General features: G+C 44.7%; 56 protein-coding genes, 1 tRNA gene and 1 pseudogene (2 of these 58 only partly in view). 25 read left to right on the forward strand and 33 right to left on the reverse strand.

The window, feature by feature from the left end:
- From BC349_RS12075 to BC349_RS12090, 4 genes are all read right to left on the reverse strand, one after another.
- On the reverse strand, positions 1-1,234 hold the 5' portion of the coding sequence (locus BC349_RS12075) for a TonB-dependent receptor (RefSeq protein ID WP_187257023.1). It extends 1,148 nt beyond the left edge of the window; 1,234 of the gene's 2,382 nt are visible here — the first part of the coding sequence; the start codon lies at positions 1,232-1,234; its stop codon lies beyond the left edge, outside the window.
- Between the two features lie 8 nt (positions 1,235-1,242).
- Positions 1,243-1,665 (reverse strand): MauE/DoxX family redox-associated membrane protein, encoded by a 423-nt coding sequence (locus tag BC349_RS12080; RefSeq protein WP_187257024.1) that lies wholly within the window; start codon positions 1,663-1,665, stop codon positions 1,243-1,245.
- Positions 1,666-1,677: 12 nt separating this feature from the next.
- Positions 1,678-2,697, reverse strand: coding sequence for a hypothetical protein (locus tag BC349_RS12085; protein ID WP_187257025.1), 1,020 nt, complete (start codon positions 2,695-2,697; stop codon positions 1,678-1,680).
- Positions 2,698-3,131: 434 nt separating this feature from the next.
- Positions 3,132-3,302 carry a hypothetical protein gene (locus BC349_RS12090; RefSeq protein WP_187257026.1) on the reverse strand — a complete coding sequence of 57 codons (171 nt, stop codon included), beginning with the start codon at positions 3,300-3,302 and terminating at the stop codon, positions 3,132-3,134.
- A gap of 168 nt (positions 3,303-3,470) precedes the next feature.
- Here BC349_RS12090 and BC349_RS12095 point away from each other — a divergent pair, with 168 nt between their 5' ends.
- On the forward strand, positions 3,471-4,496 hold the full coding sequence (locus tag BC349_RS12095; protein WP_187257027.1) for a sensor histidine kinase: 1,026 nt from the start codon (positions 3,471-3,473) through the stop codon (positions 4,494-4,496).
- Between the two features lie 3 nt (positions 4,497-4,499).
- Complete coding sequence (locus BC349_RS12100; protein WP_187257028.1) at positions 4,500-5,225, forward strand: LytR/AlgR family response regulator transcription factor; 726 nt, start codon at positions 4,500-4,502, stop codon at positions 5,223-5,225.
- Here BC349_RS12100 and BC349_RS20115 read toward each other — a convergent pair.
- The 4 genes from BC349_RS20115 to BC349_RS12120 form a co-directional block, all read right to left on the reverse strand.
- Positions 5,208-7,472, reverse strand: coding sequence for a lantibiotic dehydratase (locus tag BC349_RS20115; protein WP_187257029.1), 2,265 nt, complete (start codon positions 7,470-7,472; stop codon positions 5,208-5,210). The genes BC349_RS12100 and BC349_RS20115 overlap by 18 nt on opposite strands.
- Positions 7,406-8,305 carry a lantibiotic dehydratase gene (locus BC349_RS20120; protein WP_187257030.1) on the reverse strand — a complete coding sequence of 300 codons (900 nt, stop codon included), beginning with the start codon at positions 8,303-8,305 and terminating at the stop codon, positions 7,406-7,408. The genes BC349_RS20115 and BC349_RS20120 overlap by 67 nt, the downstream gene beginning before the upstream one ends.
- 358 nt (positions 8,306-8,663) lie before the next feature.
- Positions 8,664-9,425, reverse strand: coding sequence for an IS21-like element helper ATPase IstB (gene istB / locus BC349_RS12115; protein WP_187257031.1), 762 nt, complete (start codon positions 9,423-9,425; stop codon positions 8,664-8,666).
- A gap of 124 nt (positions 9,426-9,549) precedes the next feature.
- A complete protein-coding gene (locus BC349_RS12120; protein ID WP_187257032.1) occupies positions 9,550-11,034 on the reverse strand; it encodes a transposase in 1,485 nt (494 codons plus the stop codon).
- Positions 11,035-11,528: 494 nt separating this feature from the next.
- Between BC349_RS12120 and BC349_RS12125 the strand changes: the two genes are divergently transcribed.
- From BC349_RS12125 to BC349_RS12140, 4 genes and pseudogenes are all read left to right on the forward strand, one after another.
- On the forward strand, positions 11,529-12,326 hold the full coding sequence (locus BC349_RS12125) for a PhzF family phenazine biosynthesis protein (protein ID WP_187257033.1): 798 nt from the start codon (positions 11,529-11,531) through the stop codon (positions 12,324-12,326).
- A 5-nt stretch (positions 12,327-12,331) separates the two neighbouring features.
- Positions 12,332-12,781, forward strand: a complete 450-nt coding sequence (locus BC349_RS12130; RefSeq protein WP_187257034.1) for a DinB family protein — start codon at positions 12,332-12,334, stop codon at positions 12,779-12,781.
- Positions 12,782-12,924: 143 nt separating this feature from the next.
- Positions 12,925-13,511: pseudogene (locus tag BC349_RS20010) on the forward strand (aspartate/glutamate racemase family protein).
- 142 nt (positions 13,512-13,653) lie between these two features.
- Positions 13,654-14,772 (forward strand): serine hydrolase domain-containing protein, encoded by a 1,119-nt coding sequence (locus BC349_RS12140; RefSeq protein WP_187257035.1) that lies wholly within the window; start codon positions 13,654-13,656, stop codon positions 14,770-14,772.
- Between the two features lie 226 nt (positions 14,773-14,998).
- Here the strand turns inward: BC349_RS12140 and BC349_RS12145 are convergent, their stop codons facing one another.
- The 3 genes from BC349_RS12145 to BC349_RS12155 are packed head-to-tail and all read right to left on the reverse strand — an operon-like array spanning position 14,999 to position 16,504.
- Entirely contained in the window at positions 14,999-15,955 is a 957-nt protein-coding gene (locus BC349_RS12145; RefSeq protein WP_222840165.1) for a HipA domain-containing protein, read from the reverse strand.
- On the reverse strand, positions 15,955-16,284 hold the full coding sequence (locus tag BC349_RS12150; RefSeq protein ID WP_187257036.1) for a HipA N-terminal domain-containing protein: 330 nt from the start codon (positions 16,282-16,284) through the stop codon (positions 15,955-15,957). The genes BC349_RS12145 and BC349_RS12150 overlap by 1 nt, the downstream gene beginning before the upstream one ends.
- Positions 16,271-16,504 (reverse strand): helix-turn-helix transcriptional regulator, encoded by a 234-nt coding sequence (locus BC349_RS12155; protein ID WP_187257037.1) that lies wholly within the window; start codon positions 16,502-16,504, stop codon positions 16,271-16,273. The genes BC349_RS12150 and BC349_RS12155 overlap by 14 nt, the downstream gene beginning before the upstream one ends.
- A 455-nt stretch (positions 16,505-16,959) precedes the next feature.
- Between BC349_RS12155 and BC349_RS12160 the strand changes: the two genes are divergently transcribed.
- From BC349_RS12160 to BC349_RS12175, 4 genes are all read left to right on the forward strand, one after another.
- Positions 16,960-18,078: a hypothetical protein gene (locus tag BC349_RS12160; protein WP_187257038.1), complete on the forward strand. Its 1,119-nt coding sequence runs from the start codon at positions 16,960-16,962 to the stop codon at positions 18,076-18,078.
- Positions 18,017-18,523: a hypothetical protein gene (locus BC349_RS12165; protein ID WP_187257039.1), complete on the forward strand. Its 507-nt coding sequence runs from the start codon at positions 18,017-18,019 to the stop codon at positions 18,521-18,523. Before BC349_RS12160 ends, BC349_RS12165 begins: the two co-directional genes overlap by 62 nt.
- 63 nt (positions 18,524-18,586) lie before the next feature.
- A complete protein-coding gene (locus BC349_RS12170; RefSeq protein ID WP_187257040.1) occupies positions 18,587-20,542 on the forward strand; it encodes a hypothetical protein in 1,956 nt (651 codons plus the stop codon).
- A complete protein-coding gene (locus BC349_RS12175) occupies positions 20,523-22,253 on the forward strand; it encodes a hypothetical protein (RefSeq protein ID WP_187257041.1) in 1,731 nt (576 codons plus the stop codon). Before BC349_RS12170 ends, BC349_RS12175 begins: the two co-directional genes overlap by 20 nt.
- Before the next feature lie 469 nt (positions 22,254-22,722).
- On the opposite strand, the gene BC349_RS12180 is transcribed toward BC349_RS12175, so the two are convergent.
- The 3 genes from BC349_RS12180 to BC349_RS12190 form a co-directional block, all read right to left on the reverse strand.
- Positions 22,723-23,238, reverse strand: a complete 516-nt coding sequence (locus tag BC349_RS12180) for a DUF2335 domain-containing protein (protein ID WP_187257042.1) — start codon at positions 23,236-23,238, stop codon at positions 22,723-22,725.
- A gap of 10 nt (positions 23,239-23,248) precedes the next feature.
- A complete protein-coding gene (locus BC349_RS12185; RefSeq protein ID WP_187257043.1) occupies positions 23,249-23,506 on the reverse strand; it encodes a hypothetical protein in 258 nt (85 codons plus the stop codon).
- A 313-nt stretch (positions 23,507-23,819) separates the two neighbouring features.
- Positions 23,820-23,891, reverse strand: a tRNA-Arg gene (locus BC349_RS12190).
- Between the two features lie 249 nt (positions 23,892-24,140).
- On the opposite strand from BC349_RS12190, the gene BC349_RS12195 reads away from it, so the two are divergent.
- Positions 24,141-24,512 (forward strand): sugar 3,4-ketoisomerase, encoded by a 372-nt coding sequence (locus BC349_RS12195; protein ID WP_187257044.1) that lies wholly within the window; start codon positions 24,141-24,143, stop codon positions 24,510-24,512.
- Complete coding sequence (locus BC349_RS12200) at positions 24,499-25,590, forward strand: DegT/DnrJ/EryC1/StrS family aminotransferase (RefSeq protein ID WP_222840167.1); 1,092 nt, start codon at positions 24,499-24,501, stop codon at positions 25,588-25,590. Before BC349_RS12195 ends, BC349_RS12200 begins: the two co-directional genes overlap by 14 nt.
- Here BC349_RS12200 and BC349_RS12205 read toward each other — a convergent pair.
- From BC349_RS12205 to BC349_RS12230, 6 genes are read right to left on the reverse strand one after another with little or no spacing between them, the layout of a single operon-like run.
- A complete protein-coding gene (locus BC349_RS12205) occupies positions 25,565-26,734 on the reverse strand; it encodes a hypothetical protein (RefSeq protein ID WP_187257045.1) in 1,170 nt (389 codons plus the stop codon). The two genes, BC349_RS12200 and BC349_RS12205, sit on opposite strands and share 26 nt — an antisense overlap.
- 11 nt (positions 26,735-26,745) lie before the next feature.
- Positions 26,746-27,915 (reverse strand): glycosyltransferase, encoded by a 1,170-nt coding sequence (locus BC349_RS12210; RefSeq protein ID WP_187257046.1) that lies wholly within the window; start codon positions 27,913-27,915, stop codon positions 26,746-26,748.
- Between the two features lie 16 nt (positions 27,916-27,931).
- Positions 27,932-28,825, reverse strand: a complete 894-nt coding sequence (locus BC349_RS12215; RefSeq protein ID WP_187257047.1) for a polysaccharide pyruvyl transferase family protein — start codon at positions 28,823-28,825, stop codon at positions 27,932-27,934.
- A gap of 2 nt (positions 28,826-28,827) precedes the next feature.
- The gene (locus BC349_RS12220; RefSeq protein ID WP_187257048.1) at positions 28,828-30,609 is read right to left on the reverse strand and encodes an ABC transporter ATP-binding protein; all 1,782 of its coding nucleotides are present in this window, start codon (positions 30,607-30,609) and stop codon (positions 28,828-28,830) included.
- Entirely contained in the window at positions 30,606-31,781 is a 1,176-nt protein-coding gene (locus BC349_RS12225) for a glycosyltransferase family 1 protein (RefSeq protein ID WP_187257049.1), read from the reverse strand. The genes BC349_RS12220 and BC349_RS12225 overlap by 4 nt, the downstream gene beginning before the upstream one ends.
- A 30-nt stretch (positions 31,782-31,811) precedes the next feature.
- The gene (locus BC349_RS12230) at positions 31,812-34,475 is read right to left on the reverse strand and encodes a glycosyltransferase (protein ID WP_187257050.1); all 2,664 of its coding nucleotides are present in this window, start codon (positions 34,473-34,475) and stop codon (positions 31,812-31,814) included.
- A gap of 444 nt (positions 34,476-34,919) precedes the next feature.
- Here BC349_RS12230 and BC349_RS12235 point away from each other — a divergent pair, with 444 nt between their 5' ends.
- The gene (locus BC349_RS12235; RefSeq protein WP_187257051.1) at positions 34,920-35,570 is read left to right on the forward strand and encodes a tetratricopeptide repeat protein; all 651 of its coding nucleotides are present in this window, start codon (positions 34,920-34,922) and stop codon (positions 35,568-35,570) included.
- Here BC349_RS12235 and BC349_RS12240 read toward each other — a convergent pair.
- Entirely contained in the window at positions 35,567-36,040 is a 474-nt protein-coding gene (locus BC349_RS12240) for an SRPBCC family protein (RefSeq protein WP_187257052.1), read from the reverse strand. The genes BC349_RS12235 and BC349_RS12240 overlap by 4 nt on opposite strands.
- A 165-nt stretch (positions 36,041-36,205) precedes the next feature.
- Here BC349_RS12240 and BC349_RS12245 point away from each other — a divergent pair, with 165 nt between their 5' ends.
- The 5 genes from BC349_RS12245 to BC349_RS12265 all read left to right on the forward strand — a co-directional run bounded on the left by BC349_RS12245 (position 36,206) and on the right by BC349_RS12265 (position 42,707).
- Complete coding sequence (locus BC349_RS12245; RefSeq protein ID WP_187257053.1) at positions 36,206-37,630, forward strand: Ig-like domain-containing domain; 1,425 nt, start codon at positions 36,206-36,208, stop codon at positions 37,628-37,630.
- Positions 37,631-37,700: 70 nt separating this feature from the next.
- The gene (gene recR / locus BC349_RS12250) at positions 37,701-38,315 is read left to right on the forward strand and encodes a recombination mediator RecR (protein ID WP_187257054.1); all 615 of its coding nucleotides are present in this window, start codon (positions 37,701-37,703) and stop codon (positions 38,313-38,315) included.
- Positions 38,316-38,584: 269 nt separating this feature from the next.
- Entirely contained in the window at positions 38,585-39,604 is a 1,020-nt protein-coding gene (locus BC349_RS12255; protein WP_187257055.1) for a homocysteine S-methyltransferase family protein, read from the forward strand.
- The gene (metH, locus tag BC349_RS12260) at positions 39,601-42,312 is read left to right on the forward strand and encodes a methionine synthase (protein ID WP_187257056.1); all 2,712 of its coding nucleotides are present in this window, start codon (positions 39,601-39,603) and stop codon (positions 42,310-42,312) included. Before BC349_RS12255 ends, metH begins: the two co-directional genes overlap by 4 nt.
- Before the next feature lie 65 nt (positions 42,313-42,377).
- Positions 42,378-42,707: a DMT family transporter gene (locus BC349_RS12265; protein ID WP_187257057.1), complete on the forward strand. Its 330-nt coding sequence runs from the start codon at positions 42,378-42,380 to the stop codon at positions 42,705-42,707.
- Here the strand turns inward: BC349_RS12265 and BC349_RS12270 are convergent.
- Together BC349_RS12270 and BC349_RS12275 are read right to left on the reverse strand one after the other, a co-directional pair.
- Positions 42,699-43,463: a CPBP family intramembrane glutamic endopeptidase gene (locus tag BC349_RS12270; protein ID WP_187257058.1), complete on the reverse strand. Its 765-nt coding sequence runs from the start codon at positions 43,461-43,463 to the stop codon at positions 42,699-42,701. The two genes, BC349_RS12265 and BC349_RS12270, sit on opposite strands and share 9 nt — an antisense overlap.
- Positions 43,464-43,465: 2 nt before the next feature.
- Entirely contained in the window at positions 43,466-44,197 is a 732-nt protein-coding gene (locus tag BC349_RS12275; protein ID WP_187257059.1) for an LOG family protein, read from the reverse strand.
- 51 nt (positions 44,198-44,248) lie between these two features.
- Here BC349_RS12275 and BC349_RS12280 point away from each other — a divergent pair, with 51 nt between their 5' ends.
- The 4 genes from BC349_RS12280 (at position 44,249) to BC349_RS12295 (ending at position 46,110) form a co-directional block, all read left to right on the forward strand.
- Complete coding sequence (locus BC349_RS12280) at positions 44,249-45,016, forward strand: exodeoxyribonuclease III (RefSeq protein ID WP_187257060.1); 768 nt, start codon at positions 44,249-44,251, stop codon at positions 45,014-45,016.
- 6 nt (positions 45,017-45,022) lie between these two features.
- Positions 45,023-45,328, forward strand: a complete 306-nt coding sequence (locus BC349_RS12285; RefSeq protein ID WP_187257061.1) for a DUF4286 family protein — start codon at positions 45,023-45,025, stop codon at positions 45,326-45,328.
- 175 nt (positions 45,329-45,503) lie between these two features.
- Positions 45,504-45,893: an HU family DNA-binding protein gene (locus tag BC349_RS12290; protein WP_281384573.1), complete on the forward strand. Its 390-nt coding sequence runs from the start codon at positions 45,504-45,506 to the stop codon at positions 45,891-45,893.
- Between the two features lie 97 nt (positions 45,894-45,990).
- Positions 45,991-46,110, forward strand: coding sequence for a 30S ribosomal protein THX (locus tag BC349_RS12295; protein ID WP_187257063.1), 120 nt, complete (start codon positions 45,991-45,993; stop codon positions 46,108-46,110).
- 121 nt (positions 46,111-46,231) lie between these two features.
- Here BC349_RS12295 and pdxH read toward each other — a convergent pair whose 3' ends face one another.
- The 3 genes from pdxH to pyrH all read right to left on the reverse strand — a co-directional run bounded on the left by pdxH (position 46,232) and on the right by pyrH (position 48,914).
- A complete protein-coding gene (pdxH, locus tag BC349_RS12300; RefSeq protein WP_187257064.1) occupies positions 46,232-46,873 on the reverse strand; it encodes a pyridoxamine 5'-phosphate oxidase in 642 nt (213 codons plus the stop codon).
- Positions 46,874-46,945: 72 nt separating this feature from the next.
- Complete coding sequence (locus BC349_RS12305) at positions 46,946-48,004, reverse strand: coiled-coil domain-containing protein (RefSeq protein ID WP_187257065.1); 1,059 nt, start codon at positions 48,002-48,004, stop codon at positions 46,946-46,948.
- Between the two features lie 184 nt (positions 48,005-48,188).
- On the reverse strand, positions 48,189-48,914 hold the full coding sequence (gene pyrH, locus BC349_RS12310) for a UMP kinase (RefSeq protein ID WP_187257066.1): 726 nt from the start codon (positions 48,912-48,914) through the stop codon (positions 48,189-48,191).
- A gap of 52 nt (positions 48,915-48,966) precedes the next feature.
- Here pyrH and BC349_RS12315 point away from each other — a divergent pair, with 52 nt between their 5' ends.
- Positions 48,967-49,821 carry an ABC transporter ATP-binding protein gene (locus BC349_RS12315; RefSeq protein ID WP_222840168.1) on the forward strand — a complete coding sequence of 285 codons (855 nt, stop codon included), beginning with the start codon at positions 48,967-48,969 and terminating at the stop codon, positions 49,819-49,821.
- Positions 49,814-51,562, forward strand: coding sequence for a hypothetical protein (locus BC349_RS12320; RefSeq protein ID WP_187257067.1), 1,749 nt, complete (start codon positions 49,814-49,816; stop codon positions 51,560-51,562). Before BC349_RS12315 ends, BC349_RS12320 begins: the two co-directional genes overlap by 8 nt.
- Before the next feature lie 80 nt (positions 51,563-51,642).
- On the opposite strand, the gene BC349_RS12325 is transcribed toward BC349_RS12320, so the two are convergent.
- The 5 genes from BC349_RS12325 to rplM form a co-directional block, all read right to left on the reverse strand.
- A complete protein-coding gene (locus tag BC349_RS12325; protein ID WP_187257068.1) occupies positions 51,643-52,740 on the reverse strand; it encodes a VIT1/CCC1 transporter family protein in 1,098 nt (365 codons plus the stop codon).
- Between the two features lie 72 nt (positions 52,741-52,812).
- Positions 52,813-53,649 (reverse strand): translation elongation factor Ts, encoded by an 837-nt coding sequence (gene tsf, locus BC349_RS12330; RefSeq protein WP_187257069.1) that lies wholly within the window; start codon positions 53,647-53,649, stop codon positions 52,813-52,815.
- 104 nt (positions 53,650-53,753) lie between these two features.
- Positions 53,754-54,629 (reverse strand): 30S ribosomal protein S2, encoded by an 876-nt coding sequence (gene rpsB, locus BC349_RS12335; protein ID WP_187257070.1) that lies wholly within the window; start codon positions 54,627-54,629, stop codon positions 53,754-53,756.
- 30 nt (positions 54,630-54,659) lie between these two features.
- Positions 54,660-55,049, reverse strand: a complete 390-nt coding sequence (gene rpsI, locus BC349_RS12340; protein ID WP_187257071.1) for a 30S ribosomal protein S9 — start codon at positions 55,047-55,049, stop codon at positions 54,660-54,662.
- Between the two features lie 33 nt (positions 55,050-55,082).
- Positions 55,083-55,526 (reverse strand): 50S ribosomal protein L13, encoded by a 444-nt coding sequence (gene rplM / locus BC349_RS12345; RefSeq protein ID WP_187257072.1) that lies wholly within the window; start codon positions 55,524-55,526, stop codon positions 55,083-55,085.
- Between the two features lie 174 nt (positions 55,527-55,700).
- On the opposite strand from rplM, the gene BC349_RS12350 reads away from it, so the two are divergent.
- Positions 55,701-56,303 carry a hydrolase gene (locus BC349_RS12350; RefSeq protein ID WP_187257073.1) on the forward strand — a complete coding sequence of 201 codons (603 nt, stop codon included), beginning with the start codon at positions 55,701-55,703 and terminating at the stop codon, positions 56,301-56,303.
- 17 nt (positions 56,304-56,320) lie between these two features.
- On the opposite strand, the gene BC349_RS12355 is transcribed toward BC349_RS12350, so the two are convergent.
- The gene (locus BC349_RS12355; RefSeq protein ID WP_187257074.1) at positions 56,321-57,160 is read right to left on the reverse strand and encodes a phytanoyl-CoA dioxygenase family protein; all 840 of its coding nucleotides are present in this window, start codon (positions 57,158-57,160) and stop codon (positions 56,321-56,323) included.
- Between the two features lie 176 nt (positions 57,161-57,336).
- A protein-coding gene (locus tag BC349_RS12360) for a SusE domain-containing protein (protein ID WP_187257075.1) crosses the window boundary here: on the reverse strand, positions 57,337-57,671 show its end. 811 nt of this gene lie beyond the right edge of the window; only the last 335 of its 1,146 coding nucleotides appear in the window; its start codon lies off the right edge, out of view; the stop codon is at positions 57,337-57,339.

The following is a 57,671-nucleotide window of genomic DNA, read 5'->3' on the forward strand; positions in this document are numbered from 1 at the left end:
ATTTGTTTTTGTTTAGGTATTGTACTTGAGGAGCGCCACTTAATTTAGTGGTATAAATGTCTACCCGATTTGTTCTATTATTCGTCTGTAAGGCGAAGGAAAGCTCTCCTCTATTTTTCATTTTCCTGGAGTAGTCAATATAATTCATGATTATTCTGGAAGACGATTCGTTATCGCTGTAAAGCTTATATTCACTTCCCGGCACCGTGTTCCCAGCTTTCACTCTACTGTATTCGGTGGAGAGCCCATTGTAGTAAGACGGCAAAGTCACGCCTGAGCTATATGTCAACCGGCTTGTGCTGTCCAGGTCATATTTGAAAGAAAGATTGGCAAAGGGGTTGTGAGCGGAATTCGTTCCTTCCCTTTGTTGATTGAATTGTTCATCATTCATGGTTGCGTCGTTCCAAATTTCACTTTTGTATCCAGTTCTTTTGTAGTAATTGTAACCACCATTAATTGTTAAAGAAAGTTTTTTCCGCTTCATACTATAAGATCCGGATAAGTTCTTGTAATTCGGAAGGGCTAGGGAGCCTGTGAAGGAGCCATAGCTGCCCTTCCAGTTTTCTTTGGTAACAATATTGACAACCCCTTCAATTACCTCACCTTCGTACTTGGCCGATGGGTTTGAAATGACTTCCACTTTTTTAATCATTTCAGAAGGAATGGTGGATAAAACATGGTTGGAAGTAATAGGCTTTCCGTCCAGAAAAACAATAATATTCTTCTTGCCGTTGATGGAAATTGTGTTGTCATTGGAGACGAAAAGCTGTGGAACGATTCTTAGAAGCTCTATTGCTTTAGGTGCTAATCTAGCGTCTCTTTCATTTATAGTGAATGTATTCTTGTCTACGGAATAGCTTGTTTTGGCACTCGAAGATATTGTTACTCCCTGTAAAGCTTTTATATCTTGATCAAGGTATATTACTATATCACGGATCTCTCCGAATACTGTATCTACATATTGACTAAATCCAACGGCAGATACCACCACTTTGTAAACTGAATCTTGCTTCGCAGATAACTTAAAAGCGCCTCTTTCGTCGGTCATGCTTCCACCAATAATCTCACCTGAACTCTTGGCATATACTACTATAGATGCATTGGCAATGGCCTTCAGGTTTTGTTTTTCTTTAACCACACCCGAAAGCCTTAGTCTTTTGCCTGATTGTGACTTCACAGACATGCTAAATACAAATAAAATTGCGACCAGTATGACTCTTAACATCAGGCTCATAATTCAGATTACCGATTTGCCCTCGCATCATTTTGTTCACCTTTCAGGCATGCGAGTGGAATGATTGTAAAAATAATGTTGAAAACAATATGTACAGGGTAATTTGTTTTACCAAGTATGCCACCACAGGCGCAGGGAACATTGTCATAAAGACTAACCAGCGCAACCAGGTAGACAGAGAAAATGGCCATGATAAAAAATGTCAGGTATAATCCTGCCACTTTTGTGGCGTCAATGATTAATAATGCGACGGCAACTAATTCAATTGCCGGAATGAAGTATGAGAAAAAAGGAATTAAGGATAAGGGCAATAAGGGCGATTGGCCCATTTGAGCACGAAAAAGCTCCAAATTGGAAAGTTTAGCTATTGAAGCATAGGCGAACATCAAAATGATCAGGATAACACCTACCTGCGATAGTTTTTGTTTCATTTAAAGTAGATATTATAAGTGATAAATTGAGATTTTTTTGCCCTGCAATAAGAAAAGGTGGTTATCTGTTACAAATACATCGGTAATATATTTCCCATCCTCTTTTGGTGCAAAGATTGTGCGGATATAATTTCCATTATGCGTAGAATATAGGTCAATAAAATCACCTTCGCTGCGTTTGTAATTATCCGACTCTGATACAGCATTGGATACTACAAAAAGGTGATCTGAATTTGCTGAACCGGCCCTGTTAAAGGCTTTTGATTTTCGGTTGATCGTGAACTTTCCACCACTTTTAATAACATGGGGAGGTCTGTCGTAGCCATCTATTGTCTTACCCGCCACCAACAATTTCCCACTGGTGTCAAAGGCCGCAAACTTTCCCATATGATATAGTACGTGGAAAATCTTATTTCCATTGAAAGCCCTTCTCATAAAACCATCTGTAGCGAACCCTCCATCGTTGTATTGGTGATATGGACTTTGGAGGGGCACTTGTTGACCAGATGCCAAATTTAGCAAGGCAAAACTGTTGTCTAATGTTTTGTCGTCGAGCTTTTGAATAAAATAATCCTTTTTTCCTGCTTTCACAATTCTGTCCACGCCCTTGACTGAATACTTTTCTATCGGATAATATTTTCCTTTTTGATAGGTGGCTATTTGTTTTTGTTTTATATCTGTAATGTTAACCTGATTTGATTCAGCGGTCAAATCATCAATCATTTGAATCGATCCATATTGCTGATTAGGTGCCGTCATTATAGAACCCACACTAAACTGGACCGGCCGTGCAGATACGACACCCTTATTACCATCATAAACAAAAAGCAATGAATCCGCAAAATATATCCTGGAAGGCGCTCCTCCCGTAAGTTCAATTTCAGCAATTTTGTTTCCAATTATCATTGTATTTCTTTTGAACTTAAAAATGATTGCCTCACTTCTTTTGTTATAAGAGTAAAAGGCCATGATCATGCTGATAGCGACGATACTAAGGAAAAGCAACGGTAATATTTTCTTTTTTAAGAGCATGGAATAGCTAGGTTATTCATTATGAAACTTTTGGATATAAGGCATATTGCCTGCCATCCTAGTGAAATAAAATGCAAGCTATTGGGTGATAACCAACAGCTTGCTTTAGTGTTACTTAGTTCTCAATTATGACCGTCATGTACCAAGTGTTCCCGGCTGTATCAGTGCAACATTTGGCTCCGCCACCACCACAGGTGTCGAGGTTGCAATCTTGGGGTACGGTTGCAAAAGCAGACAGGCTGATAGCGATGGCTGCAAAAGCTGTGAACAATTTCGCTTTCATAAAAATTATTATTATAATTATAATGGAGCTCCTCTTTTTGCCTCCAGGCAGGGCATACAGCAATTTCCCTTTCCATTGCGCAATAGAATAACTTTACTTAAATATTATTTTCGGTAGAACTCATCAAGGGGATTTGAATTTCATTAGCTGATTAGTCGTTTCCAAAAAAATTAAATAAATCACCCATTATACCGGTCAGTGTAATGGTCGATGTTGTAGTATCATTATTAGCCAGCCTATCGGTTGGGTGATTTTCGACATTAGTGAAATTAAAAAGCACCTTAGGCTCCAGGGATAATAAATTTACTTCTTCAGCTTTCATACTTAATGTAATTTCATTGAAAATAGAGGGCTGAAATAGGTTGGTCAAATCAGTTACACCAACCGCGTCATTCTCGTTACCAAGGCTGATATTTCTATATACATTATAAATTTATATTATGTATCTATGTTGTGGCTGAGGACATTATCGTACCATATCCTAGGCTGGATGGCTTTCATTCTATATGAAGTCACATTCGTCACTGTTATTCTTGGCAGTAAAAGTGACAGTTCAATTCTTCTCGGCTATATACTTCCTTATTTGATTAATATTGGTCTGTTCTATTGCCACGCCGATATTAGTCTAAAGCCGCTTTCCAACATAACTGTCAAACGCCTGGCTTTGGCTTCGATCCTAATTGTTCTTGAACTCATGGTCTACTGCTTGATTATGAGTTTAATTGGATCTCTAGCGGACACTGGATTTATTCGAATAGCGAACGGAACATTAGATGTTGATCGGATGAAATTTTTTAAACAATTGTGGCGAGGCATCTATTTTATTAGCTTTAGCACTGCTTTTTGGTTTGCCAGAAAGGCTTATATTACGGAAAAGAAAATTCTTCAATTAGAAAATCTTACATTAGCTAATGAAGCGGAGAAAACTAAGCTAGAGCGGAACATGGCGGAATTGGAGAATGCATACTTACAAACGCAGATTAATCCACACCTGCTATTCAACACTCTGAACTTTTTGTACAGCACCATGAGGAGTAAATCTCCTGATAACTCAGATGCTGTGCTGGTACTGTCAGACATTATGCGATTTTCACTAAGAAAACAGGAACAGGACAAAAAGATTCCGTTGCAGGAAGAGGTGGACCAAATTAGGAATATCGTCAAGTTAAATCAGTATAGGTTTAATCATAAGCTACATGTAACCGTTGAAGTTGCTGGAGACCATCAACAGGTGAGAATTATTCCGCTACTTCTGCTGCCTTTTGTAGAGAATATTTTTAAATACGGGGATTTGCTGGATCTAGAGTGTCCTGCTAGGATTACCGTTTCCGTTACTGCTAATCAACTATTGTTTGAAACTTTTAACAAAGTCCGAAAGAGTTCTTTTCCAAGCCATGGAATTGGACTGGCAAACGTCCGGAAACGATTAGAAACCTACTATGTTGGCCGATTCCAACTGGATTTGAAGGAAACGGGGGATAATTATTTGGTAACTTTAATGATCAAATTTCGGTAGGATATGATTACCTGTTATATTGTTGACGACGAGTATCACGCCATCACAGTACTGGTTGAATATATTCAAAAAACTCCAGGCTTGAAACTGGCCTCCTACCGAGAAAACCCGTTGGAAGCATTCCAAGAATTCCAGGAGAACGGCTTCCCCGATGTTGTTTTTTTGGATATAGATATGCCCCAGCTCTCCGGTCTGGACCTAGCAGGTCTTATAGGAAACAACAGTTTAATCATATTTACTACGGCATTTGACCATTACGCCATGAACGCTTTTGACAAAAATGCACGGGACTATTTGTTAAAGCCAATCTCTTATGAACGATTTCTTTTGAGCGTTCAGCGGATTTTTAGTCACATAAAAACTAAACAACCCTCAGAAGGTGATCAGGATTTTTTTTTCATTCAAACCGATTCTAAAGGAAAACTCATTAAAGTGAAGTTTGATGATATTTATTACATAGCTGGTCTCAAAAATTATGTTACTGTTTTCACAAACCAAGGTAACCATATTACTTACGTTACATTAAAAAAAATGGAGGATCAGCTACCCTCCAATTTTCTAAGAATTCACAAGTCCTATATCGTCAACATTAACAAAGTTAAATCAGTAGAAGGAAACGAAATACGCCTCGCCGATGGAAAATTCAGAATTGTGATGGGGGCAACTTATAAAAAGACTTTCTTCAACATGATTCAATACAAGACTATTAAATCAGGTGATACTGGATAATGCTTCGATTGTAGTATTATCTACTTGATTTATATGTTGGCGCATTGACAATGTTCTGTACAGGAAATAATAACAGATCATCTCGTACTTCCTTTGGTCTTCATTGAATATCCGGTTGAAGTGCATGTGCAGAAGGTCAGCAATTATTTTTTCGATGGCAATATCTTTCATGATCATTCGTGTTACGAGATCTCTGACTGGTCGGATAAATGCGTCAATGTCTGGTTGAAAAAGTGTAGTTCTGGAACATTCTCCATCGACTACCTCGTGGAAATAATTTTTATACAACTTGTATTCTTTTGCTAGAAGAGTCTTAAGATCTCTGGATGAACCAAATTCCTTAAAAAATACGTTGAACATGTCATTGCAGAATTGCACTTTTTTCCCGTCGTTCCAACCTGCATTACTCAAACATATTTCAGCTGTTCTTACGGCAAACCCGTAAATATACCCAGGATGTTGTCCCTGCCGGATCCATTGCTTGAGAAAATCTTTTACGATGAGACTGCTCCCGTGGAAGATATCCTCTACGCGTACTATGTTGCCAGTTCCGTAGCGAAGAGTTTCCCTGTGATAAATGTCTGATTGAAAGGAGTAGATTTGATTCTGCTTAAGTAAGTCGAGAAAGATGGTATGGAACATTTCATATACCTTTGCCTCCATTCTGTTACAGTATAATACCCTAATACGCAAATGATCCCCTGGGTCTTTGTAACGTAAGAAATGCCATTTTCGGATCGCCCTTATTGTTTTCAATTTGTCCATTGCAGGGAAGATATGGTTTACCAGAATCTGGTTAGCATTTAAGGGATGAACGTATACTTTGAAATAAATCCAATCATAGCCAATGGGGTTTGCTGGCTGAGAGAAAAAAGAAGGCGTATGCGAGAGACCTTTATAAACACTTTCAGTATTATAGAGAGCGGCAATCCATTGTGGAAGGTATGTTTTGCCATAGTTGTCCCTTACATTCATACCGTCATTTAAATATGGAAATTCCTGTAAAATACATTTCTCTTCCGTTCGCAACTCTGATAGCAATAACAAAACATCATCACGTTTAAAGCGATCAAAAACCAAGTAATTATCTCCGCGAATCAAGGCAATGTACCTTGGCATGCCCTCGGATTTTGCAAACTGACTAAAGGAGGCAAATAGATGATTATCTGACTTATCCTTAAAAACTTCAAGATCACTGTCCATTAGATGCCATTCTGCCAATTGCAGAATGGCTGTCTTATACACTACCCGGGGGTAAAAAGATAGACCCGCTAAATAATGTGACAAGTTAAATGCCCCGCCCATACGAAGACCCTGTCCTTGGGCATCACAAAGAAATCTATATATGGGAAGGCTACTTTTTGTATAATTGAACGCTGAGCTAAGTCGCGGGACAATCTCTTTGTTCAGGCGTTTTGAGCGCAATACTATTCGCTCATTCACTACAGAAATCATCAAATCATTTAGCTGGACTTGGTAATGACTTTGTGCAATAGAGGAGGTCAAAACTGGGATTTCAAAATCCCTTACTTGCTCCCTGCGATTGATGTTAGCAAATTTACTCTCACCAAGGTGAGCAATTTCGGCAAACAATATATCCGGATTGAGAGCCTGCTCTTTGGCTGCCATGCTCCGGACCTGCTCATCAAAGGAGGAATTGACTCCTGTGAATCTTCCCAACAAGGAAAGTGCCGACGCACCACCAATGTTTTCGATAACGACACGGTCTTTTAAAGTTCTGAACATAACCGCAATGGATGGCGCATTAATGGAATCCCCTTTCACTGATTCCAACTGATTAAGATCGTTATCAGTGATTATGATTTGTTTCTTGTTATTAGCTTCCATTTGTAGAAGCTTTTTAACTAACAATTGCTGTACCTTATGCCAATGAGCGTTCCTTGAAGGGTCTTTGTTTACCCTCAACTTCTTCTCATAATGATTGAGCCGAAGTGAAGAATTGGTTTCTGCCAAGCCACAATAGTCAATGCCTTTCTCCGGATCCAAGGCTTCCAGCAGAGGAATTTCATTGTCACCAAAACGTTGCTTAAAGGAGGATTTAAACATTTCGAGGGCAGTATTCCTGACTTCTGGTAAGAGACTGCTTAAACTTCGCAAGCCCTTTTGGATGGCGTCCTGATAAGAAAGGCATAGCCCCCCTATATGAATATGTCGTTCTGCTATAGCGTAAAACAGATCTTTACCCTTTGAAGCATCCGGGAAAACCTGTTTGATCTGGGAAACCATTTTTGCAAAAGATCAGAGTTGTCAACAGGCATTGTCTTTACTTCCTTGAGTAATTGACTGATGCATCCTATTGCTTGGTTTGCACTTATCTCATGGGTCGACAATTCGTCGATGACCCGTTCTAGGAAGTTCATGCCAGTAATATTTGGTTCGATACCGGAATTCAACAACTGTTGATTTATAAGCTTTTCTACAATAGCATCAGCGGCATCTTTATTCTGAACGGGAAAGTTGTTTAGTATCCAATTTGAGATTTCTATTAAAGTCCGTCCAGTTTTGCAATATTCAATTATGCTGAGCAAGTGGGGATGTGCAGGATTGTTTACAAGTGAATAGATGCAGGATCCTTCTGCAAAGTCTGCCAGCGGCCGTATGTATCGTATCTCGTTACCAGATTTTAATAACGTACAATTTGGGTAATAGGTTAGGTGGGCTGGTTTGCTCGTTTGCGTGAGCGATTTGCCAATTGCCATTTGCAACCAGTAGCTCAGTTGTATCGAGGAATCTATCTTTTCACTGACTACCGGGCATTGAAGAATCCCTGAAGTCCACTTGACAGAAGAGAATGCTGAGAATAAACCAAATGGGGTGGATCTGTGCGCTCCTCGATTCCAGTATTTTTTCAGCGTTCTCCATTCGTCTTCCGAAAGCCGGTCCGGATTATTTATTTTTTTCTGCAATTCAGCATGAAACACATTACTGGAAAGAAAGAGAGCAGTTAGAAAATCATCCTTTTTTAACAGCTCTTTACAGGTTTTTGACTTGTATTCCTCCAGGCTATATGCGGGCGTCCTAAGAATCAGCGAAGAAAAGAATTTATATTTTTCTATCATACATTTATGATTTGTCGAATTGCGCTTTGTAAAAAGTTGGTTATCAGCAGGGGTCGAAAATGTTTTAACTAGTATCGATCTGCAATGACTCAAATTCTCGTCACAAACTAATGGGAAATGAGGTTTCTAACAATACCCGAAAGTGGGAATAAATGGGTAAAGGTTGAAAAACTCATAGAAGCATTCAGAAGATTTTATGAGACTATTCTTGGAGATTCACTATCCAATAGAAAATAATCGTAGTCGGCAACTTACAGTGCAGTGATTTCGGCAATTAAGAATACATCGTTTCGGTAAATAAGAGTACCACGTTTCGGAAAATAACGATGCATGATCTGATTTGTCAAAATAAAGCTGATTAGGCTGTTTTACCAAAGATTGTTTTTCGGTTTTTCATTCGATAGCTTTCTCCACTCAATTTGATGATTTCACAGCGGTACAATAGCCGATCCAGTAGTGCCGTGGTGATCACTTCGTCACCAATGGTCTCCGCCCATTCCTTAGGCGATTTATTGGTAGTGATGATAAAGGAGGTTTTTTCATGCAGGGCGTTTACGAAGTGAAAAAAAGCGTTGGCTTCCTGTCGGGCGATAGCAATCATCATGATATCATCAATGACAATCAGGTGTGCTTTGCTGAGCTTTTTGTAATCGGCCATGGCTTGCCGGGAGATATCCCTTGTCTTCAGCGTGGTCATGATCTGCTCCATGGTTCTAAAATAAGCCCGATAACCGCTTTGCAGGGCATAATGGCAAAGACCGGCCGCAAGGAAGGATTTGCCTACGCCGTTGGGCCCCATGATCACCAGGTTAAAATTTTGTTCCAACCAGGTCAGTTCCTTGAGTTGCTGGAGCTTTGCCGGCGGCATGCCTTCTGTTTGAGTACAGTCATAAGCCCTTAGTTCATGCATGGCTGGCAACCTGGCTGCCTTTTCTTTTCTGGCCATTTCATTGAGGTTGCGCCGGGTGATCTCTGTTTCCAGGAGCCTGGAGGCAAATTCAAGGTAGGATATTCCTTCTGCCGAAGCAGTATCGGCCAGTTGTTCTACCTGATCCGCTATAGCGCTTAGCCGTAACTGTTTGCAATGGTTGCTGATCCTGTGCTTGTCTTTTGTTTTCATTGTTTGTTCTTATTTGATGGGGTTTGTCGTTCGCTGCCGCGGGCTTGCACCCGGTACAGAGATGATTGGCAGGCATTCTGCGTATTGGGCAACGTGACTGGATCATCTCTGTACCTGGCGCCGCTTAACTGTTGCCAAAGGCTTTTTCATATTCATTCAGGTCACTTCTGTCCGGTGTGATATCGGCCTTTCTGGAGCTGTTGGGATCCAGCAGAATGACTTTACCAACAGAAGCCACCGGATAGTTATTCTCTGCCTCCCGTAATGCAAGCAGTTCGCGGAACACAACCGCTCCGATGTATTGTTCGTTTACACACTTTTCCAGCACATCTGCGACCAGTTGCCTGTTTTTGCCTTCAATGGCTTTTTGGATCGCCTGTACCTGGTCACGCAGGTAGCGGGCCCTTTCCTTTCGGATCATTTCAAAGTACTGCAGGGCAAGGGCCGGATTGGTGAACTGGTTAGCAGTTTGCTCCAGCAGTTGCTTTACCTGGAGTGACTTATTCCTTTTGTGGTCGGTATTGATGATCGTGTGGCCATTGGTCTGGGCCAGAATGTGCTTGCAGATAAATTCGCCGACCTGGTCATGCACATGCAATTCCTCCTCTTTTACCCAGAGCATGACCATGGTTTCCTTGCTCTTGAAAGTTCCCTGGGGAACCGAATAAAAATTACCCTGAAAAGAAAACGTATTGTCTTTTCTGACGGTCCGTAAAATATAGGCGGGCATAAGGCTGAGAGGTGCCCATGGTTGTAAATGCGGTTGTTCGGTCAACCATTCCTGTGCAGGGATCTTTTTGGTCGTGGAATGGGGCATGCCGTTACCCGTGCGTTGAAGCCACCCAATGGCCTGCCCCTGAAGAGTTTCCAGGTCATAATAAAGCCGCGATTGTAAAAAGTTGTTTTTGACATACTTCACCACATTTTCCACCTTTCCTTTGCTCTCAGGATCCGCCTTCCGACAAAAGTGCAACTCAAAACCCTGTTGTACTACATATTCCCGGAAGGCATGGGTAAGCAATAGTTCTCCCATTGCTTCCTCGTGTGCTGCAATAGCCGTGCGGATGGTAAAGGGTATGTCCGAGAACCGCAGGAACTTCATACGGGAGCGGGACAGCATCATGACAAAAAAATGAACCGTCTTACGCTTGTTCTCCGCACTCCTGAGCGTGTAGTGTCCAAAGTCTGCCTGGGCCTGCTGTCCATAGGGCAGTTCTGCCACCACAAAGTATTCCCGCGTGGTTGCTTCCAGGGGAATATTGTATTTCTGACGTAGGAACATGACAAAATTGTATACTGTCTTGGGAGGAGTGTGCGGAAAGTCAGGGTAATGCTCTTTTAACCAATCGTGCATTTGCGCCGCCGACACCGATGGATGGGCTTGCAGTTTGATTTTTACAAAATCCTCATAAGGACCCAGTAACCTGCTCCGGGTTTCTTTACCAATTAAAAATGCTTCATATGCCGCTTCTGACAACAACGCATACCTGCTAACAGTTCTGGGATTTAACCCAAGTGTCTTGCTGATCGCGGCTTTACTTAATCCCTCCCTTAATAATCGTTGAATCTCATAATACATGATCCAGTTCCCCATTGTCTTTTTATCCATACTGTTCTGCCGGTTTTATGGCCCGGCAAAACTGGACATTAATCAATGGATCATGCATCCTTATTTTCCGAAACAGTGTACTGCTATTTTCCGAAACTGTGTATCCTTATTTTCCGAAATCAAACATTAGGAGGCAAATAACCAGTGTATTGTTATTTTCCGAAATCGTTGTATTGTTATTTTCCGATTACAAAATAATCCAACTTTTGAAGATCGAATAAAATTCTTTAAGCAAATAAACACAGCAACGTAAAATGAAATTCTAATCACATTGCTGTTTCCAATAGTTAAGGCCAGGAGGCTTTATTTAGGTTCTTAATTTGGGAATCACCCCGGTTTCACTAAGCAGAATGAGGAAACGGGTTATAAAGAAATATCTTAATCCAAATTATCATGTCTACAATATTTAACTAAAGATAATTCCCCGGAAAAACTACATTGGTAGCTTTGTTCCGGATTCGCAAGGAAATAAACTGAGTTCTTAAATTAAAAAAATGAAAACATATTTTGTTGACTCTTTCACCAACCAAAAATTCAAAGGCAATCCTGCTGCAGTTTGCATAACAGATACCAGTCTTGACAATGAGACAATGCAAAGCATCGCAACAGAAATAGGTTTTTCAGAAACCGCCTTTATTAGAAAGGTTGTTGATAATTCTTATGAAATCCGATTTTTCACTCCAAAAAAGGAGATTCCTTTATGCGGGCATGCTACGCTTGCTTCATCTAAAATAATATTTGATTTAACAACACTCCAAACGATCAACTTTCGGAACATCGAGAATGTTGAATTAAAAATTCAAAAAGCCGGCGAAAAAATTGTTATGCAGTTTCCCGTCTATGAAACAGAAGAAATAGCAGTGCCGCAAAAAGTTCTGGATGCCCTTGGTATTGAACAGACCTTACATACAAGATTCAGTCCCAAAAACAGAATCATTCTGATTGAGATAGCTGATTCAGAGAAATTAGCAGGGTTACAGCCAAATTTTGTTGAGTTGGTTCAGTCATATGAAGGCATCAATGGTGTATTGGTGACTTCCCAATCAAATGATCCTGATTTCGATTTTCACTATCGGTATTTCTGGCCCTGGGCGGGAACAAACGAAGACCCTGTAACCGGCGCGGTACAAACTTTCCTGACAAAATATTGGGCTACAAGACTTGGCAGGAATAGATTAAACGCATTTCAATCCTCATTAAGGACGGGCATCATGACGACCGAATATCTTCAGGACAAAGTATTGATTTATGGAGAAGCGGTCACTGTCTTTGAAGGAGAATTTAAAAATTAAACAGCATGCTACCTGAAACACTGAAATCGCTATTTGTAAGAGATTTAAACAGGTTAAAAAACGAAATAGAATCGTACCGTGAAGAAAGAAACATCTGGAAAGTTGAAAATGGCATTGCCAACTCTGCCGGCAATTTATGCCTCCATCTGGTTGGCAACTTAAATACCTATATTGGCAGGGAAATAGGTAAAACAGATTATGTCCGGAACAGGGAACAGGAATTTTCATTAAAAAACGTACCACGTCTGGAATTGATCAAACTGGTGAATAATACAATTGCGGTAGTAATACAATCTCTTGACGGGGTAGATGACTCTTCACTGAAAGATGAATACCCTGTTTTGGTATTTGAAGAGAAAACAACCAAAGAGTATTTGCTCGTCCATTTGGCCACTCATTTAACATATCACCTGGGTCAGATAAATTATCACCGTCGTTTAATTGACTCAAAATAAAAATAATACTCTGATAAAACATCACTCCGTTCGTCCTGGTTTCGGAACCCACGGAGTTGCCACAGATATTATTTTGTTTTAATCGCTGCAACAGATTTTCATTTCATCAGTTATACTAATACCCAATGTCACCATCGCACAAAATGAAAAAAGCTGGAATTGTAGGAGGAATCAGTTGGGTTTCAACGCTTGACTATTATAAACTCATAAATCAGGGAGTGAATGAAAAGCTGGGAGGACTGAATTCAGCAGAAATAATTGTTTATTCCCTGAATTTTGCGGATGTGCAGGAAAAAACATGGGAAGATGCTTATGATCTTCTGCTCAACGCCTGCAATTACTTAAAAAAATGTGATGTTGAATCAATTGTTCTAGCCGCCAACACAGCACACCTTTATGCAAACCGTTTACAAAGTTTACCATGCCGTTGCCATTTTACAGAAATGAATTAGAGACATTGGGTCTGAACGTTATTATTCCTGAATCGCAAGAAGACATTGACTATATTCAGTCCGTTGTTAAAGATGAGTTAGGAAAGGGAGAAATCAACGCGGCTTCAAAAAAGAAAATAATTGAAATTGCCAATGGCCTTTACAATAGAAGCGCCGAAGGAATAGTACTTGGATGTACTGAAATTCAGATTTTGATCAGCCAGCAAGATTTTTCGTTTCCTGTTTTTGATACCGTCAAGATTCATTCGGAGGCAATAGTATCTTTCATCATGTCCTGATGTTTCCATAGCGGTAGTCTACATGCAAAAATATTATGCATTTTCGGTAGAGACTCGTGATAAAGTAAACGACTATGATAGAACCTGAGCGTCCGATTTAAGAAACAAATTCAAACACTTCTTCAAACCAGTAAAGAACAACATGAACAAGGTAATACTTCTAATTTTTTCATTTTTAGGGACCACAGCTTTAGCGCAACAAACAACAGGCCTCGAAAAAGATATTTACTTAAAAATGGACAGGAATGCAGATACATTATTTAAATACTCGAACGCATTCTCCGTGTCGATTGGTATCGTCAAAGACGGGAAAATATACACCAAACATTATGGCGAGATTGACAAGGGGAAAGGCAATAAAGCGAATGACAACACATACTTTGAAATAGCATCGGTAACAAAAATTATGACAGGCTATTTGCTGGCAAACGCTGTTCTGGAAGGGAAAGTAAATCTCACTGATGATATCAGGAAGTATCTGAAAGGAGGATATCAAAATTTAGAATATGATGGAAGGCCGGTAACATTCAGGGATTTAATTTCTTATGAATCGGCCATACCAAGCGTTTTGCCTGATGACCGGGAAATTATGAAAACATTCACCGACAGCACTCCCATCAAACTGGTACAATTGAATAAGAGCTATTCAAAATCACAATTTTTGGAAGATCTAAAAAACATAAAACTGGATACTCTTCCCGGACAAAAATATCTTTATTGTAATCCAAGTGTTGAGTTAACAGGCCATATATTGGAAAATATTTACAATAAGCCATTTGAAACTATACTGAAGGAAAATCTTTGGGCAAAATTGAATATGAACCATACAAGGTTTGTATTAAATAAGAATGAACATCTGGCAAACGGCTATAACAACAATCATATTTTGATGCCCCATTTTGTCAGCAACTTGTGGGGGGCATCGGGCGGCAGAACAAATTCAACATTGGGCGACTTAATGAAATTATTGAAGTTTGAGCTGGAACGGGAAAATAAAATTGTTCAGGAAACACAACGAAATGTAAATAACAGGAAAACAAATTGGTTTGGTTATTTCTGGGACAATATTTATTTGACAGAAAATGGAAAATATTGTTACAAACATGGTGGAGCTTTTGGCAACCAGGTTTTGTTCTCTGTCTTTCCCGAAAAGAACATCGGCATTTGTATCATTGTAAATATTAGTGGACCGGAAACATACGGCGCGCTCTCAAAATCGGTTTTTGCAATAGCCAATGATTTATTGGGTTTTTCCCGGTGATACAGCGGTTAAGTAAGGACTTATTTCGCAGCCATTCTGCTTTGCGTTCCAACCGATGCGCATCATGTATGATCCGTTCCAGGTTGGCATCTGCTATGGTTTGTTCATCAATCACTTTCTGTCATTTGCTGCCCACGCTGGCAGGTAAGGATGTATCGTACATTTAACGGACACCCTGGTCGATGCAGAATTGGTTGCTCTAATCGTTATCTGCATCGGAAACCAATTATAAATTCAGCTTCGCAGCATTTTCTTTTATCAAAATGCTGTATTGATCTTTCAATTCCTCCGGAAGAAAACTTATCGCTATAAACTGTATCCATTTCTCAATGCTGTTAGAAAATTTTTGATACATATTTTCTATTGCCTTCTCGTCGAGGATTTTAAATGAGGATAAGACTGCATCAAAATCTTTCCGCCCTAATTTTCTTTTTTTGCCATTAAGATTCAATGCCAGTTCCTCGGTATCGCCTTTTACAATTAGCGTAGAAGCTACCATATCATACGCGGGTGCCAGGACATAGCCGGTTTGCGGGCCTTTGATCAAAGAAAAAATCTTCAAATGCATATCCGCATTTCCGGTCAAAAAAGAAAAGATAACCTGTTCGAAGAAGTTGAGCAGATCTAATCCGGGATTTTCAGAATACTTTAGAATAGCATTTGCTATTTGTTCATACGACCCTTTGTATTTGTCTTCTGTCAACCGCTCTGTTAACTGGCACATATCTTCCATGTGCAACTTTGTTTTCTTCGCCCTGTCAATTCGTTTCGTAATGTAGGCAAGGCTCCCATTTTGCAATCTTATAAGAGAATGAGGAACTGTTGCAATACCTGATAGCTCTGCTAAGTGCATCGTTAGGTCTTCAACTTCCGGCAAGTGCGGGTATTGTTTTGTAGCAGGTTTTAATATATAGCCACCCCACAGACCAACGATGGTAAACCTCCCAGGCGTTTTGGTTTCTGTATCAGCTTTAGATGGTTTTTCAATATCGAGCGAAAGTTTGGGCTGTACTCCGGTAACCGCTATTTGACTTTTGATCACTTTCTCGCCCAATTCAAGCATTTGTTCTTCTGTGTAGGGCAACACAGGAGGCTGTGGTTTCCCAAACATCTTACGGCTACAGGCAGGATGGAAGTCAATCTGACCGGGCTCCAGTGTTTTATAGCAATATAAACAGCGCATTATCCTTCTATATTTTGTGTTTCAACTATACTCACCGCTCCAATGCAATCGCGGCAACAGACCAGTAGCAATCCCATTCTGTCGCGCTGATTCAGTTTCCAGTTTTGTGCTGCTACTTCGAGGAGCCAACCCTCCGGTATCAGTCCATCAAAGAAGGGAAACATTACTGAACTAACATATCCTTTATCTGACAGTGGAAGCGTTAGACTTACCGCTTCGGCGCTTGGCATTTGTAAATAATCCCGGTCATAAATAAAGTGGTACCCATCTTCGATTTCAGATAGGTATCCTGCCAGTTTATCCTGCATATAAACATTAGCTTTCCTCATCAATCAATTTTTGACGGTTTATGGGCACCGGGCCTAACTCGTGCCCAAATAATTTAAGCACCTGATTTACTTTATCCATTCGTAATGATGCTTTTCCTTGCTCCAGTTCTCTAATAAAACGAAGGCCTACCCCGGCTTTCACTGCAAGTTCAGGCTGTGTTAGTTGCGCCTGCTTTCGTTTTTCTTTTAAAAATTCCGGCAATCTTTTAGTAAGGTTCATTTTATACCCTTTGAGGTATAAATTTAGTATATTTATTTAAATTACACCCTATAAGGTATAATTTATCAAAATTATTGAATAATGCACCCAAAAGGGTATAAATAAATGGATAATCCTTGGGATTCTAATTAAAAGTTCAATATATCACACGAAAGAAATAATGCGGGGCAACAGCTCCTTTTCGTTATTTGGTGGAACAATCTTCAAAACGAGATAGCCAAGTACTAACAAGTAACCAAAAGATAAGAATTTGATAATCCGTCCTTCATTTTTGGTACATTTTTGAAGGGGCCGAAGCTGCACTAAGTCATTTGGGAACAAGACGGCAAAAGTGGCCTTGAATTTCATTTATTGGCAATCAAAAACTCACAATTTTGCTGCTTTTTAGTGGATAACCAAGTTGCCAGCCACCCTAATTTTTTTAGTAATTTCGAGATCGATAAATACAAATTGTTATGCTGGGAACACTCAACGTCATAAATGCTGAGAACTTCATAAAGGCTATGAGTGACATGCAATGCGGGAAAACCGAAATAGCTCAAATCAGCAGTCTTGATTTTGAACTAAAGCAGTATATTACAAAACCTATAGAAGGCTATGAAGAACCTAAAAACTTTCCGAATTGTTGTGGTAAACACAGGCAACTTCTGCAATTTGGTAAAGAAAGATTTGAGGCCTTTCCTAACTGCTGTGATAACCACCGAAAGCTTAACGCAGCTGCTTGGTTCAAAAAGGAAGCCTATGCATATATGCCTCTAAAGCTTGTTACGACTATAGCTTATACCTGGCATTGTATTGCCAAACATATTGAAAGCGATGATTGGTATAAAAATATTACCGACTATATCGAATACACCAGAAAAAGTTATGGCCAGTTCCCTGATGGGTTCGGAGCCCCAATTGGTTTAAACTTTTATGTAAATACTCTGGAGAAAGACATAGAAAATGAAAAAGAACTGCCAGTCAAAAAAAAAGAAAAACTGCTAAACTTCCTCAGAAAAGAAGAGGAACCGGGAACCGATTACGAGCAGACTGACATCAATCTTTTGATTGGTAAGTATAAGGAATGGCTTCGGCATTTTCCCTTTGAACTAAGCTTTCTTAGCCATCTGAAACCCTACTTTGAAAGACAGATGCCGATTCATACAGGAAAAGGTGAAACGAATATCTATACTGGCCTCACAGGGTTTAAATTAAAAATAAAAAAACAACTAATAGGTTTTCTTCAGTCTGCCACGCTTACCATTATCAAAGAAATTAACACAAGGAAGATTTACCACGACAACCAGTTAAATGACACTGCTGGTGTTCAGTTAGAACTTGTACTCGCTAAACGAAAAATAGAACTGGAAGAACTGGACAAGTCCGGTTGGGAAGACAGGAAGGACTATATCAAAGTGCTCAAGAAATGGCTGAATGGAGAAAAACAATTTGTAAAAGAGATTAATTCCGCTTTCAAAGACAAGAACAAAATTGATTTTACCCGCGATTTAATCAACGGTTTTTTGGGCCTTGCAGAAAAACGACACCAACGAACCATGCATCGTCAATATAAGGGAGAACAAACCCGATAAGGAAACAGCATTTCGCTATTGGTTTAAAAACTTCTTTACAGCCAGGTATCCTGACGCAGTAGTAACGGCCGAAGAAGCAAAAGGCAATGGACGAATTGACCTGAAGATTTCTCACCGCTTATTTGGTGATAAAATAATTGAGTTTAAAGGTTGGTGGAACCAGGATAAAAAGTCATCGCCCGAACAAATTTGCAGCTACCTCACGGACTTTGAAAAAGAAGGATATGTTTTTATGATCAATCATTTGGAAAAAAAGGAGATTGTATCTGACTATGAACAACTAGTTACCGATCCAGCAATGAACTACGTACCTGGTTCATGGAAAGAGCACCGCTTTGAAAACACGGACTTAAGGTATTATGAATCGAAACACCAGTTTTCTATCAAAGAAAAAACAGTCTGCCATTTCGTTTTCAATGCGAATTATCCAAGTCAAAAGAAATAATGTTTGAACAAAGCATTTCGAATAGCATAAATACTTTTATCGCAAAACAAGAGATAGAAAAATATGCTCAGAGATATTGAGTACCATAAGTTTTTTGGACTCCTTTTGAAAGTAAGCGAGATGCCAAAAGCTAATCCTGAGATAATCAGGACTCTTCAGTTCACTGATGACTGCTTAGCAGTGGACCAGAAATCCAAGACGATCCTTGCCAGGGCTTTGAGCGACAGTTTACTGGCAAATGAGTTTTACGATCCAGATACAATAAAGAATTCCGCCATCTCCCTTGACTTGCTGTTTTTATTGAGATGCCATTTTATACTCGCTAACAGCATTGAGAAATGCGAAAATTACAAAGAGGTATTGGCTGTTGCAGAAGCCGACAGTTTTTATTCTTTATTAAAAAACTACCAGGATAAATTTGAGTTTTGCGCTCTGGCCTATGTTCTGAAAAAAGCCACGATTCCTTGGTCAGGTTTTACCGTAGGATTCGATGGTACGGATTGGAGCGACATCCATTTGCTTTCTTCAGTTTTACCTTTTTCAAATGCTTCTTTCAATGATTTTCTCTCCTGGATCACATTGATTGCAAAAGGACAAGAAAATGATTTGGCGCTTGGCAGCGTGGGCAAATATGTATATCAATGGGTACTGTTTAAGGCCGACAAAGGAAATGATATAGAAGCTAATTTGGTGGCGGTAGCCAATCATCCCCAAGCACACCGTTTTCTTTCGGGAATTTTGAAAGGGTTAAAAGAAATACAGGGGAAAAGTCTAAAATATTATACGGACATTTTTTTGCCCTTTTTAAATAACTCTAACGCCTATTCAATTTTATATGGCCTTGGATCAATTGAACAGGAAAACGATAGCAGCGGAGAAGCTTTTTTTAAGCTGATTGAAGATAGAGTAGCAACTGGTGACTTATATCTAAAGGATTTTATCAGGCTCTGTTGCTATTACAATTATTATACACAGGAGGTTTACAACAGGATTGATACGATAATTGAAACAACACAGGAAAAAGACGAGCTATTAGCCATTATTGAATTTCTCCAACAGGCGTCGGATGACAGCAACCGCGAATGGTTTTTCAAAGCGGCTCGTTCCACCATCACTAAGGATGACCCTAGCCTGATACAATCTCTTAACAATTTATTGATCCGAATCACAGAATCAGACCTTCTACTTGCTTACGAGTTATTCACCTTACGATTGGAGGCGATCGGTGCACATAACCTGTTGAAAACGGCATTGCAGGAAATGACGAGGGAAAATCCGGAACAATTTCAATTCTGCTTCGTAAGGTGGCTGCTTAAAGGCAACAACCGTGTTCATGCTGCATTGCTTCACATTTCATCTCTTTCTTTTTTTGGCAGTAGCATGTTTGAGATCTCTAACCATATTTATGACAGTCTGAATCCTAAGGAAAAGCTTTTCGTTGCATACAAGATTATCGGATACGTCTATTCGATGAAAGCTCTCCAGATGATGATTTTATCGCTAATTAAGTCAGTTAAAGAAGACAATGGGACGTTGAAGGAAGGGCTGACTTTTATTTTGCAGGAATACCTCGTATATAATTATCGTGGGACACTTAAATTAATCAACAATGATCTTAGCAATGCGACACTACTTCCATTCGCTAAAGAAATCTTTCAAAAAACAAATGATCATTTTGAAGATTACTTTGCGAAGCTGAATAGCATTTCACTAGACAAAGAATTGTTGCCATACCGGGAAAATGTACAACTGCGAAACTTTTATTACCGAAAGATTTTTGCCGATCTTCCAAATAATTCTGAAGAAAATAGTATTTCCTCGTTGTTTAAATCCACTCGGGTAAACGCAAATAATTGGGCCATCAGAAGGACCAAGGAATTAAAGCATCAACCATCACCATTGGGGTATATATCAGTTACATCAGAATACCCTTCCGGTGAAAAATTAAATCCAATAAATCAGGAATATATCCGAAGAACTTACCAGAAACTTGAAATAGATGAAATTAATATTGACTGATTATATAGCGTCTCTTAAGGAAGATAGAGAATTGGACAGTCTTGTTCAGGACCTGCTTCGTGAATATGATTTTGAGATCGTTTACGGTCCTCATAAAGGCCAGCGTCAGTATGGCGTGGATATTTATGCCGTCGGCAAAGATCCGGAGGACAGCAAAAGAAAAGTATTTCTTGTTACGGTGAAGCAAGGAAATTTTGATCGAAAAAACTGGCAAGGATCAATTCAAGCACTGGAGCCTTCATTGAGAGAAATCGTGACCGTTTTTGTCAGAAACAATCTGGCACCCGAGCATCGCGATTTACCCATCAAAATCATCGTTGCCCACAATGGGATTAATGATCCTGCAGTTCAGCAAAACTGGGTTTCATTTACTGAACAGTTTCCGGCAATCCAATTTAGCATATGGCAACTGGAAACGATTGTCCATATGGTGTATGAAAAAATGATGAATGAAAATGTTCTTTCAGATCAAAGAAAGATTTTGTTTAGAAAAATCATCGTTTACCTTTTTAACCCTGACTACGATTTATCCGACTATAAAGTTCTTCTAGATGATATTATTGGCGACCTCGCTCCAAAAGAAACTGAGAAAAAGAATAACCTAAAATCGCTTCGTAAGATCAATTTATTATTGACGATTGTTGTTTCTTACTGCGAAAGGGAAAATGACACACGACTTGCACTCAAGGCCTGTGAGATTACCATTTTACGGGTCTGGAAATTTATTAATGAAAATGAAGAATTGATTGACCAGGACTATTTCGGGCAATTCATTCAGGTACTCATAGTTCGTAAAAATGTGACCTTACTTTACCTTTCAAAGGTGCTCCCTGTCTGTGAAATCAAAGACGGATTCAGCAAGAATTGTGGTGACTCTGTCAATTATACCCTAGTAACGTATGAACACTTGGGCCTAATTGCCCTGTCGGGATTGGAGTTTCTACAAATGGCTGATCTCTATTCGAACCAAAACGACGAGTTGGTAAATATCCTGAAAGACTATGCATATCAATGCGCAAACGGAGTAATTAATCTTTTTAACAATAACAGGGTTATATTCAACCCGAGAGCTGACAATCAGGTTATCGAGATAAATCTTGCTCTTCTACTTTTGTTTCTTACTGGAAAAAGAAACGATATAAGGACATTACTGATTGAGTACAATAACCAAATTGCACACGGGAAAATATTTCTCAATATTGCTCCTCATTATTATAACAACATAGACGAAATATTTGATCTGGATGTTAACTATAAAAAGAGAGATCAATTTCAGTATGGATCTTCATCGCTTATAACGACACTAACGGAATGGTCAGCCGTCATCAACGATTCTGGTGTTTACAAGGCGTATTTAATATTAAAAGAAAAGGTATTTACGGATTGCGACCTAACACTTTGGTACCCGGACCGTACTACAGAATCATTGCTATATACCAGTTGCGCCCTTCCAAAAAGTGGTTATTGCCTTTCAAATATCGTTTTCCCGGAAGATTTTGAAGAATTTAAAATACTGACATTGACAGATCATGTATTTAACTGCGAAGAACACGACTTTCTTTTTTTAAAGCATAGATTGTGGAGCATTGGTCTTATAGCCAGCCGGCACTATAGAACCTATGTCTTTCCGCACTATTGGAGACAACTAATTGAAAATGTCTGTACAGTTTCAATTGAGGCTCCTGCCGATACCGAACTAACAACGAAATAAGATTCAACATATTTACTGGACAGATGGACACCATTGGAATATTAGCATACGGTTCATTGATTGAAGATCCAGGTCAAATGATCTCCGACTTAATCATAAAAAAAATTAGCACAGTAACGCCATTTCCGGTTGAATACGCCAGAATTAGCAGTCCAAGGGACGGTGCACCTACCTTGATCCCTTTCGAAGCCGGCAACCTGTAATAGGTAACTACAACTACAGAGATTTCGGCAACAGGAGTGCAGATGGATATTTCACACTAAAGTATACCACCTATTTCAGTCAAAAGTATACCAGTTTTAGCCGGGCCTTGGACCTGTCAATACGGCGCAAAGTATACCACTTCTCAGGTGACCCCCTCCCCTTGCGGCTGATTAAAGGCCCGCAATAACGATAGTGTTAACGAAAATTATGGTTAACACTTTACGTTTTCAAATATCTAACCCTATAAATTTAAATGAAAAGGTACTTATTGCTGCTTATCCTTCAGGTCATTGCGTTGCCTTACTTTACCAACAATGAATGCAATTACAAGAGTTGTAAGTGAAGTACCAAATAGAATACTACCAGCAGTATCATGCTGTGTATAAACTAAAAATCCACCTACCAACAAACATGAAAGGCCCATAATCAGGGCAAATATTTGACCACGGCTACTCTGTGACAATTCTTCTTTAACAGCAAATTTTTCTAATTCAATCCTGTGCTCTTGCTGTTTTTCAGCCATCGCCATAATTCGATTAGCCCCATCAGGAATAACACGACCGTATTCTTCCATATCTTCCGGCGAAGGAATAGGACCACGATGGGATTTTGATTGAACTATTAATGATAGGATTTGCCTCTTCTGTGTTTGGGGAATGCCTTTGAAAATATTAGGCTTTACCTTCTCAATTTCCCTTTCTATATTCATTAACTCCCCATTACCATTCGGCTCTTCTTCAGTTTTTTGTGTTTTGGGATTGTGCGGTTTTGAGCTACTCATTATATTATCTCTAATATGAATGTTCTATTTTATCGTTTTTTATACAGTCGATTTCTTTTGCACAATCTTCCTCATCAATAAACTCAATCAGTGCTGAATGCAAATCTTGGCCTACTACTCCCCAATCGTTAATCAATGCATTACGATCTGGATTTGAAGTTTTATTAAAGGTATAATAGCATCCTACAAGGTTAATTATCGAACCCATACCCGTAATAAAATCGGTTTTAGGGAATAGAAAGTCACTGCGAAATACTTTCTTTTTCATTTTTGGAGATTTAGAGTTACAATAGCTTTTCCACGGTATAGACGTAAGGACTGTAGCTTAAGTTTTCAGTGGTGAAGATTATCTTTTTTTTTCACACTTTATCAACCTATGGTAAAATACAGTGAAATAACGCAAAATCGGTGCCCTTGTTTTGCAAATTAAGTTAAAAGGATTAAAAACTGCAATGGTCAAACGAAATCAATTACCCTATTGTGTAAACTAAAATGGCCAATCAATCGTACCACACAGTGTACCACCATTAAAAAACCGCATCACAATCGTTTGATTTTCAATGCGGTTATTAAAACTTCTGTAGTCCCGACAGGAATCGAACCTGTATCTAAAGTTTAGGAAACTTCTATTCTATCCATTGAACTACGGGACCATAAAAGAGCCTGAACTGTGTATGTACAGGATTTCACGGCCGCAAATATAGGAAATCCGGGCTATTTTCAGCATGCTATATTAATTCGCCTGTTCCGCTGGCCATATCTGCATTTTTAGGGCAGAATTTTTCCTGTTTCTACCAATATTTAGTATTTTAAATATATAGTTGCATCATTGCCAATTCTTGTGTAATCCACCGTTCAAACCTAAACCATCACCCCCCGGCAACAGCCCAAACACAATCAATATGGCAAAACTGATAGACCTGAAGACTTTTACCGATAAAAGAGGAAACCTTACCGTGGTGGAAAAAGTCATCCCCTTTGACATCAAAAGACTTTTTTATATCTATGGAGTGGATGACTCGGTTCGGGGTGGCCACCGGCACCACCATACCATCCAGGCCGCCATCTGCCTGAAGGGCAAATGCCGGATCTACAACAATGACGGCCAGGAAGAATCCACATATATGCTGGATGCGCCCAACAAATGCCTTATCCTTGAACCCAAAGACTGGCATAGTATGGACGAATTCTCACCGGATGCCATCCTGATGGTACTGGCTTCCGAACATTTTGACCAGAACGATTACATCTTTGAACCTTATGGAAATCATTGAATACGAAAACCTGCTGAAAGTTAACCAGGATGCTTTTGATGAATACCGCGAAGCATTCGACAGGGTACTGAAAAGTGGCTGGTATATCCTGGGTGAACAGGTTAAAAACTTTGAACAAGCGTTTTCCGCTTATTGCAATACACGGTATTGTATCGGTGTGGCCAACGGACTGGATGCACTGATCCTTTCGCTGAAAGCCCTTGACCTGGAACCGGGCAGTGAGGTTATCGTGCCATCCAACACCTATATTGCCACCATCCTTTCCATCGTACACAATGGACTTCAGCCCATCCTGGTGGAACCGGATATCAATACCTACAATATCGATCCTTCCCTGATAGAGGAAAAGATCACCTCAAGAACAAGGGCTATTATGGTGGTCCATCTTTATGGAAAGCTTTGCAATATGGAAGCCATCAGGGCAATAGCCTTTAAACATGATCTTAAAATTATTGAAGACTGTGCCCAGGCTCATGGAGCATCCTATCATGAAACCAGGGCCGGCAACTGGGGCGACCTGGGTGCATTCAGTTTCTATCCGACCAAAAACCTGGGTGCACTGGGCGATGCCGGGGCAGTTACCTGCAATGATGAAATGCTTAAAAACAAAATTGCCAACCTGCGCAATTATGGTTCTTCCGTAAAATACCATAATGAAGACATCGGGTTCAATTCAAGACTTGATGAATTACAGGCAGCCTTGCTTTCCATCAAACTAAAGCGGCTTGACCATATCAACAGCCATAAACGGTCGTTGGCCCACCTGTACCTGAACGGACTGAAAGAAGATTTCATAAAACCTGTTGTTCAGGAGGGATATTTTGATGTGTACCACATTTTCAACATCAGACACCCAAAGAGGGATGCATTAAAAGAGTATCTCCTGAAGCATGGTATTAAAACCGAAATTCACTACCCGATTGCCCCTAACAAACAGCCTGCCATGAAGGAAGTATTACACGATCAACCCAGCCCCATCGCGGAACTGATTCATTCCACCACCCTGAGCCTGCCCATTTCCTATTTTCACACTACTGATGATGTCAGCAGGGTTATTGAGATAATGAATTGCTATTGACTTTTTCCCTGTAGGTCCTGATGATTCCTGACAAAACCTCAGCAAGATCATTCCTGTCTTTTTTCTCCAGGTGGGGGATCATTTCACCATAAAACTCCAACTGAAAATCGTTGTAGATCATATCGTAGGTATTGATAGACTCCAGCAACTCAGGGGTTATTTCATCCAGGGGAAAGGCTGCACTGTGTTTCAGGCGGTCATGCACTTCCAGTTCACACATGGTTAGGATACATTTTTCGCAGGAGCCGCAATTGTAGGAACCCTCATCATCATTCTGGCAAACCCTGATATTATTGAGCCCCACCGGCCAGTCCCCCACCAGTCCCACTTTTTCCAGTCGCGTTAATTCCACTCCATGGTGAATGATCCTGAAATGGCCGCTGCTGTAATACTGATCCAGCAGCGGATGCGAGCCCCATGGATACATCGAACTGGGCGTATGGTTGGTGGCAATGTAGGCGCTGTGAAAGCGTCTGCTGAAGAAGGCGGCCACAGCGCTTCTTTGTGCGCCAAGTGATTTGTAGGTATAAAACCAGCCATCCCGGTCAAGAAACTTAATATTGGTCAATGCGGGGATGAGTTCAATGCCACAATCATCGGCAACTGTTTTAGCCGCATCGTATCTCCCCTTAATGAGCTTTTGCACCCTGTCGGGTTCAAACTCCGTATTGTTATGGTAACCGATGGTCATACCTGCCCTGATGGCAAGAGGATGCTCATCCGGAATATTCAACTTGTTCCATCGCAGGGTTGCCAGTGAATCGATGCCGCAGGATAACAGTCCCACTGATTCCTTAGCACCAAAATCGCGCACTTTGAAACCGGCCAACGGTTCCACCACCGGGGCATCATAGGGAACATCATTGTACCATGACTTCAGGATGGGAACAACCAGTTTCAGGTGCTGGAAAGTGAATGGGCAGATCGGCTGGTCAATCTGTATCCTTTCTTCCCCCACATGCCAGGCTGCCAGGTAGGCAGCAACAAGGAAAGCATTGGGATCAGCCCAGATGGCATCCCCGTACTGTTCAGGCGTTTCCACGAAGAAGCGCAGCGGATCCCTTTCTTTCTGTTCCCAGATAACATCTGCCTCCACCCTTTCAAATCCGCCGACTGACCTTTGTCCGATATTTGTAATGATCATAACGATAAATTTTAGATGGCAATTTTTGAATGACTGTTTATTCCGATTTCCTTAAGGAATTGATTGAGAACTACTGAAGTATCCAGGTATTCAAGGGCGATTGCCCTTGCAGCGAGGGAATGTTTATTCCAGTCGCGTTCGATTTCTTCTACCGCTTCCCTTGCTTCCTCCAGGTTATTTACGGCAAAAAGGCCTGTACCACATGGCAGATGTTCACTGAAGCCGGTATCCTGCATAATGACGGGGCGGCCGGCAGCAAGAAAGGCTGCGCTCCGGTCGCTGAACAAACCTGCCTGCAATGCAACGAATACGTTTTTACACACACTGAATTCTGCCTTTGACCGGGCGATATAATCCATAAATACCTGGAAAGTGATGGTGGTATCATGGGCCCTGATCACTTTCCAGCCATGCGACTGTAACAAATCCTGCGGTGCATTTTGTCCCGCAACGGCCAGTTCAAAACAGGTGGATGAGGAGCCGGGCAGATCAAGGAATTTTAAAAACTCAAGGTCCTTTTGACCATAGTCCTGGCCCTTATAATGAATGGTCCGGTGCGATTGCCAGTTCATCAGCGTGGTAAAAGGCGCATCAGCAGGCGGAGGCAGCACCTTAAACATTTCAGTATCTACGGGATCATGAATATATTTCCAGTTGATCCCGCCTGCCGGGATTTTATTCCCCGGCTTGCCCACATTATATCCAACCGTATAATAATGATCATATTGGGGGTATGGAATGCCCATTTCCAATGAACCGGCACGATGAATATGGGTATAGCCGGGTTCCCCGTCAATCAGCACAGAACAGGCACAACGCCTGCGTTCTTCCTCCCAGCCATTTCCGGCTCCCATGTCTATGTAAACATCGGCCCGCTCAAACAAGGCCTCCACCGCCGTTTTATCCATTCCATGATATTCTCCGTAGTAATCGGCAAAGCACCAGTTTTTATCCAGGTCAAATGTTGTTAGCAGATCGTTGACTTGTTTTATTCCATAACTGCAATCATTGTTCATCACATTTTCAAGCGGATGAAAACAGGAATCCGGATAGCCAAACTTTTCTACAAAATAAACATCGTGACCAGCTTTTTTAAAGCCGGCGAGGTATTGTACCACCCAGGACATCATTGCCCCCAGGGGATACCGGACCATATATGCACCAACAATTATTGTTGCCATAAATTAATATTTCTGACTATTCATTGATAACCGGCTGACCAACCAGGGCTTCCAGGAATTGCTGTTCAATCTCATGCAGTATTTTTACTGCACGGTCCCTGCAGGCAATGGCTTCCCTTCTTGCTTCATTTGTCTGCGCATATACATATGCGTTATAAAGACTTTCGTAGTTAACGGATTCAACCGGTAAGATCAATGGCCAGCCGATGGCCTTTACCTGGCCGGAAATTTTGGCGCCTCCTTCAACAGGATCTATCACTATGGGAGGAACACCGTTCTTCAATGCCAGTACAGTACCATGCAGGCGGGTGGTCAGGACAATATCCATCTTCGCGATCAGGGATTCAATTTCAGCGGGAGTCCTCAATCCATGTTCATTTTTGGCTATCACCGTATCGATCGGAACAACTGCCAATTCATTTTTATCGATCAACTGGCGGAACAACTGATTGGCCACTGGGTGTTTGGATCGCTTGCCATATTCTTTTTGCAGATGGGCGAGGATAAGTCCGGCCACAGGCACTTTCGGCGCGGCAGACAGCATACTGATATCCGGTCTCACCACCTGGTCACTGTCTCTTTCAAAAAGTATGTCGAAGGGATTCCATTCATGAATGTTCTGCAGCATGGAAAGGTTCAGGCCAATCAGTTTGCAGCCGGCAAAATGTTCCAGGAAGCCGGTGATCGGCCATCCATTGCCAAAGGGTCCGCAAACAAACAGTACATGACTATAGTCGACTGCGGAAGTATCCTCCCATTTTACCCCTCCGGTAAAAGGAGGCGCATAAGCCACATCAAAATCCGCCCCGGCTTTTTCCAGCCAATTACAGGCAACGTTGCAGGCCATGATATCGCCTGCCGTGGCACCCATCTCTTCAAAACTGAACCAACCGGCAACCAGTACTCGCATACTTATATTTTAATTTCCAGTAATTGTTTTTTCTTCTTTTCCAGCAAATCGCCGCCTTCATTCCGGAAAGCGTCAACCAGCCTGCCCTTTTCGAGGTGCAGGATAATATTGCAGGATTTTACCGTATCTATTCTGTGTGTGATCATAAAGGATGTGCGTCCCTGCATCAGTCTTTCCATGGCTTCCATGATCTGGGATTCGGTTTTCACATCCAGCGCGCTGGTAGGTTCATCAAGGATCAGGATCGGAGCATCCTTAATAAAGGCCCTTGCAATGGAAAGTCGCTGTCGTTCGCCACCCGACAGTTGCATACCGCGTTCACCGACAAGCGTGTCATACCCGTTACTGCAATTTTCAATAAACTCATGTGCGTTGGCCATTTTTGCGGCTGCAATAATTTCTTTCCGGGTGGCGCCGGGTTTGCCATAGGCAATGTTCTCGGCAATGGAAGTGGAGAAGAGAACCGGCTCCTGCAGAACGAGACCAAACTGGTTGCGGTAATCGGCCAGCTTGTATTGCCGGATATCCTTTCCATCAACGTAAACGGTTCCCGACTCCACATCATAAAACCGCATCAACAGGTTGATAAGCGTAGATTTTCCGGCACCTGTTGTTCCTATTATACCCACCCTGTCACCGGTATTGACCTCAAATGAAATGTTCTGTAATATCTTTCTATCCTCTCCGTAGGAAAATGATACCTGGTCAAATTGAACCGATCCGTTACATCGGGCCAGAGGCAATGGATTCGCTGCTTCCGGCACTTCCCTTTCCTTATCAAGAATGGTGAATACCCTGTCCACACTTACCAGTGAGGACTGGATATCATTCAGGTTTTTACTGATCCTGTCAAGCGGGCCGAAAATCTGGGCCAGGTAGGCCATAACCAGGGTCAGGTCCCCGAGTGTCATACTACCCGACTGTACTGCAATGGCGCCGAAATATAAAAAGAGGGCCGTGCCGGCAGCAAATACCATTCCGGCTAAAAAATAAAACCCTGCGGCAACCCTGGCCACCTTAACCTGGCTTTTTACGGCGTCGCCGGCCCTGGCGGCAAAACGTTCCAGCTCCATTTCTTCCTGGCCAAATGCCTTTACCACACGAAGGGAACCCAGTACCTCATGCACCACCGACATGGCTTTGCTTTCATTAACCTTTACCTTGCTCCATTCCCTGTTCAGGCGCACCGTTGAAAGCCTGGTAAGGAACATCAGTATCGGGATAATGCAGAGTGCAATCAGGGCAAGTTTCCAGTTGATCAGTAACATTACCCCAACCATGGCCAGCAAAGTGATGACAGATGAAACAAAGGATGCAAAATTGCCTATCAGGAAAGAACGGATGGCTACTGTATCATACTGGATCCGGTACAAGGCATCGGATGTACCTTCCCGATCGTGGTAGGCAATCGACAACCGCTGGATCTGGTTAAAAAGTTTTGACCTGAAATCAAGCACCAGTTTTTCACCAACATTTGTACTGACCAGCCAGACAATGTAGGCATGAATATTATTAATGAATGCAATAAGGATCACAAATATTGCAACCACTAAAACTATTGTACCAAATACAGGATCTGTAGAAGGAGGAAATGCAAAACCTATGTAAGCGGGTAACTGCTCTTTGCCAAAACCGCTGTCAATGAGGATCTTTAAAGGGAGGGGTTGCAGCAATGAAATGGGAGCGGCAATCAGGTTCAGCAGGAATATACCTGTCAGCTGGGGCCATAAGGGTCGGGCCTGGTTAAAAATTCGTTTTATTATGGTAAATGACGAGTATTTCATAAACAGGAAATCATTTCATTCAGCACTGTATAACTGTCAAAATAATCCTCAGCGATCTTACGTGCAGCGAGGGCATGCTTTTTATAATCGGCAGTTATTTCCTGCAATGCCTGCAATGCCCCTGCCGTATCATTAAAAGCAAACAACCCGTTTCCTGATGGCAGGTACCTGCTCCATTTTGTATCCTGGGTAATCACCGGCCTGCCCATGGCCAGGTAACAGGCGGAGCGGCATGAAAACCATCCGCTGTTGGATTTAACATAGGTCTCTTTGGCCACTGAAAACTCTGCACAGGAAGATTCAATATAGGCCTGGTATTCATCTGTGTTCCTGACCAGCTGAAGCGGATCCCTGATGACCCAGCCGGCTTCGGTTAACCGTTGCCGTTCTAGTTTTTTTGAACTGTCGGTTACAAGCAACTCAAATAATACGCCATGGAATTTCGCCGGCAGATCAATGAATTTTTCAAACTCCACATCTTTCTGTCCCCATTCTTCCCCCTGGTAAATCATTTTTTCCCGGGTAGACCAGTTCATGACAGAAGACAACTTACAGATATCAGGAGAACCGGTTGTTTGCTGCCAGTAATCAAGGCAGACCGGTTGCCTGGTAACCTGCCACTTTAATCCGTATGTTGGTATGCTGCAATCTCCGGCATTGATATTCTCCCCAAAGCTGAAGAGATGACTATAATTACTAAACCTTTTATTAATGATCTCCCGGGATTTTTCAGGTTCGTAATCATTCCAGTATTGCACCTGGGTGAACATGGGGTCCGAATCAAGCAGGATGCGGACAGGGATATCAAGGTACTCATCCCGCATCCAGATCGATTCAGATATATTCAGAAAAACATCTGCCGTTTTAAATATATCGTTCCGTCTTGCATCGGCAATACCAAACCATTTACCACTTGCAACATCTTTATAGGCCCACCTGTCACCCAGTCCGAATTTCTCCATGGTTTCTTTCAGGTACTGAATACTGTCAGACGAATCGTCCCAGGATTTTCCTTCCGACTGAAAACGGGAATACTGCATAGTGTCCTCGATATAATACACATCATGACCCAATAAATGCAATCCCAGCGGGTATTGGATATAATCCCAGGTTACGCCGCCTGAAGGGAACAGACCGATATAGCCGGAAACAATGATTCTAAGTTTTTTCATACGGGTTTCTTCTATTGGGAGCGGCTGAAATTATTCACCGGCCTCAACCAGTTGGGTTAACGAAGTTTTTTCCTCCAGTTCCCTGAAAATCTTGTTCCTCTTCTGTTTGGCATTCACCAATATCACATTTGGAATCACAGGCAGCTCCCTTGTTTCAGCCAGTTGCCGCTCTTTCTCCAGGTGGGCGAGCTGACTGAAGGATTCGGTAAGTTCGGACATTGCCATTGCCGCATCGATGATGTATTGTACAATGATCAGCATGCTGATGGCGTAAAATATCGCCATGGTTATGAATTGCCGGTCAAAATAAGCTAACACTGAGAGGATCAGTAATACTGATACAATAACCAAACCGAATGTGTTGAGGTGGGCCCAGGTTTTGAACTTAAGCATCTGTTTTCCCTGGCCATGTTCCTCAATAACCAGCATACCCCTGCCGCCGGCAAAGAGTCCGCAGGATGCCTGCAGATCCCACTCATCAAACTGCCCGCTTCTGCGGATCCTGACCTTTTTATCGAGCAGGTCCTGCTCAACAAGCGTAAGCCAGTCTTCTGATGATCGCCATTTTTCGTGCCACAGCTGTTGTATGTCTGACTTGCGCAGGATCATATGTAACCAGGGTTTTCCTGAACATCGTTTACGCCAGGGGGTTAGTCCATGCTGAATCCTGCCATACAATCTTGCTACAGGTTGTATCATATGCAGGATGGTGGTTAGTGCCCATGCTTTCAGGTATTCTGAAACAGAAGCGAACCGCCTGTCCTTATAGGCTTTGGCAGCACTTCTCCCAGCCTGGAACAGCACCGGTAAAACTGAAGCAACCAGCAGTGGAACGGCATATAAAAGACTATTCCAGAAAATGCTGAGAGCCGAAATCATTGCAAGGAAAAAGATTACCAGGTACCATTCCGGCATCAGCAATACCATTGACACAAATGGTGATGCCTGCTGGTACACCGACTGGAACAAAGCAGCACCCCAGGTACCATGAAAGATCTTATCCTTCCGGAAGGTCAACGGCAGCGTGAGGCCATTGCCGTATATGTGACCGGCCCAGCTCAGGTGTCCCAGGTTATTGTATTTCTCCGGCCATTTCAATTCCAGCAGCGCTTCCGCCTTGCCATAGCCTTTTTGTTGTTTCCAGTACATTTTCACGGAATTCCTGCGGTGGTGCCATACCATGGCCCCCGGATGGAACCCGATTGTTTTACCGGAATACTGGATACGCCAGCATAAGTCCACATCATCCCCGGCAGAACGAAACAACGGATCACATCCACCAATTTCCAGCAATGCTGACCTGCGGAAAGCCATATTACATCCGGGAATATGTTCGGCAATTTCATCTGTAGTCAGCACATGAACAGGCCCGCCTGGTGCATTGGCCACACAGGCCGCAATAGAGCCATCTCCTTCCGGTGCGATATTGGGACCGCCGATCCCGGCATGGTCAGAATGCATAAACGCATAAGCAAGGTATTTTAACCATTGCGGATCAGGGTAGGCATCATCATCAATATAGGCCACTATTTCCCCCTGTGATGCATACATTCCGGTATTTCGGGCACTGCTTAGTCCCCGGTTGGCAGTAACAATCAGGCGGAAAGGATATTCCCGGATAATGGATTCCACCCCATCAGTAGAACCATCACTTACAACGATCACTTCGAAGTTTGGATAATCCAGGGTCATCAGGCCATTCAGGGTATCCCTGATGGTAGGCGACCCATTATAGGTACACACTACAACCGAAATAAGCGGCAATTCAGCCTCACCCTGGAAGGGTGCTTCTGCAAACACTTTTGCAACAGCTGATAATGCCGGTTTGGGTTGACGGTCGCGTGTTACCAGTCCGAAATCCCAGTCTTCAATATCAAGGCCTCCCCGCCACCATTCATCGGTCCAGGCAAAAACAAAAGTGCCGGCACAACCACCTGAAAAAATATTCCTGACCTGCCAGTTGAGCACATCTGCCTGCTTTTCGGGGCCATTTCGCAGGCTGTCCAATCCAATTTCCGCCAGCACCAATGGCCTGTTGCCCGAAAGATTGTGCAAGCGGAACAGATACCTTTTCAGTTTTTCTTCCGTTTCCAGGTAAACATTGAAACAATCAAAATCAAGAAAATCAAGCCGGAGATATTCTGTGGTGGGATAATTGACATAGGTAACCAATGCCCGGGGATCTTCCTCCTTTACCACCTGGTAGAGTCTGCGGATAAACCGCTGGATTGCTTCCGGACCATACCATCTTACAATAGGAGAAGGGATCTCATTCCCGATAGCGAAACAAAGAATAGCTTCATGCTGCCGGCAGGACCTGACACCCTCTCTTACCCGGTCCATAATGCCTGCAATTCTTTCCTTATCATCCAGAAAGGTGATATGTTGTTCCCATGGCAAACCGATCATCAGTTTCAGCCCGAACCTGGATGCCAGGTCAAGCATATACAGAGGAGGTACTGTGTAAGTCCGGACCGCATTTATCCCCATTTCCGCCATCATGGAGAAGTCTTTTTCAACTGTATCCGGAGGCGGGTATTGTTGTCCGTTTTCATCCGGTCGGAAGGTTCCGTAGGTAACGCCCTTGATATAAAATTTTTGCCCGTTTACAATGATGAACTTACCACTAATACAGGGGCGACAGTTCTTGCCCATGGGGGTTTTCTCGCCCCTGGCAGTTATTAAACGCTCCATTACGGCTGATTTAGGTTTAATGAAAATGATTGATCCATGGCGGAAATCATAGGAATTAAATCAGCAAAAAAGAGGCAAACATTAATCGGCTTTCCGGATAAAAGATTTATCCTTATTGGGGCTGGAACTATTGAAACAATTTTAAGGGGCTACTAATCCTGGCTGGCAATAGTGGTTTTCGGGTATTTTCACGGAAAGTGTGACGAAGTTTCAAGATAATTACTATTATCCAGAATTTCAAAAATTTAACCTGATAAAGTCAGGAATTCACCCGTCGGGTGGCACCCGACGGGTGAATGGAGGCTTCCGTAATCAATTTCAGGAAAAGGCCCGCTTCTTTACGGGGTAAACGAGGATTTTAATGTGTGTGAAAGCCATCACCCGTCGGGTGGCACCCGACGGGTGATGGTTCAAATCCCTATCTTTGCGGTCCATTTTACGAATATGAAGCTGTACAATTTTGTTATCCGTTATAGGCTGTTACTTGGTTTCCTGTTTCTTGCCCTTGCCATCGTTACCAATATTTTCGCAGGTTTCTGGCCCGCCTTCCTGCCCTACCTGATTGGTGTGATCATGATCTTCGGGCATTTCTTCTTCGGTCCCATGCGCCTGATCCAGGAATACATGGAAAATGGAGATATGGACGGGGCTGAAAAAATCCTGAACCAGGTAAAATACCCCAACCTGCTGTACAAACCCATCCGCTCGGTATATTATACCCTGAGGGGCAATATCGCCATGATGAAACAGGACTTTGACGGAGCAGAAATAATGATGAAAAAAGGCCTGGACCTGGGCATGCCGATGAAAGAAGCCGAAGGGGCCAGCCTGCTGCAGATGGGAATGATTGCCATGCAGAAAAGTGACCTGAAAAAAGCTGAAAGCTATATCCGTTCCGCCCTCAGCAAGGGATTGCCTGATAAAGAAAATGAAGCGGCCGCACACCTGCAGATGTGCTCCATCATGATGACCAAGCGCGAGTTCCGTGCCGCCAAGGATTCATTCCGCAAGGCCAAGGCACTGAAACCCACCACCCCGCAGATAGTTGACCAGATCAAACAGATTGAGAAGTATATCGCCCGGATGCCAGGTTAATCAATGAGTCCGGCGCCGAATAACTCCTCCACCTTCTTCTTCCGGTAAGTAAAGATTCCGGTTAGCTGCTTCCGCACAAACAGGGCATTGGCAATATCGCCCAGTATGTAGAAGGGAATCTTATAGTGCACGATATCCGTCATCTCCACCCCGCCTTCCACTTCCCTGAAATGGTGCTGGTGGTGCCAGAGACTGTAAGGCCCGAAACGCTGCTCATCCACGAAATATTTACCTTTTTCAACATGGGTGATCTCCGTCATCCAGTATAAAGGGATGCCCAGTATGGGTTTCACCGTATATTCAATGATCTGACCCGGATACATTTTTTCACCATGGTGCCTTGATTTTATCTCAAACCCCATGTAGGAAGGGGTAATGGTGGCCAGGTTGGCGGGACTGGAAAAAAAATCCCAGGCTTTATCCAGGCTCACAGGCAGGTGCTGAACAGTTTTTAAAGTATAAATTGCCATATTGATGAATTCTGCACATACAACCACCGGCTTTACAAATTGTTCCCGGGCTTTACAGAATTACCATTTGGTATCCGGAAGTTTAACAGGCATGGTTAGCAGGAAGTTTCCAAAACCGGCTAAGTTTGCACCTTCAAAAGCTTGTACCTGATAAACCCGATTAAAATGCGCAATACCCGTCCGATATTTTCCTATACAGCCGGCTTCTTTCTGCTTTTTGTGGCAGCCATCAGCCTGCTGGAAAGTTGCGCCAATATCATCCCGCCGCTGGGTGGCCCCAAGGACACCCTGCCCCCCCGGGCAATTAACATCAATCCCAAAGATTCCACCCTTAATTTCAAGGGGCAAAGGATCGTATTGAACTTCGATGAATATGTACAGCTTGACCAGGTACAGCAAAACCTGCTGGTCAGCCCTACTCCGAAAATCAATCCCATCGTGGAGTCGCGCCTGCGCACCGTAACGGTCCGCATCAAGGATACCCTGGAACCCAATACCACTTATGTGATCAACTTCGGAAATGCCATAAGGGATGTGAATGAGAACAATCCGCTTCGCAACTTCAGGTATGTATTTTCCACCGGCAATTTCATTGATTCCCTGGAACTGGCAGGAAAAGTACTCCTGGCCGAAACGGGAAAAACAGACAGCACCATCACGGTAATGTTGCACAGAAGTATGGATGATTCCGCTGTGGTTAAGGAAAAGCCACGTTATTACACCAGGCTGGACAGTGCCGGCAACTTCCGGTTCCAAAACCTTGCCCCGGGTACCTATGCCGTATATGCCATCAAGGATGAAGGCGGAAGCAACAGGTATATGTCGCCCAGCCAGTTGTTTGCATTTGCAGACCGCGCGGTGGTCATCACGGGCCCGACCGAACCGCTGACCCTGTATGCCTATGCGGAACCGGACCCCCCAAAAACAACAAAACCCACCACCGCGCCTGCCGGCCGGAAAAAAGGTGAAGAAGACCAGGACCGCCGGTTGAGATATACTACAAGCCTGGAAGGCGGACAACACGATATACTGAAGCAGATCACCTTCAGTTTCCCCGAGGCATTGAAAACATTTGATTCCACCAAGCTGGTATTAACCGATGATAAATTCCAGCCCGTAACAGGATACAAACTGGAAGCTGATACCACTGGCAGGATCTATACCCTGAGTTATAACTGGCCCCTGGACCAGCCCTACAACCTGCTGCTGGAAAAAGGACTGGCAGAGGACAGCAGCGGAAAGGGTATTTTAAAAAGTGATACCATTTCATTCCGCACGATGAAGGACAGCGATTACGGCAGCATCAAATTCAGGTTCGCCAATATTGACACCAGCCGCAAACCTGTGCTGCAACTGGTTCAGAACGATAAGATCCTGTTCAGCTACCGGATCAGGGGAAAGGAACTGATCATACCGCGCGCCCGTCCGGCAGAGTTCGAATTGCGCATGCTGTACGATGAAAATGAAAACGGCCGTTGGGATTTTGGTAATTTCTTCGGTCCCAAACGCCAGCCGGAAAAAGTTCAGTCCATCGGCAGGAAGATCAATATCAAAGGGAACTGGGACAATGAGGTAGACATCTCATTGTAATTTGTTGATTGGGGTTAAGTACGACCAAACAACAAACTGCAAACCACGAACTTCTTTTTAAATTTGTGCCATGCAACTCCCATCTGCCTTATTGGAACAAGCGGTGAATGAATTCAGCAAATTACCGGGTATTGGAAAAAAAACCGCACTGAGGCTGGTGCTGCACCTCCTGAAGCAGGAACCCGAAAAAGTGGAGGCCTTTGGGGAAGCGATTGTACGAATGCGCAATGAGACCCACTTCTGCCAGCGTTGTTTCAATATTTCCGATTCCCTGCTGTGCACCATCTGCGCCAATCCCATGCGCAGGCAGGATACCGTTTGTGTGGTGGAAACCATACGTGACGTGATTGCCATTGAAAGCACCCAGCAGTTCAACGGAACCTACCATGTGTTAGGCGGTATCATTTCACCGCTAGATGGCATCGGCCCGGATCAGTTACATATTGAGCCCCTGCTGAAAAGAGCCGCCGGGGGTGCCATTACCGAAATCATTTTTGCCCTGAACCCTACCATCCAGGGAGATACCACGATCTACTATATTCAGAAAAAACTGCAGCCTTCCCATATCAGGATTACCACCATTGCCCGCGGCATTGCTTTCGGCGGAGAACTGGAATATGCTGATGAGATGACCCTGGCGAGAAGCCTGCAGCACAGGATGCCGGTGGAGCAGTTGAAAGTTTAAAAAATGTATGCGGATGGTACGGGTGCATTGGTTCATAGCCTCTCCATTCCCACTTCCCGCCAATTCCCTATCTTTGCCCCCGCACAGGTGGATTTGTTTATTGTTCGACCTGTCGCCGTTCTTACGGTCAACAGAACTAATAAACGCCCACCGGAACACCCATAGCAGTTCTCCCCGCGTTTATTTCAGGATCTGGAAGCCGTATTTCATTAACAGAGAGTTGAGAAACAGAGGTATACTATACTCTATCTCTCCAAAAACGCATCGCAATGAATGATATACGCAAAGAGCTCACCCGACGCATCCTGATCATAGACGGCGCCATGGGGACGATGATACAAAGACATAAACTGACGGAAGCCGATTACAGGGGCGAAAGATTCAAGGACTGGCCTTCAGACCTCAAGGGCAATAACGACCTGCTCTGCCTCACCCAGCCCGGGATCATTGAAGGCATTCACCGTGAATACCTTGATGCAGGCGCCGATATCATTGAAACCAACACCTTTAACTCGCAGTTTGTCAGCCTTGCCGATTATCATATGGAATCACTTGCCTATGAGATCAACCTCGAAGCCGCCCGCATTGCACGCAGGGCCGCAGACTCCTATACCACCAAAGATCCATCCAAGCCAAGGTTCGTGGCGGGTGCCATCGGTCCCATGAATAAAACACTCAGTCTCTCGCCGGATGTAAATAATCCCGGCTTCCGCGGGCTGCTCTGGGATGAAGCCGTAGAAGCCTATTACGAGCAGGTAAAGGGACTGGTGGAGGGTGGTGTTGACTTGCTGCTGGTAGAAACCATATTTGACACGCTTAACGCCAAAGCTGCCATCTATGCCATCAAGAAGTATTTCCAGGACAGCAAAACGCCTGAACTACCGGTCATGATCAGTGGAACCATCACCGACGCATCCGGACGTACCCTGAGCGGACAGACACTGGAAGCATTTTATATTTCGGTTATGCATGCCCGGCCACTCAGCGTGGGACTCAACTGCGCGCTTGGTGCATCAGAAATGCGCAGCCATATTGAAGAACTCAGCGAGATAGCATCCTGTTTCACTTCAGCCTATCCCAATGCAGGATTACCAAACGCCATGGGCGAATACGATGAACAGCCTGAACAAACCGCACACTTCCTCGAAGACTGGGCGAAAGAAGGTTTCGTCAATATCGTAGGCGGGTGCTGCGGCACCACGCCTGAACATATCAGGCATATAGCAGAACATGTAAAGCATTTCAAACCAAGACAACTTCCCGTTGTTGAAACAGCACTTGAAGCATGAGCACCATCAGACCATACCTTCGCTTAGCCGGACTGGAGCCATTGGTGGTTCGCCCGGAAACCAACTTTGTTAACATTGGTGAAAGAACCAATGTAACCGGTTCAAAAAAATTCGCCCGGCTCATCAGGGAAAATAAATACGAGGAAGCCTTATCGGTGGCACGCCAGCAGGTGGAAAACGGTGCACAAATTCTGGATGTGAACATGGATGACGCACTGCTCGATGGCGTGCAGGCCATGACCACATTCCTGAACCTGCTTCAAAGCGAACCCGATATCGCGCGCATTCCCATCATGATCGATTCTTCCAAATTTGAGATCATCCAGGCGGGCTTGAAATGTGTACAGGGAAAATGTATCGTGAACTCTATTTCCATGAAGGAAGGAGTAGAGAAATTCATTCGCGAGGCCAATATCTGCAAGATGTTCGGAGCGGCAGTGGTAGTAATGGCATTTGATGAAAATGGCCAGGCAGACACTTTGCAGCGCAGGGTTGACATCTGCACAAAAGCCTATGAAATCCTTACAAAAGAAGTAGGCTTTGATCCGCAGGACATCATCTTTGACCCGAACATTTTCGCCATAGCAACCGGTCTCGAAGAGCATAATAATTATGCAGTGGATTTCATCGAAGCCACCCGCATCATCAAGCAAAGGATGCCACTGGCGAAGATCAGCGGTGGTGTCAGCAACCTGTCTTTCTCCTTCAGGGGCAACGACCATGTGCGGGAAGCCATGCATAGTGTCTTTCTCTTACATGCTATCAGGGCAGGCATGGATATGGGTATTGTAAATGCCGGACAGTTGGTGGTCTATGATGAAATAGAACCATCACTGCGGCAACTCTGTGAGGATGTGATCCTGAACCGTAACAACGACAATAATGAATCGACAGAAAAACTAATTGCTTTTGCGGAAACCGTGAAGGCAAAAGGCAGGGAAATAATAAAGGACGAAGCCTGGAGGAATGAACCGGTTGAGGCCCGCCTGACCCACTCACTGATCAACGGCATAACCGAGTATATTGATATTGATACGGAAGAGGCCCGGAAAAAATATCCCCGTCCGCTGGATGTGATCGAAGGGCCGTTGATGGATGGCATGAATGTAGTGGGCGACTTGTTCGGCGCTGGCAAAATGTTTCTGCCCCAGGTAGTGAAGAGTGCCCGCGTGATGAAGAAAAGCGTGGCCTGGCTGACGCCGTTTATTGAAGAGGAAAAACTTGCCAATCCCGCTGCCGAACAGGGATCTGTCCCAAAAGTATTACTGGCCACTGTAAAAGGCGATGTGCACGACATTGGTAAAAACATTGTGGGTGTTGTGCTGGGCTGTAACGGATATGATATCGTTGACCTGGGCGTAATGGTCCCAACAGATAAAATCCTCGATACTGCCATCAGGGAAAAAGCGGATATCATCGGCCTCAGTGGGCTGATCACCCCGTCGCTGGATGAAATGGTACATGTGGCACACGAGATGAAACGCCGGGGAATGCAGCAGCCCCTGCTCATAGGTGGCGCCACTACCAGCCGCATGCACACGGCCGTTAAGATCGCCCAGCAATATGATAACGGTGTGGTACATGTGCTGGATGCCTCCAGGAGTGTGACGGTTGTCAGCTCCCTGCTGAGCAATGATCAAAAACCTAAATTCCTGGAAGACATCTCCCGGGAATACGGCAAACTGCGGGAGGACTTCAATCGCAAGAAGACCATCAAGCAATACCTCAGTTTTGAGGAAGCACAGAAAAACAGGGTCAATATCGACTGGAAAGGCTACGAACCGGTTGCACCCCAGTTCACCGGCACCAGGTTGTTTGAAAATGTAAACCTGGAAGACCTGGCACCCTATATCGACTGGGCGCCATTCTTTATTGCATGGGAATTAGGCGGAAGGTTCCCGCAATTACTGGATGATGATGTCATCGGTAAGGAAGCGCGAAAACTTTATGCTGATGCCAATAAACTGCTGCAGCAGATCATTGCGGAAAAATGGCTTACCGCACGTGGGGTCATCGGTTTCTTTCCTGCGCATACAGATGCCCGTGATACAATCACTGTTACCCAGCCACCAACTGCAGACGGCAAATCACAAACCATTCATCTGCAAACCCTGCGGCAGCAGATCAAAAAAGCTGCGGGACAGCCCAATTTCTCGCTTGCGGACTTTATTGCACCGGAAGCAAGCGGCAAAAAGGATTTCCTGGGCGCGTTTTCAGTAACCATCCAGGGAATTGAACCTTATATCAAACGCTTCCAGGACAACCATGATGATTACAACAAGATCATGCTGCAGGCCCTGGCAGACCGCCTGGCAGAAGCCCTCGCAGAATGGCTGCATGAAAAAGTCAGGAAGGAATACTGGGGTTATGCGAAGGACGAAAAACTCAGCAATGAGGAACTGATCAAAGAAACTTATGTTGGCATCCGGCCGGCGCCGGGATATCCTGCCTGCCCGGACCATACCGAAAAATACAAGCTGTTCGAACTGCTGGGAGGGGAAAAAACCACGGGCATCCATCTAACCGAATCATTGGCCATGTATCCGGCGTCATCAGTATGTGGCTGGTATTTCTCGCATCCGCAAAGCCAGTATTTCGGGGTGGGAAAAATAAAACAGGACCAGCTTGAAGATTATGCAGGGAGGAAGAAGATGCCATTGGAAGAAGTAACCAGGTGGCTCCGTCCCATCCTGGAGGACGAAGCCTGAAAACCAGGGCAGGGAAATACGGTAGCCAGGCACAAACAATAAACAACAAAGCACAAACTATTTTAATGAACTGGATAATACTCATCATTGCAGGTTTGTTCGAAGTTGGCTTTGCATCCTGCCTGGCCAGGGCAAAGGAAACAAGCGGAACAACCTCTACCTGGTGGATGGCCGGATTTTTCGTTTGCCTGTCCATCAGTATGTACCTGTTATACAAGGCAACCCAAACGCTGCCGATAGGAACGGCCTATGCCGTATGGACCGGGGTTGGAGCAGTAGGAACGGTATTGGTGGGCATCATCTTTTTCAGGGAGCCGGCTGATTTCTGGAGGTTGTTTTTTCTGGTTACGCTGATCGGTTCCATCATCGGCCTGAAATTCGTTTCGTCACATTAATCCAAGTTCGTGCAGTTCCAAAAAACAGGTAGTGGCATTAAAGAAAAAGTGAACAACAATTCCATACCAAAGTGTTTGTCCGCGTTGCCTTAACCAGCCCAGGAACAGGGCAAACGGCAATAACCAGAAAAACGAAATCAGGCTCATGTGTATGATGGCGAATAACAGTGCGGTCATCACCACAGCCTGGCGGCCGTGCATCACTTTCAGCAGTCCGGCCTGGATAACACCCCGGTAAGCCAGTTCCTCAGAGAAAGCGGGGATAAACGCGATCAGCATGAACATGGTCAATTTGGGATAAGCCAGGTGCCTGAAGGAAGCGTAGTAAAACAATTCCCGGTCAAATACGCTTTTATTGATCCATTTAACACCGTAGTTGACCACAATGGCGCTGGCCACGGCAACTATGATCAGGATAGACAGTTTCCACCAGGAGAACTTTTTCCATTTCAGCAAAGGACCGATCTGTTCACGCATGAGGTAGGCGAAAAAGAGGGCACACAAAAAGAGGAATGAATCCACTAAGATCAGTCCGGTAATGGTTTCCCCGGCCGGAGGCCAGAAGTTGAACAAGAGGCAGACCACCAGGTTGATACTGAAAAAAGCCATGACCATTAACCTGAACTTTTCATAGGCGCCCTCCCACTCTTCCGCCGGAACGGTAGGCCGCCCGCATTGGTAGCAGATCAATGCTTCGGAATCTATTTTACTTCCGCAGGACGTACAGGTATCATTAATTGAAACAGGTTCTTCCATTTTTATTTTTTTTCAAACAGCCACCATTTTTTCTTTCGGGGCTTCACTTCATAATTTGATTGGATATACTTGCTGATATGTTCCATGGCCTCATCCACACTGTCAGTAAGGCACACAAGGTCCATATCCTCCCGGCTGATGGTTTTCTGCTCAGCCATAAAATACATATAATCGATCATGGGCTGGTAATAGGCTTTGCCCATGAGTACAATCGGGAATTTCGTCACAGTCCTTGTCTGCACCAGGGTAAGGGTTTCAAAGAACTCATCCATGGTGCCAACGCCGCCCGGCATGATGACAAATGCATAGGAATATTTTACGAGCAACACCTTTCGGACAAAGAAATGTTCGAAGATGACCGATTTATTCGTGTAAGGGTTGGCTTTCTGTTCAAATGGGAGTTCTATATTACAACCAATGGAATAACCGCCGCTTTCAAAGGCGCCCCTGTTGGCTGCTTCCATAATTCCGGGCCCACCGCCAGTCATGGTGGTAAAGCCAAGTTTGGCGATTCTTTTTCCAAGTTCCCTTGCCATATTATAGTAAGGATGATCCTCAGGGAAGCGGGCTGAGCCAAAAACCGTAATACATGGCCCGATAAAGTGAAGCGACCTGAAACCCATCATAAACTGGCGAAACACCCGCAGGGCAAAAATCAACTCATAACCGCGGTCTTTGGGGCCTTCAAGGAATACGTGTTTTTTGCTGGGAATTATCGGTTGTTGCGACGCCATTTCAATAATTTTGATCAATCAGAACGACAAATTAAATAAATGAAACGGGTTATGCGCATAATATCTTACAATGTTAACGGCATCAGGGCGGCCATGAATAAGGGACTGCTGGAATGGCTTAAAACGGATCCGGCGGACGTTTTCTGTGTTCAGGAAACCAAGGCGCACAAAGACAATGTGAACTACAAGGCATTTCATGATCTTGGGTTCCATGATTACTGGTACAGTGCTGAAAAGAAAGGATACAGCGGGGTGGCAATTTTCAGCAAAATAAAACCTGACCGCGTGGAAATGGGAAATGGTTTTATGCAAAGTGATGCCGAAGGAAGGGTTATCAGGGCCGACTACGGAGACATTACCCTGATCAATGCCTATTTCCCATCGGGCACATCAGGCGATGAAAGGCAGGACTACAAATACCAGTGGCTCGATGAATTTTTCGGTTACACGGAACAGTTACGAAAGGAAAGGCCCAAGCTGATCGTGTGCGGTGACTGGAATATCGCACACAGGGAGATCGATATCCACGACCCGAAAGGAAATAAAAAATCCTCAGGCTTTCTTCCGGAGGAAAGGGCATGGATGGATAAATTCCTTGCCGGCGGATGGATAGACAGTTTCCGGGAGTTTCACCCCGAGCCGCACCGGTACAGCTGGTGGAGCCAGCGTTTTCCTTCTGTAAGACTCAATAATAAAGGATGGCGGATCGACTATATCAATGTGACAAGTGAATTGAAATCACAGCTGCTGGATGCGGAAATTTATCCTGATGTAAAACACAGTGACCATTGTCCTGTTTACCTGAAAATCAAATACTGAGAATACATGTTTATATACAATGTAACCACTCATGTGGACTGGAGCATTGCGGAAGAATGGCTCAAATGGATGAAGGATGAACATATTCCCGAGGTAACAGCAACCGGATGTTTTGAAACCGGCCGGATCCTGCGGCTTATGGAAGTGGATGAAACTGATGGACCTACCTATGCTGTTCAGTATTCCGCGGCAAGCAAGGCAGATTATAACCGTTATATCAGTTTGTATGCAGAAGGAATGCGCAAAAAAGTATTCGAAAAATGGGGCGAACGGACCATTGCATTTCGCTCTTTAATGGAACTTGTGTACTAATTGTGGATAACAAAAAACAGTGATTGCGGCATTTCCGGAAAAAGTATTACATTCTCCTGTAATGCAGTACAGACGGGCATTTCAGCGGGAAAAGGCTGAAACCCTTTACAGTATTGGGTTTCAGCCGGCAGGAAACAACAGGATTGCCATTTAAACATTAATTATTTCCGCTATAATGCAGATTTGGTGCGGGTTCCAGCGACCCGCTGGTTGTGCATTAAAAATTCAAAAAAAAAATTGTTGGAATCAAAAACCGTCTATATTTGTTCTGCTTAAAATTCTAAAATTTCACACTATGAACAAAGCTGAATTAATTGCGAAAATTGCTGATGACGCAGCCATCACCAAGACCCAGGCTAACGAAGCACTGGATTCATTTATCGAAGCAGTTACCAAGACCCTGAAAGGCGGTGGAAAAGTAACGCTGGTTGGTTTCGGTACTTTTTCTGTTAGCAAGAGAGCTGCCCGTAATGGCCGCAACCCTCAGACAGGTGCTGTAATCAAGATAAAGGCTAAAAAAGTTGCCCGTTTCAAGGCAGGTAAAGAACTGTCTTCTAAATTATAATGGTATGCACCTGCAGGAGGGTGTCTGACATCTTTTATTGAAAGATGTCAGACACCCTCTTTTTTTTGTTATTTTTGCCGTTCTAAATAATTCTACTATGGGAAGAGGTGATAAAAAAACCAAAAAAGGAAAGATCTTCAAAGGTTCTTTTGGCAAAAGCAGGCCTGCAAGGCCCGCACAGGCAAAAAAAGCCGCAGCCAAAAAGACTGAAGCTTAAACATGATAGTTTGATGGTTTGATGGTTGACAGGGCCGAGGCTTCGCAACCATTAAGCCATCCAACAATCTGTTTCCTGAATTACCGGTAACTAACCAGTCTTTGCGCCGGGCTTTGCCCCACTACGGTGCCAACCGCTCAATTTTCCAGCCATTTTCTTCCAGCGTATAATGTATCCGGTCGTGTAAGCGGCTGGGCCTGCCCTGCCAGAACTCCATTGAAAAAGGCTTTAAACGGTATCCGCCCCAATGCAGGGGCCGTGGGATTTCCTTCCCTTCAAATGTCTGGCTCAACTCTTTTTCCTTGTGTTCCAGTATCGAACGGCTTTCGATTACCTGGCTTTGCGGAGATGCCCAGGCACCTATCCGGCTGCTGTGCGGCCTGCTGTGGAAATATTCATTACTCTCGGCTTCACTCACTTTTTCAATCACCCCGGTGATCCTCACCTGCCTTTCCAGTTCCTTCCAGAAAAACACCAGGCAGGCCCTAGGATTTTCTTCCATTTGCTGCCCCTTGTTGCTGTGGTAATTGGTAAAAAAAACAAAGCCGTGTTCATCATATCCCTTCAGAAGGACTATCCTGGCATCAGGCAACCCATCATTGGTTGCGGTAGCCAGCGTCATGGCATTGATCTCGTCTATTTCACTTTTCACCGCCTCCGCCCACCAGGTATCAAATTGGCGGATAGGGCTCGCCGCTACATCAGATTCATTCAGGGAGTGTCGCATGTAATCCTTACGGATAGAAGCTATAGTGTGGGACATAAATACAATTTGCAGGCAAAGTTAATAACCGCCTGCTGCCAAAAAACTGATTTTAAACAGGTATATAACCGCTTATAAACCCGGCTCTTCCTTGTCAGGTGACCCCGACATCTGGGTTGCTTTCGCAAGAAGCTGTTCGATCTCCGAAATACGCCGCATCTGGCTGTGCAGTTTGTTATGGTGTTCGGCAACCTGCTGCAGGTCCTGGTTCAATTCTTCCAGGTAGTTTGCCTTTTTCTGTAATTGCTGGCGCTGGAAATTAGACTCACGCAATTTATCCTCCACATCCGCCAGGGAACGTGTAACACGCTGGTTGTCCTCCAGCAGGTGAAGGTATTTCAGTTTATATTCATCCAGCTCCTTGGTAACCTTGAAATAGGAATCCTGCAATTCTGAAAAGCTGACCCCTTCTTTCTGAGTGGTGGCAATATGCGATTCAAGTTTATGCATTTTATCCAGCAGGCCATTGTAATCCGCGTATACTTTTTCCAGACGCTGCTGCATTTCCTCCCCCAGCCTGTTTTGCTGGCGGAGGGTTCGGATCTCCTGTTCCTTCTCAACGAAGTGAACCCTCATCTCGCCCAACTGACGGGTAAGTTGTTCATTGGCACTCACCAGTTCCTGGTGTTTTTGTTCCATCTGCTTCAATTGCTCGATCTGGGTCAGCAAATGCTGTACACGTTGGTTATGTTGCTGGAAATGCTGTTGTGTTTCCTGTAACTGTTCAAGGTAGTCCACCGCAGGACCGGGTTTGGGCGACGCAACCCATTCTGCCTGGGCTTCGAGCAACTCCCTTCTTTCTTCCCTGACCGACTCCAGTTCCAATGCCAGGAATTCCTCATTCTCCTTTACCTTTTTCAGCTCATGCTGGTATTTGGCCAGGTCATTCTGTTGTTTGACGATCCTGCCTTCCAGTTCCTCGGTATCATTAAAGTATTTGAGTTTCCAGTCATCAGCCTCCTGGATAGCCGCCCTTTCACCATGACGGTCGATCTGCATCCTGGTATTTTTCCTGGAAGTGATAAAGAGATGTATGGCAAAGCCAAGCGCTATGGCCCCTAACTGAAAGATGATGATTTCTGCAATCCCCACGGAGAAGCTTATTGCCAATAAATTAGATAACGTGATCATAACGGTCGGAGTTTTCGGAATAAATCCTTTATCGGGCTTCCATGGGATCTTCAGACAGGGGATCAAAAAACCACCCCAAAAGGTGGTTTTTCTATTCGCAATGTAAAAAGTATAACCGAATTATGCAAGCGGGTAGCGGCTTTCGAGTAAAAATACGTAATCCGGGCCGGTTGTAACCGTTTCATCAGCCGCCCACGAGGGTGCCTACCGGTTCACCCATAACCACCTTCATCAGGTTACCCGGTTTGTTCATATCAAACACGATGATCGGCAGGTTGTTCTCCATACACAGTGTAAAAGCCGTCATGTCCATCACCTTCAGGTTCTTATTGATGCAATCGCGGAAGCTGATGTGCTCAAACCTGGTGGCGGTTGGGTCCTTTTCAGGGTCTGCGGAATAAATGCCATCCACCCTTGTTCCCTTCAGGATCACATCGGCTTTGATCTCAATGGCACGCAGGGAACCTGCAGTATCGGTGGTAAAATATGGATTACCCGTTCCCGCCCCGAAGATCACCACGCGGTGCTTTTCGAGATGCCTGATGGCCCTCCTGCGGATATAAGGTTCTGCTATCTGTTCCATTTTTATGGCGCTCTGTAAGCGCGTAAACACGCCTTCCTTTTCCAGTCCGGCCTGCAATGCCATTCCGTTTATCACCGTGGCCAGCATGCCCATATAATCGCCATGAGCCCTTTCAATACCGGTTTCAGCCTCGTTCATGCCACGGTAAATATTGCCTCCGCCGATCACCAGGGCCACTTCCACACCAGCCTGTGCAACCGCCTTGATCTCCTTTGCATACTGCGCAATTATTTCATGATTCAGGGGTTCATAGCCATTCGTCCCGCCTTCTCCCATCAGGGCTTCCCCCGACAGCTTCAACAAAATTCTTTTGTACTTGGGTTGCATGTAGTGTATGTTTTCAGTGTGCTGCAAAGAAAGGAATTTTTATCTTTCCGGAATGATGGAACCTATTATCCGCATTGTGCAGCTCTCTAAATCATTCGGCGAAAAACAGGTTTTGAAGGATATCAGCCTCGATATCTACCCTGGCCAGGTAATTGGTTATATTGGCCCGAATGGAGCCGGAAAGAGTACAACGGTTAAAATTCTCTGCGGACTGCTGCCAGATTTTGAGGGATCCATAACCGTAAAAGGCATTGACCTGCGCCAAGAGCCCATGGAAGTGAAAAAACTGGTGGGATATGTACCCGAACTGGCAGACCTCTATGAAGTGCTCACTCCCGTTGAGTTCCTTGAACTGATCGCCGGCCTGCACCAGCTGGAACCCGCTATGGCAGCTGACCGCATTCAAAAAATGCTGGTTGCCTTCGGACTGGGCGCAAATCTGCATCAACGCATGGATACTTTCAGCAAGGGCATGCGTCAAAAGGTATTGCTCATTTCAGGACTGCTGCATGACCCTGATATCATCATCCTGGATGAGCCATTGAGCGGACTTGATGCCAACAGCGTAATCATTGTGAAGGAACTGATCAGTCAGTTAGCGGCGCAGGGAAAAACGATTTTCTATTGCAGTCATATGATGGATGTGGTGGAAAAAGTAAGTGACAGAATCGTGCTGATCAATGATGGCCGGATCCTGGCCGATGGCAGTTTTGAAGAACTGCAGGAAAGCATGGGCAAATCGAGCCTCGAAAACATTTTCGCACAACTGACATCCACGGGTTCCCTGGGTGAAGCGGCCACCAGCCTGATGGCAGCCTTCCATTCCGGCAATGTTGCTTCAGCGGTTGCTGCTGCGGATGCTGCTGCGGATTCTCCTGCATCACCTGTTAAAGCGGACCATGAATAAGATCAGCCTGCTATTGTATAAACTGGTCATGCTGCCGGCCGGACTTTACCGCAATGCCGGTATCGATACCAGCCAGCTGGCGCTCATCCTGCGGTATAAGCTAATGATGGATGACCGCCATCCCAATACCCTGCAGCAGACCAGGGGCTCCGGGAAAAAAGAGGGCATCAGCAATGCGACACTTGGCACCATGCTGATGGCACTGGTAATGGGAATGCTTAACCTGATCGCCTTTGCCATTGGCCGTGATGCCATCACCCATATGGGCTTTTTCTTCCTTGCCTATCTCTTTATGCTGGCATCGGTACTGATCAGCGATTTCACTTCGGTACTGATTGATGTCCGTGACAACAGCATCCTTTTACCCCGGCCGGTGAACGACCGCACCATCCTGATGGCCAAACTGCTGCACATCATTGTACACATGAGCAGGGTGACCATTCCCATGTGCATACCCGCGTTTGTGTTCCTGTTTGCCAGGCAGGGCTGGCAACCGGCTTTCAGCTTCTTGCTGCTGGCGCTCCTTGGCAGTGTTTTCACCATCTTTATCATCAATGCCGTTTACCTGCTGGTGCTGAAAATAACAACCCCGGCAAGGTTTAAATCCTTTATTGCCTGGTTCCAGGTTGTATTCATCATCCTGCTGTATGGTGGTTACCAGTTGTTTCCAAGGGTGGCAGATATGGAAAATTTCCAACAGTTTAGTATAACCGAATACTCGTATGCGAAACTGTTTCCACCCTACTGGTTCGCGGGCGCACAGGTATGGCTGGGAGGACAAAGCATTGCCCGGGGCTGGCTATGGCTCCTGTTGAGCCTGATGGTCAGTATTGGCAGTACCTGGCTGGTAATCCGTTACCTGGCACCTTCCTTCAACAGGAAACTATCTCTGATCAGTGGCAGTGGCGGCGGCAGTGGCAGTGGTGGCGGTGGTGGTGGCGGCAGTGAAACGCCTGCGCCGGCTGCCGGAACTGCCGGCGGAAATTTTTCCGGCAGCAGGAAGGGAATTGCCGGTTTTCTCGCAGCAATACTGACAATTGGAACGGCAGAAAGATCCGCCTTCCTGTTCAGCTGGCGCTGGACCGCCAGGAACAGGGGCTTCCGGATGAGGGTATACCCGACCATCGGTTATATCATTGTGTGGATTGCGCTTACACTTTTCCGTTATAATGAAACGGCAGAAGGATCGGGCCTTAGAGGGTTTAGCGGGTCATTCAGCGGCCTGCTGGGGTTGATTTATATCAGCTCTTTCATCATCATTAACGCCATGCAGCAGGCAGGGTATGCAGAGGAATACAGGGCATCCTGGATTTTTTACAGTACACCGGTGAGGCGGCCCGGACTTGTTATACTTGGCAGTTTTAAAGCCATGCTCGCCAAATTTTTCCTGCCGGTTGCCCTGCTGATCCTGGCACTCGGACTCATGTGGAAAGGGCCGGAAGCCTTACCCAACCTGGTTTTGGGCATGTCGAACCAGTTGGCAGTTGCCTGTATTATTTTATTGATGAGCAAAAAATCCCTGCCGGCATCAAAGCCTGCCGTGATGGATGACCGTTCAGGCAATTTCCTGAAGGGTATCATGATGCTGCTGGTAACAGGCTCGATTGGAATATTACATTTTTTGATACATGAATTCACCGGCGTTGTTATCCTGCTGGCCATGCTGAGCATGCTGGCATGCTGGCTAATGATTGGGAGGATCGCAAGGATCACCTGGAGCGAATTAACACCAACGGTATAGTGTTTGGGGTAGCGGGTTTATATAGCGGGTATATGCCGGGTAAATTTTCCGAGCTTATTTTCCGGGCTTATTTTCCGGGCTTAGCCGGCAACAGATACGCCGATCAGTTTTCCAATTCCGAAGGTGATGGCTGCAGCGGCAAGTCCGAACAATACCTGGCGAAAGCCGGAGAACCACACACTACGGCCGGTGAACAGGGTGATGGCCGCACCGATCAGGAACAGTCCGATGGCGCTGACGGCAACACTCAGGTAGATGGCCTTCATACCGCTGGTAAACATAAACGGCAATACGGGAATGATGGCGCCGATGGCAAATAGTATAAAGGAATACACCGCAGCCTGCACGGCGGAACCTTTCAGTTCATCCGGCTGGATTCCCAGTTCTTCTTTGACGAGAACATCGTGGGCACGCGAGGTATCACTGATGGTTTCCTGCGCCATAATATGTGCCTGCTCTTCCGGAACGCCTTTGGCGATATAGATCAGGGCCAGTTCTTTCATTTCACCTTCCGGATTTGTCTCCAGTTCCTCCATCTCAATATCCATCTGGTTCTCATACAATTCCTGCGAACTTTTCACCGAGATCCATTCACCCAGTGCCATGGACAAAGCTCCGGCCAGCAAACCCGCGAGTCCGGCCAGCAATACCCCCTCCTGGCCGGCTGTGGCACCGGCAATACCCATTACCAGGCTGAAGTTGGACACCAGTCCGTCGTTGCCCCCGAGGACGGCTGCCCTGATGGCATTACCACCCACTGAGCGGTGGCGTTTTTCAAAACGGGCCAGTTGGGCACCGGTTACCCTTTCCTCCTTTTCAAGTATGGAACGCAGGATTTTGACATGATTGATATCAGTACTGTTCAGCGGCAGATTGCTCTGCGATTTTTTGGAAATAATGGCACTTGAAATGCTTTTCTCGGTATCCATCACCACCCCGAAAACATAATCATAGCCGAAAACCTTTCCGATGAAATTGAGCGTTTTTGCTCGCCAGGAAGGTCCGGGCAACTGGCTGGAAGATAGATTTTCCTTGCGGGCGAATGCCTGCACGTGGGTGTCTTCAATTTCACTCATCTGCCGGAAAACATTGGCTACAACGGGATCTTCTTCGTGCGATGCCAATTGGCGATAGAGGTAACTGGTATCTATTTCGGTTTGGATGCTTTTCAGGCTCATACAGTTAAGGTAAAAAAAAAGTGTCTGACACCTTATGAAAGATGTCAGACACTTATATGATAACCGTTAGGATTAACCTAAGGCAACGCGCTTGAAAGAAGAAACCTTCAAATCACCGGCACTTTTCAGGTAATCGGCCACACTGATAGCGCCATCCTTTACGAAGGCCTGGGCCAGCAGGGTATTCTCTTTGAAGAAAGCACCCAGTTTGCCGGCAGCGATCTTTTCGATCATTTCTGCAGGCTTGCCGGCCATTTTAGGATCGGCAGCAACCTGGTCAGTGATGATGGCTTTTTCGCGGGCAACAGTTTCAGCAGGAACTGAGTCGGCATCCACCGCAACAGGGTTCATGGCAGCGATCTGCATCGCTACGTCCTTACCAGCTTCGGCAGCTTCTTTGTTCAGTCCAACCAGTACACCCATACGGTTTGCACCGTGAATATAGGAAGCCACATAATCAGCATCGATGCGCTCGAACTTGGAGATACCGATCTTTTCGCCGATGGAAGCGAGTTTGTCGTTCACCAGGTCAGCGATTTTCTGTCCGTTGATGGCTACTTCATTCAGTTCTTCAGCGCTCTTAACGTTGTTTGCGATCGCGGCATCCATGATGCTCTGGGCGAAAGCAACGAAATCAGCGTTCTTGCTCACGAAGTCGGTTTCGCAACTAACACAGAGAGCGATACCGGTTTTGTTGTCTGCAGTTGTTTTAGCCAGCACCACACCTTCTTTCGCTTCACGATCGCTGCGCAGGGCGGCAACTTTGGCACCTTTCTTACGCAGCCAGTCGATAGCAGCTTCGAAATCGCCATTGTTTTCTGTCAGGGCCTTGCGGCAGTCCATCATACCGGCACCAGTGGCCTGGCGCAGTTTATTGATATCAGCGGCTGTAATAGTTACAGTAGACATTGTATAGGAGTTTTTAATATTTCAGATCAAAAAAGGTGAAAAGGTGAATAGGTGAAATAAGATTGTATTCACTTATTGACTTATTCACCTATTCACTTATGAAATTATCGTGCACCAGTGCGCTTCGGACTATTGGGAACGCGACGCTTGGGTGCGTTACCGGCACCGCCACGTGGAGCGCCACCGCGACCGCCACGGGCTGCTTCAGCCTGGGCTTCCGCTTCCATACGAGCTGCGCGCTTTTCGTTCTCATCGCTGCTTTCTTCCACATCCGAATCCTTGGCTTCCTGCCTTTCAGCAAGACCTTCAGCGATGGCTGCAGTGATATATTCAATGATGATGGCGATAGACTTGGTAGCATCGTCGTTGGCAGGGATCGGGAAATCAACCTTGTTCGGATCACAGTTGGTGTCAACCATACCGAAAGTGGTGATGCCAAGACGCTTTGCTTCAGACAGGGCGATGTGCTCATGACCGATGTCGATGATGAAGAGGGCAGCGGGCACACGACCCAGCTGGGCGATACCACCCAGAACCTTTTCCATCTTCTCTTTATCGCGGGTCAGGGTCAGGCGCTCTTTCTTGGTAACGTTGTCGAAAGTACCGTCGGTCAGCATTTTCTCGATACTCTGCATCTTCTTCACGCTCTTACGAACGGTGTTGAAGTTGGTGAGCATACCACCCAGCCAACGTTCTGTAACGAAGGGCATGTTAACACGCTGCGCGCACTGGGTAGCGATTTCTTTCGCCTGCTTCTTGGTGCCTACGAACATGATCTTCTTACCGCTGCGGGCGATCTGCTTCAGTGCAGCAGAAGCTTCCTGCAGACTTTCAGTGGTCTTGTTCAGGTCGATGATATGAATACCTTTCTTCTCAGCGAAGATATAAGGCAACATTTTGGGGTTCCACTTCTTCTTGAGGTGACCAAAGTGTACACCTGCATCGAGAAGTTGTTGTTGTAAGGATGTATTGTTTTCCATCTTAATCTGATTAATAATGTTTGAAGTAAATTAACGCTTACTGAACTGGAAGCTTCTACGTGCTTTCTTACGACCTGGCTTCTTACGTTCAACACCACGGGGATCGCGGGTGAGGAAACCACCGGCTTTCAGTGTGGGACGGTATTCAGCATTTACTTCGAGCAGTGCACGGGCGATACCCAGCTTTGCAGCTTCGGCCTGGCCTTTCACACCACCACCTGTTGCATTGATCACGATATCGAACTTGTCGATAGCCTCAATGGCTTTCAGGGGAGCTTCCACCTGGTTCTGCAGGTAAACCAGCGGGAAATACACTTTATAATCTTTATCGTTTACAGTGATTTTGCCATCGCCTTTGCTGAGGAACACGCGTGTAACGGCTTCCTTACGACGACCTAAACCATTTTTTTGCTTTTCCATCTATTTGGAATTTGGGATAAATTAATTGTTGACTTAGAATTTCAGTTCTTTAGGTTGCTGTGCAACATGCGGATGGTTGCCATCGGCATAAACAAACAACTTCTTGTACATCTTGCGGCCCAGACGGTTCTTGGGAAGCATGCCTTTTACAGCGCGCTCAATGATCACCTCAGGACGACGCTTCAGCAGGTCCTTGGCAACTTCTTCCTTGCGGCCACCGGGGTAACCACTGAAGTTCTCATACACTTTCTGGTCAAACTTGTTGCCGGTGAACTGAATCTTGTCGGCATTGATCACGATAACGAAATCGCCACAGTCTACGTGTGGAGTGAAATACGCTTTGTTCTTACCACGCAGTACGGCCGCGATTTTGGCACACATACGACCAACGGTTTGATTGGTACCGTCCACAACGTACCAGTTACGCTGTATGGTAGCCTCGTTCGCATGCTTTGTGGTGAAATGTAATTTGCTCATTTAAACTTAATTTAGTCCGCTACCGCCATCCCGGTAACGGGAATGATGAAATAATTCGGAGCGCAAAGGTAGGCCGACTGGTGGCTATTTTCCAAGATTTTGCATGACTAATTTTTATAACTGTTTTGTAACTAATTGATTTTCAATAAAAATTTTTACATAAAATTTAAATAGATGGCAGATTTGAACTTAGGCAGGACCATTTTTGGCGACCCGGTGAATGCAGGAAATACCATGACTGAACAGGAAGCACTGGAATTATTGCGCGATTGGGTACCGAATGAAAGGCTGCAACTGCATATGCGGCAGGTGGGCGCAGTGATGAAGGCCTGGGCCCTGGAAAAGGAAGGATTGACTGAAACCCAGGCGCACCAGTGGTGGCTGGCGGGGGTATTGCACGATGCCGACTGGGACAAACATCCCGATCATCACTGCCGCATCATTATTGAGGAGCTGGAGAGCCGGCAGATTGACCCGGCGGTAATCCGCACCATCGCCTGCCATGGTCCACGGCATTTCGGCGTGGAGCCTGAAAGCGTGATGGAGAAGATGATTTATGTGTTTGATGAACTGTCGGGCTTTATCCATGCCGCCGCGCTGATTCGCCCCACCCGTTATGAAGGTATGGACGTGAAAAGCGTTCTGAAGAAAATGAAGACCCCCTCTTTTGCCGCCCAGGTGAACCGAGATGAGATCAATGACGCCCTCAGCCGGATCCAAACGCCGCTGGAGGAGATCATCGGATTTGTGCTGGAACACCAGGCCGGAGTGGCTTAAGAAGCAGCCATGCGGCATTAACTACGCCTGGTCGTTTCCCACACCACCGGGTTCAATGGCGTATCAATCGGTTCCCCGATAGTAGCCCCCGGGCACCAGGTGACCCAGTCGAGTTCCTGGTTTTTATTCTCCGGTGCCTTCAGCTTCATGTCGCGGTCCATATAGATGATGGTCATCACTTTCCGCATCTGGTCTGTAGTATTGGCACCCGCCCGGTGGAATACCCAGCCGGAATGAAAACTAATTTCTCCCGCGTCGAATGGTTCCACCACATGGGTGAAATCGGTTACCCTTAACCGTTGCTGGATGAGCAGTTCGGATTCATCACTGATTTCCAGTTCCCTCCCTTCCACAATAACCTGGCTGCCGGCGCTGAACTCCAGCGGCCCCATTTCAAGGGGTGTGGCCTGCAGGGGAATCCAGGCGGTGATGGTTTTATCCGTTTCCAATGGCCAGTAATACTGGTCGGCATGCCAGGGAGTGAAACCGCCGCCGGGTTCTTTAAACAAGGCCTGGTCGTGGTAGATACGTGTTCCCTCCACCTGCATCAGGTCGGCCGCGATCTTAGCCAGCCTTTTACTGCAAACCAGTTCTTTGATGGATTCATTTTCCCGCCAGAGATTAAAGAGTTGCAAAAATGCCTTGCCGTAGGTGGATCGCTCCGCAAGTGTGGTGGTTACCTTATTCATGCTGTCTACCTGCCTGGTGATGATGTCGTTGAAATAACCAAGGGTTGATTCATCAAGCACCTGTTTCAGTTTGATGAAACGGTTCTGCTGGTAACATTCAATTTGTTCCGGATTGAGCTGGTAGGGCTCCCGGAGGATGGATGCGATAGATTCTGGTATGGCTGGCATAGCGTCATATTTGGGGTATCGCAGGAATTCAGTTTTGGGTAACCTGCTGCTGTTCGACAGTCAATTTACCCAAATAACCAGAACATAAAAAACAGGGAGCACCGGCGAAATTTCCGATGCTCCCTGGGGTATGCGTCTGACGCGCGTCTGACGTACGTCAGACGCGCGTCAGACGGTTATTGCGTAACGATGAATTTGCTGGTGGCGAAATTCACGTTGATTTTGTAGGTTCCGCTGGTGGCCGGACCGGGGAAGTTCTGCGGCTTATCATAGCCAAAGGTTCCGCCGGCAGACAATCCGGGCAGGGAATTATCGGCAACGGAATATTTATGATCCCAACTTCCGTTAACCGGCAGGAGCAAGTACTCTTTTCCACCGGCCAATGCAATACTCAGCTCCCACTCCACTGAATTCAGGCGCGTGAATTGCTGGGCTGGTACTGGTACAGGGTTGCTCCAGTCGCCGGGTGTGGCGCTTCCTACCATGAAAAGATTCTCCGGCAGGTTGTTTT

Origin of the sequence: Flavihumibacter stibioxidans, assembly GCF_014332695.1 — a bacterium.
GTDB classification, from domain to species: domain Bacteria; phylum Bacteroidota; class Bacteroidia; order Chitinophagales; family Chitinophagaceae; genus Flavihumibacter; species Flavihumibacter stibioxidans.

Bases quoted from the DNA above. Each gene is read 5' to 3' on its own strand.
- BC349_RS12080 (WP_187257024.1), bottom strand. From the start codon at position 1,665: ATGAAACAAAAACTATCGCAGGTAGGTGTTATCCTGATCATTTTGATG.
- BC349_RS12085 (WP_187257025.1), bottom strand. From the start codon at position 2,697: ATGCTCTTAAAAAAGAAAATATTACCGTTGCTTTTCCTTAGTATCGTC.
- BC349_RS12090 (WP_187257026.1), bottom strand. From the start codon at position 3,302: ATGAAAGCTGAAGAAGTAAATTTATTATCCCTGGAGCCTAAGGTGCTT.
- BC349_RS12095 (WP_187257027.1), top strand. From the start codon at position 3,471: ATGGCTTTCATTCTATATGAAGTCACATTCGTCACTGTTATTCTTGGC.
- BC349_RS12100 (WP_187257028.1), top strand. From the start codon at position 4,500: ATGATTACCTGTTATATTGTTGACGACGAGTATCACGCCATCACAGTA.
- BC349_RS20115 (WP_187257029.1), bottom strand. From the start codon at position 7,472: ATGGTTTCCCAGATCAAACAGGTTTTCCCGGATGCTTCAAAGGGTAAA.
- BC349_RS20120 (WP_187257030.1), bottom strand. From the start codon at position 8,305: ATGATAGAAAAATATAAATTCTTTTCTTCGCTGATTCTTAGGACGCCC.
- istB (WP_187257031.1), bottom strand. From the start codon at position 9,425: ATGAAAACAAAAGACAAGCACAGGATCAGCAACCATTGCAAACAGTTA.
- BC349_RS12120 (WP_187257032.1), bottom strand. From the start codon at position 11,034: ATGGATAAAAAGACAATGGGGAACTGGATCATGTATTATGAGATTCAA.
- BC349_RS12125 (WP_187257033.1), top strand. From the start codon at position 11,529: ATGAAAACATATTTTGTTGACTCTTTCACCAACCAAAAATTCAAAGGC.
- BC349_RS12130 (WP_187257034.1), top strand. From the start codon at position 12,332: ATGCTACCTGAAACACTGAAATCGCTATTTGTAAGAGATTTAAACAGG.
- BC349_RS12140 (WP_187257035.1), top strand. From the start codon at position 13,654: ATGAACAAGGTAATACTTCTAATTTTTTCATTTTTAGGGACCACAGCT.
- BC349_RS12145 (WP_222840165.1), bottom strand. From the start codon at position 15,955: ATGCGCTGTTTATATTGCTATAAAACACTGGAGCCCGGTCAGATTGAC.
- BC349_RS12150 (WP_187257036.1), bottom strand. From the start codon at position 16,284: ATGAGGAAAGCTAATGTTTATATGCAGGATAAACTGGCAGGATACCTA.
- BC349_RS12155 (WP_187257037.1), bottom strand. From the start codon at position 16,504: ATGAACCTTACTAAAAGATTGCCGGAATTTTTAAAAGAAAAACGAAAG.
- BC349_RS12160 (WP_187257038.1), top strand. From the start codon at position 16,960: ATGCTGGGAACACTCAACGTCATAAATGCTGAGAACTTCATAAAGGCT.
- BC349_RS12170 (WP_187257040.1), top strand. From the start codon at position 18,587: ATGCTCAGAGATATTGAGTACCATAAGTTTTTTGGACTCCTTTTGAAA.
- BC349_RS12175 (WP_187257041.1), top strand. From the start codon at position 20,523: ATGAAATTAATATTGACTGATTATATAGCGTCTCTTAAGGAAGATAGA.
- BC349_RS12180 (WP_187257042.1), bottom strand. From the start codon at position 23,238: ATGAGTAGCTCAAAACCGCACAATCCCAAAACACAAAAAACTGAAGAA.
- BC349_RS12185 (WP_187257043.1), bottom strand. From the start codon at position 23,506: ATGAAAAAGAAAGTATTTCGCAGTGACTTTCTATTCCCTAAAACCGAT.
- BC349_RS12195 (WP_187257044.1), top strand. From the start codon at position 24,141: ATGGCAAAACTGATAGACCTGAAGACTTTTACCGATAAAAGAGGAAAC.
- BC349_RS12200 (WP_222840167.1), top strand. From the start codon at position 24,499: ATGGAAATCATTGAATACGAAAACCTGCTGAAAGTTAACCAGGATGCT.
- BC349_RS12205 (WP_187257045.1), bottom strand. From the start codon at position 26,734: ATGATCATTACAAATATCGGACAAAGGTCAGTCGGCGGATTTGAAAGG.
- BC349_RS12210 (WP_187257046.1), bottom strand. From the start codon at position 27,915: ATGGCAACAATAATTGTTGGTGCATATATGGTCCGGTATCCCCTGGGG.
- BC349_RS12215 (WP_187257047.1), bottom strand. From the start codon at position 28,825: ATGCGAGTACTGGTTGCCGGTTGGTTCAGTTTTGAAGAGATGGGTGCC.
- BC349_RS12220 (WP_187257048.1), bottom strand. From the start codon at position 30,609: ATGAAATACTCGTCATTTACCATAATAAAACGAATTTTTAACCAGGCC.
- BC349_RS12225 (WP_187257049.1), bottom strand. From the start codon at position 31,781: ATGAAAAAACTTAGAATCATTGTTTCCGGCTATATCGGTCTGTTCCCT.
- BC349_RS12230 (WP_187257050.1), bottom strand. From the start codon at position 34,475: ATGGAGCGTTTAATAACTGCCAGGGGCGAGAAAACCCCCATGGGCAAG.
- BC349_RS12235 (WP_187257051.1), top strand. From the start codon at position 34,920: ATGAAGCTGTACAATTTTGTTATCCGTTATAGGCTGTTACTTGGTTTC.
- BC349_RS12240 (WP_187257052.1), bottom strand. From the start codon at position 36,040: ATGGCAATTTATACTTTAAAAACTGTTCAGCACCTGCCTGTGAGCCTG.
- BC349_RS12245 (WP_187257053.1), top strand. From the start codon at position 36,206: ATGCGCAATACCCGTCCGATATTTTCCTATACAGCCGGCTTCTTTCTG.
- recR (WP_187257054.1), top strand. From the start codon at position 37,701: ATGCAACTCCCATCTGCCTTATTGGAACAAGCGGTGAATGAATTCAGC.
- BC349_RS12255 (WP_187257055.1), top strand. From the start codon at position 38,585: ATGAATGATATACGCAAAGAGCTCACCCGACGCATCCTGATCATAGAC.
- metH (WP_187257056.1), top strand. From the start codon at position 39,601: ATGAGCACCATCAGACCATACCTTCGCTTAGCCGGACTGGAGCCATTG.
- BC349_RS12265 (WP_187257057.1), top strand. From the start codon at position 42,378: ATGAACTGGATAATACTCATCATTGCAGGTTTGTTCGAAGTTGGCTTT.
- BC349_RS12270 (WP_187257058.1), bottom strand. From the start codon at position 43,463: ATGGAAGAACCTGTTTCAATTAATGATACCTGTACGTCCTGCGGAAGT.
- BC349_RS12275 (WP_187257059.1), bottom strand. From the start codon at position 44,197: ATGGCGTCGCAACAACCGATAATTCCCAGCAAAAAACACGTATTCCTT.
- BC349_RS12280 (WP_187257060.1), top strand. From the start codon at position 44,249: ATGCGCATAATATCTTACAATGTTAACGGCATCAGGGCGGCCATGAAT.
- BC349_RS12285 (WP_187257061.1), top strand. From the start codon at position 45,023: ATGTTTATATACAATGTAACCACTCATGTGGACTGGAGCATTGCGGAA.
- BC349_RS12290 (WP_281384573.1), top strand. From the start codon at position 45,504: ATGCAGATTTGGTGCGGGTTCCAGCGACCCGCTGGTTGTGCATTAAAA.
- BC349_RS12295 (WP_187257063.1), top strand. From the start codon at position 45,991: ATGGGAAGAGGTGATAAAAAAACCAAAAAAGGAAAGATCTTCAAAGGT.
- pdxH (WP_187257064.1), bottom strand. From the start codon at position 46,873: ATGTCCCACACTATAGCTTCTATCCGTAAGGATTACATGCGACACTCC.
- BC349_RS12305 (WP_187257065.1), bottom strand. From the start codon at position 48,004: ATGATCACGTTATCTAATTTATTGGCAATAAGCTTCTCCGTGGGGATT.
- pyrH (WP_187257066.1), bottom strand. From the start codon at position 48,914: ATGCAACCCAAGTACAAAAGAATTTTGTTGAAGCTGTCGGGGGAAGCC.
- BC349_RS12315 (WP_222840168.1), top strand. From the start codon at position 48,967: ATGATGGAACCTATTATCCGCATTGTGCAGCTCTCTAAATCATTCGGC.
- BC349_RS12320 (WP_187257067.1), top strand. From the start codon at position 49,814: ATGAATAAGATCAGCCTGCTATTGTATAAACTGGTCATGCTGCCGGCC.
- BC349_RS12325 (WP_187257068.1), bottom strand. From the start codon at position 52,740: ATGAGCCTGAAAAGCATCCAAACCGAAATAGATACCAGTTACCTCTAT.
- tsf (WP_187257069.1), bottom strand. From the start codon at position 53,649: ATGTCTACTGTAACTATTACAGCCGCTGATATCAATAAACTGCGCCAG.
- rpsB (WP_187257070.1), bottom strand. From the start codon at position 54,629: ATGGAAAACAATACATCCTTACAACAACAACTTCTCGATGCAGGTGTA.
- rpsI (WP_187257071.1), bottom strand. From the start codon at position 55,049: ATGGAAAAGCAAAAAAATGGTTTAGGTCGTCGTAAGGAAGCCGTTACA.
- rplM (WP_187257072.1), bottom strand. From the start codon at position 55,526: ATGAGCAAATTACATTTCACCACAAAGCATGCGAACGAGGCTACCATA.
- BC349_RS12350 (WP_187257073.1), top strand. From the start codon at position 55,701: ATGGCAGATTTGAACTTAGGCAGGACCATTTTTGGCGACCCGGTGAAT.
- BC349_RS12355 (WP_187257074.1), bottom strand. From the start codon at position 57,160: ATGCCAGCCATACCAGAATCTATCGCATCCATCCTCCGGGAGCCCTAC.